This window comes from Streptomyces sp. NPDC005004 (assembly GCF_053600675.1).
This window is the reverse complement of record NZ_JBSGAH010000001.1, coordinates 57,136-114,159: the sequence shown is the minus strand read 5'-3', so window position 1 is coordinate 114,159 and position 57,024 is coordinate 57,136. Positions and strand designations below refer to the sequence as shown.

Genomic DNA, 57,024 nt, shown 5'->3' with positions numbered 1-57,024 from the left:
GGCCGGTGGCTGGCCGAGTGTGGTGGTGCCGGGTGTGGTGGTGCGGTTGGGGTGCATGTGCCTTCGATCGTCGTGCGTGCGGTCGTCGTGCGTGCGGTCGTCGTGCGTGCGGTGGTTTCCGGTGGCTGGTCGGGCCGGGGGTGTCAGTTGCCGCCGGTGGCCGGGTCGACGATGCGGACGCCGAAGTGGGCGCTGAGGGCGGAGCAGGCGCGGCAGGGGTCGGCGAAGCTGCCGTGGAGGGGGTCGCCGTCCTCGCGTATGCGGCGGGCGGTGAGCTTGGCCTGCTTGAGGGCTTTGCGGGCCTCGCCGTTGGTGAGGGGCCGGCGGGCGGCGCGTCTGCTGCGGGTGGCCTCGATGGCGGTGAGGTGCCGGGAGATGAGGATCGTTTCGGCGCAGCGGCCGGTGAAGCGGTCGCGCTGGTTGCTGGTGAGGGTGTCGAGGAAGTCCTGGACGAGGGGGTGCAGCGCGGGCGGCCGGTCGCCTCGGGCGGCGGTTCCGGTGAGGGTCTCGCCGCGTACGGAGAGGGCGGCGGCGATGGTGGGGAGGATGCCGTCGCGCCGGTGGAGGAGGGTGGGGGCGGGGGGTGCGTCGGTGGCGCTCCAGCCGACGCGGGGGTCGCCGGAGGGCGTGTCGGTGCTCTTCGCCGCCATCGTGTTCATGATCGTCTTTCCCTCCCCTGGAGCTCCCCCGAGGGACACAGAGTGCCAAATGCCGTGGCTGCTGCGGAAGCTGGGGCGGCGCGACACGCCAGAGTCGTGACCCTGTGTGACTGTATGTCATGAGGGCGGGGAGGGTCGGCGGGTCCTCGGGGCGGTGGTCCGGCGGGCCGGTGACCGGTGTGCGCGTACCGCATAGGCTGTCGGCACCGCGCCGGTCGCGGTCGAGGCGTCGGTGACGCCTGAGACAGTCGGATGCGGGTCGGGGTGCGCCGGTCGAGGGCGCGGGCGCCGGCTCGTACAGAGTGCCGCAGGGGGCAACCGCCATGACGACAGGTCGGCTCGGGCAGGAGGCCGCGCCGCCGAACGCGGCCTATGCCGGGCAGGTCGTGCACTTCCCGGATCCGGTGCGGGCGGCGCGTCATCCGCGTGGGGTGCGGGTCGACGAGCGGGGCTATCCCGATTTCGCGCCGTACGCGCGCGCGGCCGCGGAGATCGCGGATCCGCCGGAGGGTTTCGGCGTCGACGAGTTGCGGCTGACGGACTACGTGTCGGCGAACGCGGCGCTGGCGGCGTCGGGTCACGAGCTGTGGGACACGGTGCCGGACGTGGCGACGCCGCACAACTGGACGTGGCATCACGTCGCGGGCTCGCGCCGTCTGGAGCTGGTGCCGGTCGAGGTGAAGGCGCTGCTGCGGCATCACGGTGGTCTGGCGACGGCGGTGGTGGACCACGGCAAGCGGGGCACGCGGCCGCTGCCGGAGACGCGTCCGGCGCACTTCGGGCTGCCCAAGTCGGGTGTGGCGGTGACGGAGTCGCAGGTGCAGGGGGTCGAGGAGGACCTCGGGTACCGGCTGCCGGGTGCCTACCGCTCGTTTTTGAAGGCGGCGGGCGGGTGTGCGCCGGTGGGCGCGGCGCTCGACGCTGAGCTGGGGCTGCTGGTGGACCAGCCGTTCTTCACGGTGCGGGACGAGGCGGCGGTCAACGACCTGGTGTACGTCAACAAGTGTCTGCGCGACCACCTGACGAAGGACTACCTGGGCGTCGGGTTCGTGCAGGGCGGTCTGCTCGCGGTGAAGGTCAGGGGCGAGCGGGCGGGTTCGGTGTGGTTCTGCGCGTACGACGACGTACGGGACGTGGATCCGGCGTGGTCTCCGGCGGAGCGTGTGGAGCGGCTGCTGCTGCCGTGCGGCGACGACTTCGACGCGTTCCTGTCGCGGCTCGCGGGCGATCCGCCGGAGCTGGAGACGGTGGCGGGTCTGATGGTGGACGGCGGCTTCGCGCGTGCGGTGCCGGTGTCCTCGGCTGCGGGGGAGTGAGCTTCCGGCGATGGTGACGTTCGCACAGGCGCAGGAGCGCGCCGAGGAGTGGATCAACGGGGACGTCCCGGCCTACCAGCACCGCGAGGTGCGGGTGCGGGAGTTCGAGCTGGGCTTCGTCGTCTGGGGCGAGGACCGTGCGGAGGGTCCGCGGGTGGACGCGGGCGCGCAGCGTCTGGTGATCGCCCGCGACAGTGGCGAGGCGACGCTGTGGCCCGCCCTTCCGGTGGGCGAGGTGATCCGCAGGTACGAGGAGACGTACGGGCGTTCCGACGAGCCGGAGGACGCGGTGCCGGTGCCCGCGGCTGTTCGGGTGGACCTGAACCAGACGTCGTTCCTGCTGAGTCCGCCGGAGTGGCTGCAGGAGGCGGCGGAGAAGAAGCTGGGGGGCGCTTCCGCCCCCACCTCGGCTCCGGGTGCCGGAGCCGGCGCGGGGAGCGTGCCGGGACCGCGTGCGGGCTCGGGTGCGGGCTCCGGCGGCGGGCTCGCCCGGACGCAGCCCGGGGTGCCCGTGGGGGACGGGAGCGGGACGGCGTGGCCCGCTCCCGAGGATGCCTCCGCCAGGACGCCCTGGGCCGGTACGGACACCAATGCCGACGAGGGCGAGGACCGCTCCGTACCGCTGCCCGCCACGGTGTTCTCGCCTCCGGTCGGCGACGGTGCCCCGCGCCCGCCCGCTTCCGAGCCGGACGCCAAGACCGCGCTGATGTCGGGCGGCAGCCAGTTGCCGCCCACGGCGGTCACCCCGGAGGCGACGGCTCCCGCCGGTGCCGGGCAGCCCGGTCACGGCTGTCCGCCGAGCGGCGCCGCCGACGCGCCCCGGTCTCCGGGCCGCGCGTTGCCGCCGGACGCCGGTGACATCGCCGACGCCGTGACGAGCAAGGCCGCGCCGCCGCCGCGCAAGGGCCCCGGCACGCCTCCGCCGCCGGGCGCTCCGGGCGCGCCGGGTGCCCCGGGCGCGCCGGGTGCGCGGCCGGGTGGTGCGGGCGGGGACGAGTACGTGCCGACCCAACTGGTGTCGTCGCTGCGCCCGGAGGGCCCGGAGACGTTCGCTCCGCAGGGTGCGCCTGACACGCCCGCGTCGGGTCCGTCCGGTGCTCCGGGTACGCCGCCGCCCGCACCGGGTGTGCCGCCCGCGCCCAGGCCCTCCGGTGCCCCGGGTGTCGACCACGCGGAGACGGTGCTGGCCGCGCCTCCGGTGGGCGGTCCGGGCGTACCTCCGCCGCCGCGGCCCGCGCCGTCGGTCCCGGGCGCGCCGCCCGCACCGTCGCCCTCGACGCCTCCGCACGGCGCCCCCCTGCCCCCGCCGGGTGCGATGCCGCCTCCCGGTGCCGTACCGCCGGGCGCGATGCCGCCGCCCACCGGTCCGGCACCCGCCGGCCCCGCGCCGTCCGCCGCGATGCCGTATCCGGGTGCGATGCCTCCCCCGGGAGCCATGCCCCCGCCCCCCGGCGCGACGCCCCCGCCCGGCGCCATGCCGCCCCCGCACCTCGGTACGCCCTCGCATCCGGGAGCGATGCCGCCTCCGGCCGGGGTCATGCCGCCGCACGGTGCCCCCGTGCCGGGCCCGCCGCCGGCGTACGGCTATCCGCCTGCGGCGCAGCCCACGGTCGGTCCCGGCTACCAGGCCGTACTGCGCTACCGCGCCCAGGACGGTTCCGAGCAGCAGTTGATCCGGCGGTCCGCGCCGGGTATGCCGCACCCGGAGTGGCAGATCTTCCACGAGCTGCGGGCGATGAACGTGCCGCCGGACCAGGTCCTGGAGCTGCACACGGAGTTGGAGTCGTGCGAGCTGCCGGGCGCGTACTGCGCGCGGATGATCCGGGAGCAGTGGCCGCAGGCGCGGATCGCGAGCATCGCGCCGTACGGCACGGATCACGCGAGCAGGCAGCAGGGGATGCAGGAGCTGCTGGCGCATCAGGGCGAGCTGCACCAGGTGGCGGACGGGCCCGCCCGCCCGGCGCCGGTGCGCACGCCGTTGCCGCCGGTGCAGCCGGTTCCGCCGGTGCCCCCGGAGGGGGTCGCGCACGAGCTGGCGGCGGCGTTCGGGCCGGGGGTGCACCGGTTCGACCAGCAGGCGGTGTCGCGGCAGGGTGTGCCGCCGGTCGTGGCGCACACGCTGGTGGTGGCCGGACTCCCGCTGGACATGGGCCCGTTCTTCTGGGCGCAGGCACAGCCGGGCCGTCCGGTGCCGACGCTGGCGGAGCTGGCGGCCGAGCGCGGGGTGCAGCCCGCCTCGGACGCGAGCTCGTACCTGGTGATGGGCACGGACTTCGGCAAGGCGATCTGTGTGCAGTACGGCACGGCGAACATCGTCGCGGTGCCGGTGGAGGGCGGTCCGGGCGGTGCGCCGGTGCCGCCGCAGTTCGTCAACACCGGGCTGCCGGAGTTCACCCGCTGCCTGGCGCTGCTCGGCCGGATGTGGCGGCTGCGCTACGGCCTGAACCAGGAGCAGGCGGGCCGCTGGACCGTCGACTTCCAGGCCCAGCTCGCCTCGCTGGACCCGGCGGCGCTCGGTTCGCCGGAGACCTGGTGGTCGGTGCTGCTGGAACAGATGTGGGACGGGCTGCTGTAGCCGGAGCCGTTCCACCTCTCCGCCGTTCGCGTCGGGCCCTTCACCCTCGGGAGTGAAGGGCCCGACGGCATGGACGAACCCTGGCGTCTCTTCGGCTCATATCGACATGCATCCCATCATCCTGTCGGGTATGTCGGACTGTCCGGGCGGAGAGGGGTTCCACGGGTGAGCAGCGCATCGGCGACGTCGTACGGCTTCGGGACCGCCCGGGGAAGCGGCTACCACCCCGACCAGGCCGACGCCCGGCTGGCCGCCCTGTCGCGGGAGCGGGACGCGGCATGGGAGCGCGTCGCGCGGCTGACCGTCCTCGTCCGGGACATGGAGGCGGAGTCGGCGCGGTTGCGCGAGCGGGCGGCCGGCCTTGAACCGCAGACGTACGACAGCCTGGGCGAGCCCGCGCGCACCGTCTTCCGACTGGTGCGGTCGGAGGCGGTACGGCTGCGCGAGTGCGCCCGGGACGAGGCGCGCGAGCGGGTCGCGGCCGCCGAGGAACACGCGCGAGGCGTGCGCCGTGCGGCGCGGGAGGCGGCGGAGGCGCTGCGTGCCGAGGCGGTGGAGACCGCTGAGCGGCGGCTGCTCGCGGCCCGCACGGAGGCGGAGGAGCTGCGCGTCGGCACCCGGCACGAGGTGCGCGAGCTGCGCCGGACTGCGCTGGAGGAGCTGCGCGAGACCCGCGACCGCGCCGCCGCCCTGCTCGCGGCGCAGCCCGGGGAGCAGGCGGCGCGCCGCTCGGCGGCCGAGCGTGAACTGACCGAGCGCGCGGCCGCGCTCGAAGTGAGCACCGCCGAACGGCAGGCCCGCGCCGAAGCGGCGCTGGCGGCGGCGAAGCGCGCGCTCGCGGCGGAGAAGAGCCGCGCGCCCCGTATCCGGGAGCTGGCGGACGCGCGCGCCGCCGAGGTCCTCGCCGCGGCGCTGGACCACGAGGAGCGCACCGCCCGCGAGACCGAGCGCGTCCTGCGCGAGCACGGCGAGATCTGGGACGAGGTACGGCAGCAGGTCGAGCACCTCCGCGACCGGCTGACCGCGTCGATGGCGGCCGCGAGGCGCTGAACCCGGGCCGCCCGACGCCGAACCCCGGCTGCGGCGCGGTCGGCGACCCCCGCGCGACGCCGACGCTCCCCCGCGACGCCGACGCTCCCCCCGGCGACGCCGACCCCGCCCGCTCGCAGGGCGCCGACCCTGACTCCCACCGGCGCCGACCCTGATCAGCCGCTCCCCGATGTCCCGTACACGCTTCACGCGCGGCGGGGCCGTCGCAGCGCCGTCCGCGCGGGAGGCGGGTTGACCCTGACGTCGCGTGAGGGTGGAGGCTGGGCGGGCCGCGGGTGGAGACGACCCTGAGAACGTCTCCACCCGATGGTGGAGCACCCCTAGGGGTATCTCCGTACTGCGGGTCGGGGAGCGTTCGTCCCCCCGGAGGACGAGAAGGCGCCCTCGCGCTCCTTAACCTGGCTTTACGCCGCTGGGGGGCGGCGTACCCGATCCGCCGGAGTGGGGTTTGCCCCACCGGGACCGGGGGCTCCGCACCAGCGCGCGGCACCCCCTCGGCCCGCGAGAATCACCGGCAAGAACCCGTACGACCGCACGCGCCGCCGGCGCGCGCTCCGACCTGCCATCCCATAGGAGACATACCGTGACATCGGCTGTGACCGTACCCAGGCACGGGGGCACTGGAGGACCTACGGCCGTTGCCGCGCGGGCGCGGCAGGTCGTGAAGGCGTACGGCGCCGGGGAGACCCGGGTCGTCGCGCTCGACCATGTCGACGTGGACATCGACCGGGGCCAGTTCACCGCGATCATGGGCCCCTCGGGGTCCGGCAAGTCCACCCTGATGCACTGCCTCGCCGGGCTCGACACGGTGACCAGCGGTCGGATCTACCTGGACGAGACCGAGATCACCGGTCTCAAGGACAAGAAGCTGACCCAGTTGCGCCGCGACCGGATCGGCTTCATCTTCCAGGCGTTCAACCTGCTGCCGACGCTGAACGCGCTCGAGAACATCACGCTGCCCATGGACATCGCCGGCCGCAAACCCGACCGGGAGTGGCTGGCGAAGGTCGTGGAGACCGTCGGACTCGCCGAGCGGCTCAAGCACCGGCCGACCCAGCTCTCCGGCGGCCAGCAGCAGCGTGTCGCCGTGGCCCGCGCGCTCGCCGCCCGCCCGGAGATCATCTTCGGCGACGAGCCGACCGGAAACCTCGACTCGCGCGCGGGCGCCGAGATCCTCGGCTTCCTGCGCCGCTCGGTGCACGACCTCGGCCAGACCATCGTCATGGTCACCCACGACCCGGTCGCCGCCTCCTACGCGGACCGCGTGCTCTACCTGGCCGACGGCCGGATCGTGGACGAGATGCGCCGGCCCACCGCCGATCAGGTCCTGGACCGCATGAAGGACTTCGACGCGCGGGGGCGCACGTCATGACCGTGCTGAAGACCTCGATGCGCAACTTCTTCGCGCACAAGGGCCGCATGGCGCTCTCGGCGATCGCGGTCCTGCTGTCGGTCGCCTTCGTCTGCGGCACCCTGGTGTTCACCGACACCATGAACACCACCTTCGACAAGCTCTTCCAGGCGACGTCCTCGGACGTCACGGTGAGCGCCAAGAGCGCCTCCGACACCGGCGAGACCATGTCCGGCACCGGCAGGCCGCCGGTGATGCCCGCCTCCGTGGTCGGCAGGATCCGCGAGGCGAAGGGTGTGCGGGCGGCCGAGGGCACGGTGTTCTCCACCCAGGTCACCGTCGTCGACGCCGACAAGGAGCGGCTGTCGCCCAACAGCGGGGCGCCCACCATCGTCGGAAGCTGGAACGGCAACGACGCGCGCACCATGAAGGTCACCACCGGTGCCGCGCCCCATGGCGCGGGGCAGATCATGGTGGATGCCGACACCGCGAAGAAGCACCATCTGCGTCTCGGTGACGACATCGGCGTGATCACCGCACTCGGCACGCACCACGCGCGCGTGTCCGGCATCGCCACCTTCACCGTCACCAACCCCGGCGCGGCGATCTTCTACCTGGACACCAAGACCGCCCAGCAGACCCTGGTCGGCCGCACCGGCGTCTACACCAACGTCAACGTCACCGCCGCCAAGGGCGTCTCCGACAACCGCCTCAAGAAGGACGTCACGGCCGCGCTCGGCGGCGGCTACAAGGTGCAGACCGCCAAGGAGGTCGCCGACGCCAACCAGAAGGACGTCGAGAGCTTCCTCGACGTCATGAAGTACGCCATGCTCGGCTTCGCCGGGATCGCGTTCCTGGTCGGCATCTTCCTGATCGTCAACACCTTCTCGATGCTGGTCGCCCAGCGCACCCGCGAGATCGGCCTGATGCGCGCCATCGGCTCCTCGCGCGGCCAGGTCAACCGATCGGTCCTCGTCGAGGCCCTGATGCTCGGCGTCCTCGGCTCCGTCCTCGGTGTCGGCGCGGGCATCGGCATCGCCGTCGGCCTGATGAAGGTCATGGGCATGATCGGCATGCACCTGTCCACCGACGACCTGACCGTCGCCTGGACCACCCCGGCCCTCGGTCTGCTGCTCGGCGTGGTCGTCACCGTCCTCGCGGCCTACCTGCCCGCCCGCCGCGCCGGCAAGGTCTCCCCGATGGCCGCCCTGCGCGACGCGGGTGCCCCGGCGGATGCCAGGTCGGGTCTCGTACGGGCCCTGATCGGCGTGGGCCTGACCGGCGCGGGCGCCGCGAGCCTGTCCGCGGCAGCGGCCACCGACCAGGCCACGACCGGCTCGGGCTGGCTGGGCGTCGGCATCGTGCTGACCCTGCTCGGCTTCGTCGTCGTCGGCCCGCTGCTCGCCTCCGGGCTGGTGCGCGTCCTCGGCGCGGTCGTCCTCAGGGTCTTCGGCCCGGTCGGACGCATGGCGGAGCGCAACGCGCTGCGCAACCCGCGCCGCACCGGCGCGACCGGCGCCGCACTGATGATCGGCCTGGCCCTGGTGGCCTGCCTGTCGGTCGTCGGCTCCTCCATGGTGGCCTCCGCCACCGACCAGCTCGACAAGACCGTGGGCACGGACTTCATCGTCCAGAACGACAACGGCGGCCTGATCACCCCCCAGGCGGTGCGGGCCGTCAAGGACACCGCGGGGCTGGAGCGGGTCACCGAGTACAAGGCCGTCCCCGCCGGTCTGACCACCCCCGACGGCAAGATCAGCAAGAAGGAGACGCTCAACGCCGCCGACCCGACCTACGCCCAGGACCTGCGCACCAAGACCGTCTCGGGCACGCTCGCCGACGCCTACCGGGCCGACTCGATGTCCGTCCCCGAGGGCTTCGCCCGCAAGCACGGGATCAAGGTCGGCTCCACGGTCACGGTCGCGTTCACGGACGCCCGCACCGCGAAGCTGACGGTCCGCGCGATCACCAGTGACGACGTGGTGGTCGACAAGGGCGCGATGTACGTCTCCATCGCCACGGTGAAGCGGTACGTCCCCGCCGACCGGATGCCGCTCGACGTCCTGGTCTTCGCCACAGCGAAGGACGGCCACCAGGCCGCCGCCTACAAGGCCCTCAAGTCGGCCCTGCACGACTACCCGCAGTACACCGTGCGCGACCAGACCGACTACAAGAAGGCGCTCAAGGACCAGATCGGCCAGCTCCTCAACCTGATCTACGGCCTCCTGGCCCTCGCGATCATCGTCGCCGTCCTCGGTGTGGTGAACACCCTCGCCCTCTCCGTGGTCGAGCGCACCCGCGAGATCGGCCTCATGCGCGCCATCGGTCTCTCCCGCCGCCAGCTGCGCCGCATGATCCGCCTGGAGTCGGTCGTCATCGCCCTCTTCGGCGCCCTCCTCGGCCTCGGGCTCGGCATGGGCTGGGGCGCCACCGCCCAGAAGCTCCTCGCCCTGGAGGGCCTGAACGTCCTCGAGATCCCCTGGCCGACGATCATCACGGTCTTCGTCGCCTCGGCCTTCGTGGGCCTGTTCGCGGCGCTGATCCCGGCGTTCCGGGCGGGCCGGATGAACGTGCTGAACGCGATCGCGACGGAGTAACGGGTGTTTGTCCGATCCTGTGCCCGGAGGCTCGAAGAGCCTCCGGGCACAGGTGCTTCTCGGAGGGCGACTTCTCGAGTGACCGGGAAAGGCGGGGCCGGGCGGGCGAGACGGGGCCCAGGGGGGGGCAGAGCCCCCTGGGGCGCGAGCGCGGGTTGTCCACAGCCCCGACCAAGCCGAGCGGCAGCGACGTACGCTGGAACGTACCCCCGGCCCGTGCAACGAGTCGGGCCGTTCGCGTTCCCCATCCCTGGACGGAAAGCCCCTCGCATGAGCCTGCACGGTCTGCTGGACGCAGTAGTCAAGGACCCCGCCCTCGCGGAAGCGACCACGGCGGCCGCGGACGGCAACCGCACGCACGTGGACCTCGTCGGTCCCCCCGCCGCCCGCCCCTTCGCCATCGCCGCCCTCGCCCGCGAGGCCGGCCGGCCGGTGCTCGCCGTGACGGCGACCGGCCGGGAGGCGGAGGACCTGACGGCCGCGCTGCGCTCCCTGCTGCCGCCCGAGGGCGTCGTCGAGTACCCCTCCTGGGAGACGCTCCCGCACGAGCGCCTCAGCCCCCGCAGCGACACCGTGGGCCGTCGCCTCGCCGTCCTGCGCCGCCTGGCCCACCCCCGTCCCGACGACCCCGAGACCGGCCCGGTCTCCGTGGTCGTCGCCCCCGTGCGTTCCGTGCTCCAGCCGCAGGTCAAGGGCCTGGGCGACCTGGAACCCGTATCCCTGCGCACCGGCCAGACCGCCGACCTGAACGAGATCGTGGAAGCCCTCGCGGCCGCCGCGTACGCGCGCGTGGAGCTAGTGGAGAAGCGCGGCGAGTTCGCCGTGCGCGGCGGCATCCTGGACGTCTTCCCGCCCACCGAGGAACACCCCCTGCGCGTCGAGTTCTGGGGCGACGACGTCGAGGAGATCCGCTACTTCAAGGTCGCCGACCAGCGCTCCCTGGAGGTCGCCGAGCACGGCCTGTGGGCCCCGCCCTGCCGCGAACTGCTGCTCACCGACGACGTACGGGCCCGCGCGCGTGCGCTCGCCGAGGACCACCCCGAGCTGGGCGAACTCCTCGGCAAGATCGCCGAGGGCATCGCGGTGGAGGGCATGGAGTCCCTCGCGCCGGTGCTCGTCGACGACATGGAACTGCTCATCGACGTGCTGCCCAAGGGCGCCATGACCGTCGTCTGCGACCCGGAGCGGGTCCGTACCCGCGCCGCCGACCTCGTCGCCACCTCCCAGGAGTTCCTCCAGGCGTCCTGGGCGGCCAGCGCGGGCGGCGGCGAGGCGCCCATCGACGTCGGCGCGGCCTCCCTGTGGTCCATCGCGGACGTGCGCGACCGCGCGCGCGAGCTGGACATGATGTGGTGGTCGGTCTCCCCGTTCGCCGCCGACGAGGAGCTGGACGGCGACACGCTCAAGCTCGGGATGCGCGCCCCCGAGGCGTACCGGGGCGACATCGCGCGTGCCCTGGCCGACACCAAGGGCTGGCTGGCCGACGGCTGGCGCACGGTGTTCGTCACCGAGGGCCACGGCCCTGCCTCCCGTACGACCGAGGTGCTCGGCGGCGAGGGCATCCCGGCCCGCCTCGACCAGGACCTCGGCGAACTGAGCCCGTCCCTGGTGCACGTCTCCTGCGGCTCGATCGACAACGGCTTCGTGGACCCGGCCCTCGGGCTCGCCGTCCTCACCGAGACCGACCTGACCGGCCAGAAGGCCGCGGGCCGCGACGGCGCCCGGATGCCCGCGCGCCGCCGCAAGACCATCGACCCGCTCACCCTGGAGACGGGCGACTACATCGTCCACGAACAGCACGGTGTCGGCCGCTACATCGAGATGGTGCAGCGCACCGTCCAGGGCGCCACCCGCGAGTACCTGGTCGTGGAGTACGCCCCCGCCAAGCGCGGCCAGCCCGGCGACCGCCTCTACATCCCGACCGACCAGCTCGAACAGATCACCAAGTACGTCGGCGGCGAGGCCCCCACCCTGCACCGCCTGGGCGGCGCCGACTGGACGAAGACCAAGGCGCGCGCCAAGAAGGCCGTCAAGGAGATCGCGGCCGACCTGATCAAGCTGTACAGCGCGCGCATGGCCGCCCCCGGCCACGCCTTCGGCGGCGACACCCCCTGGCAGCGCGAGCTGGAGGACGCCTTCCCGTACGCGGAGACCCCCGACCAGCTCACCACCATCGCCGAGGTCAAGGAGGACATGGAGAAGACGGTCCCCATGGACCGCCTGATCTGCGGCGACGTGGGCTACGGCAAGACCGAGATCGCGGTCCGCGCCGCCTTCAAGGCCGTCCAGGACGGCAAGCAGGTCGCCGTGCTCGTGCCCACGACCCTGCTGGTGCAGCAGCACTTCGGCACCTTCTCCGAGCGGTACTCGCAGTTCCCGGTCAACGTGCGGGCGCTCTCCCGCTTCCAGACCGACACCGAGGCCAAGGCCGTCCTGGAGGGGCTGAAGGACGGCTCGGTGGACGTGGTGATCGGCACCCACCGGCTGTTCTCCTCCGAGACCAAGTTCAAGGACCTCGGCCTGGTCATCGTCGACGAGGAGCAGCGCTTCGGCGTCGAGCACAAGGAGCAGCTCAAGAAGCTCCGCGCCAACGTGGACGTGCTGACGATGTCCGCGACCCCGATCCCCAGGACGCTGGAGATGGCGGTCACCGGCATCCGCGAGATGTCCACGATCACCACCCCGCCCGAGGAGCGCCACCCGGTCCTGACCTTCGTCGGGCCGTACGAGGAGAAGCAGATCGGCGCCGCCATCCGCCGCGAACTGCTGCGCGAGGGCCAGGTCTTCTACATCCACAACCGGGTCGAGTCCATCGACCGCGCCGCCGCCCGGCTTCGCGAGATCGTCCCCGAGGCGCGCATCGCCACCGCGCACGGCCAGATGTCCGAACAGGCCCTGGAACAGGTCGTGGTGGACTTCTGGGAGAAGAAGTTCGACGTGCTGGTCTCGACCACGATCGTGGAGTCCGGCATCGACATCTCCAACGCGAACACGCTCATCGTGGAGCGCGGCGACAACTTCGGCCTGTCGCAGTTGCACCAGCTCCGGGGCCGTGTCGGCCGTGGCCGTGAGCGTGGGTACGCGTACTTCCTGTACCCGCCGGAGAAGCCGCTCACCGAGACCGCGCACGAACGCCTCGCCACCATCGCCCAGCACACCGAGATGGGCGCGGGCATGTACGTCGCCATGAAGGACCTGGAGATCCGCGGCGCGGGCAACCTGCTCGGCGGCGAGCAGTCCGGGCACATCGCGGGCGTCGGCTTCGACCTGTACGTCCGCATGGTGGGCGAGGCCGTCGCCGACTACCGGCGCCAGCTGGAGACCGGCGAGATCGAGGAGGAGCCGCCGCTCGAGGTCAAGATCGAGCTGCCGGTCGACGCGCACGTCCCGCACGACTACGCGCCCGGCGAGGGGCTGCGCCTCCAGGCGTACCGGGCCATCGCCGCCGCCAACTCCGAGGAGGACGTCAAGGCCGTCCGCGAGGAACTCACCGACCGCTACGGCAAGGTGCCCGAGCCGGTGGAGAACCTGCTGCTGGTCGCCGGGCTGCGGATGCTCGCGCGGGCCTGCGGGGTGGGCGAGATCGTCCTCCAGGGCAACAACATCCGCTTCGCCCCCGTGGAGTTGCGGGAGTCGCAGGAGCTGCGGCTGAAGCGGCTGTACCCCGGCTCGCTCGTCAAGGGCAACGCGCACCAGGTGCTCGTCCCGCGCCCCAAGACCGCGAAGGTCGGCGGCAAGCCGCTGGTCGGGCGGGAACTGCTGGCCTGGGTCGGGGAGTTCCTGGCGTCGATCCTGGGGTCGTGACGATTCCTGGGCCGTGAGGGCTCCGCGGTTGTGGCAGTGGGCGCGTCTCCCTCGGGGACGCGCCCGTTGTCGTAGGGGGTGGCGGGGCGGTCAGCCCTCGTCCGCCGAGTGGAACAGCATCGCCGTGAGGGCGTGGAACACCTCCTCGGGTTCCCGGCCGCCCATCGGTCCGTCGAGGTTGCGGCCGAGGAGCAGGGTGGCGAAGCCGTGCGCCAGGGACCAGGCGGCGATGCCGGCGAGGCGGGCGTCCGGGCCCCGGTCGCCGGGGTCCACGGCGGCGACGACGGCGCCCAGCGCGTCGGCGGCCAGGGTGCGGGCGGTGGTCAGTTCCAGGTCGTCGGCGCGCAGCAGTTCCGGCGAGAACATCACCTGGAAGTGCGCGGGGTGCTCGCGCGCGAAGCGGACGTAGCGCACGCCCGCCTCCCGCAGGTCCGGGGCCTGTCGCAGGGCCTCGGCCAGCAGTCCGAACCCCTCGGCCGCGATGGCGGTGAGCAGCCCGGTGCGGTCCTTGAAGTGGTGCGCGGGCGCGGCGTGCGAGACCCCGGCCCGGCGGGCGAGGTCGCGCAGACTCAGCCCGGCGGGCCCTTCGGCGGCGATGGCGTCGAGCGCGGCGGTGAGGACGGCGCGCCGCAGATCGCCGTGGTGATACGACGAACGGCGCTCGGCGGGGGCCGGCTTCGAGGAACTCATGGGTCCCAGAGTACGCCCGATCTAGTCATTGACAAGTTCCGGCGGTCCCGGCAATCTGGACAGTGTCAAGTTCGGGCGGCCCGGTGCGGGTCGCGTACGGGGGAGGAGCCACGGCATGTCCGAGGAAACGGTGGGGACGGCACGCGTACGCCAGCTCTGGCACCTGCTGGAGCCGTTCCACGCACTGCTCTACTACGCCCCGGAGGTGGAGCGGGAGTCCGCGGCGCTCGGGTACGCCACCGGGGACCGCTGGCCGAGCTACTTCCCGCTCCGCGCGGCCCCCTTGGGCCCGGTCGGCGCCGAGCGGGTGGCCTCGGCGTTCTACAGCTTCAGCCCCCGCATGGCGGCCCGGCACATGGACGGCGCGTGGGAGGTCGCCGCTCCGCACGAGGTACTGACCGCCCGCCTGCGCGGCATCGACGGCGCCTACCGGGCCGTCCTCGGCGACCGGGTCGACGGTCCGGAGCTGGCCGAGGCCGCCGTCCTCGCCCGGCGCGCTGCCGAGGCGGCGGACACCGCGGGCCGCCCCCTCGCCGCCGCCAACGCCGGACTGCCCTGGCCCGAGCCCCCGCACCTCCAGTTGTGGCACGCGGCCACGATCCTGCGCGAACACCGCGGCGACGGCCATCTGGCCGCCCTGCTCGTCGCCGGTCTCGATCCCGTCGAGTCGCTGGTGTCCTTCGCGGCGATAGGCGCCGCGTCCGTGGAACGCTTCGCGAGCCGGGGCTGGAGCCCCGATGAGTGGAAGGCCGCGCGCGAACGCCTCGCCGGGCGCGGTCTGGTGGAGCCGGACGGCATGGCCACGGACGCGGGCCGCGCCCTGCGCCGCCGCGTCGAGGAGCACACCGACCGCCTCGCCGCCGCTCCGTGGCAGGCCCTCGGCGCACCCGCCGCCGACCGCCTGGCCGACCTGCTGGGCGACCACTGGGTCGCGGTGCTCTCCTCCGGGCTGCTCCCCTCGGAATCGACCCTGGGAATAGGCAAGGTGTGAACGAGACGGGCGAACTCGTGGAGGTGAGGCACGCGAACTCGTGGGAGCCGGAAAGAACATGAACCCCCGATGCCCCCGATGCACCTGAAAGACCCTTTGGTTCCTGTTCGTCAGCCGCCGCCCGGCGGCTACCGTGGAGGGCGGATCGAACCGTCCGCACCGGTGGACGGGCAGGCGCGAACGAGGGGGGCGCACCGTGAGGCGCTTGTGGGGCGGGGCGGTCATCGCCGTGGTCATGGCGGCCGCAGTGACCGGATGCCGGACCGAACAGACCGAGGGCTCCTCCGGTCCCCAGGAGACCGGCGCCTCCGGCGCGGCCCTGAGCGCCGCCGAGGCGCTGCCCGTCAAGGGCCGTGCACCGAAGACCGGTTACTCCCGCGAGCGCTTCGGCAGCGCCTGGGCGGACACCGACTCCAACTCCTGCGACACCCGTGACGACATCCTCAAGCGTGACCTGGAGGAGGTGAAGTTCAGCGGAGGCCGGTGCAAGGTCACCTACGGCGTGCTGGAACACGACCCCTACTCGGGCAAGACCATCACCTACCGGCGGGGCCGCAGCCAGGTCGACATCGACCACCTCGTCGCCCTCTCCGACGCCTGGCAGAAGGGCGCCAAGTACTGGGAGCCCAGCAAGCGCATAGCCCTCGCCAACGACCCCCTCAACCTCCTGGCGGTCGACGCGAGCACCAACCGCGGCAAGGGCGACGGCGACACCGCCACCTGGGTGCCCCCGTCCAAGTCCTACCGCTGCACCTACGTGGCCGCCCAGGTCGCCGTGAAGAAGAAGTACGGCCTCTGGGTCACCTCCGCCGAGAAGGCCGCCATGAAGAAGGTCCTGACCACCTGCCCCGGCCAGAAACTTCCCACGGGCGGCAACCCGACGAACGCACCCTCGCGGTTCAGGGCACGCTGAGCCGGGTCGCTGCACGACATCGCCGCGCGGGTCAGCCGCCCAGGGCGTCCAGGTCGATGATCTTGCCCGCGGGCTTCTTGGCCTCGACCGGCTTCTCGTAGTCGAGGAAGGAGAGGTGGACCGGCTCCTTGGCGCCCGCGGAGCTGTCGACGCGCAGCAGGTAGGGCTTGCCCTTGGTCGCCACGTACAGGGTGTAGCGGTCCTTGCCGTCCTTCTCGTGGAGGGTGAGGGCCGGGGTGCCGTCGATGGTGGTGGTCTTGCCGCGGGTGGCGTCCGAGTTGACGTCGACCGCCCCGGCCAGAACCGAGTCCAGGTCGCAGAAGCCCGCGATGTCCTTGGCGTCCTTGCCGGTCGCCGACATCTTGGTCCACTTGTCGGCCATCATGTTCACGACCGCGTCCGTGTCGGCCTTCGACTCGCCCTTGCCCTGGTCCCGCAGGAACGCCTCGTTGTACTTCATGTAGATGGTGTCGCCGCTCTTGATCAGGTCGGCGCTGCCCTTGCCGCCCATGCCCATCGTGCCGGCGCACTCGCCCTTCTTGCTCAGGGCCATGTCGATCTTGATGTCGTCGCTGCCGTCGGTGACGGTGCCCCGCATCCGCAGGGTCGACGCCTTGGTGGTCGTCTTCATCGCACGGTCGGCTATCTGACCGCCGCTCAGCCCGGCGAACGGTCCCTTCGGCGCCGTGTCCGCGCCCGACAGACAGCCGGTGAGCCCGGCGGCGGCAGCGGTGGCGAGGCAGACGGCGGCAAGTGCGGTACGGCGCATGTCGGTTCCTTGATGAGGTGAGGTGTGACGAGATGAAGTGAGGTGGGAGGGAGCGGTGGCGAGCGGGGAGCGGCCGGGCGTGACGCCGGGTCAGTCCGTCTTCTTCCAGTCGCCGCAGCCGGTCGTCGTGAAGTAGGCGTCCGTGGCGCGGACCGTGACGACGGCCGTGCCGGTCACGTCGTCCTCGGCGAGAACCGAACCGGGCTCGTGCGTGGCGTCCTCGGTGCGCTCCCAGGAGCAGGAGCCGGGCGTGTTGCCCGTCGAGCGGTAGGTGCCCGGCGCGACATCGGTGCCGACCCGGAACATGCCCCCGTCGCCGTCCATCGACGTGACGAGGTGGCCCTGTGCGGCGCCCGGCACCGCCCGCCACCGCGCGCAGCCGCTGGACGTGAACACCTTGTCCGTGGCCTCGACGGTGACGTACCCGGTGCCGCCCACGCTTCCGCCGGCCAGCGCCGACTCCAGGGAGCCCGAGGCGTCCTCGGCGCGCTCCCAGTGGCAGCGGCGGCCGGGGTTGCCGGTCGTGCGATAGGTGCCGGGCCGGATGTCGGTGCCGACCCGGAACGCGCCGTCACCGCCGAAGGTGACCGTGTCCGCGCTCCGTCCGGCGTTCCCCGTGGGTCTGCCGTCCTGGGCGCTGTCCTCCGAGGAGGCCGAGGGGCCGTTGCGCGGGCCGCTGGGGCCGCCGTCCATTCCCTGGTCGGCGTTCGCGGACACGACACCGATGACGACAACCCCCAGGGCGGCGCTCAACGCGATCCTGCCCTTCATGCCCATGACGGTCCCCTCCCCGATGCGTGCGACCGCCCCCTCCGGTCGGTCGCTCGTTCGCTGGGTCAATAAGAGCAGAGCCTGTGAACCGAGTCAACACGGTTCACGGAACACGAGCAGTGCACAGGTGTGAATCGTTAAGTCTTGCGTGCGTCGGTATGCTCGGTGCACACATGCGACGAGGGGAGTGGAGCCGGTGCAGGACAACGCGACAGAGGTGACCGCGGCGGGGATCGCCCGGCTCGCCGGTGTGGGCCGTGCCGCCGTCAGCAACTGGCGGCGCCGGCACGGTGATTTCCCCAAGCCGGTCGGCGGCACCGAGACCAGCCCCTCCTTCGCCCTCGCGGAGGTCGAGTCCTGGCTGCGCAAGCAGGGGAAACTCGCCGAAGTACCGCTGCGGGAGCGGGTCTGGCAGCAGCTCGCGGGTCACCCCGAGGGCCCCGTCACCGCCCTGGTGCACGTGGGCTGCGTCATGCTGCTCATCCAGGAACGGCCCACCGTCTGGCTCGACATCAGCGCCGGCTCCGACGAGCGCCTGGCCGCGATGCTGCCGGGTGCGCTGAACGACGTGATCGGCCCGCGCTTCGGCGTCGAGTCGACGCGCGGTGTTCACACGCGCCGCCCGGATGGAGGCGCCGCCGCTGTGAACATGCCGGAGGCTGTGAACACCGAGAACCCGCAGAACAGTGCCCCGCCTGTGAACACCCACGCGCCCGTGAAACCGGCGACCGCCGTTCACACCCCTGCCTTTCACGCCGCCGTTCACACCCCCACCGGCCCCCAGCTCCTCCCCTCCGTCCCCCTCGTGCGCGGCGCCGCCGAACTCGCCGGGGAATTCGGGGCGCGGCAGACCTTCGAGTTCCTGCTGGGCCGGCACCTGGACGCCAACCCGCGCCAGTACACGCTCACCCCCGCCGAACTCGCCGGGCTGATGGCGGACCTCGCCGACCTCACCGGTCCCGCCCGTACCGTCCTCGACCCCGCCTGCGGCACCGGCGCCCTGCTGCGCGCCGTCGACTCCCGCCCCGACCAGGCCCTGTACGCCCAGGACAGCGCCCCCGACCTCGCCGCGCTCACCGCCCTGCGGCTCGCCCTGCACAGCCGCGCCACCGTCCGCGGCGCCGCCGGCGACACCCTGCGCGCCGACGCGTTCCCGGAGCTGCGCGCGGACGCCGTCCTGTGCCACCCGCCGTTCAACGAGCGCAACTGGGGGCACGACGAGCTGGCGTACGACCCCCGGTGGGAGTACGGCTTCCCGGCGCGCACCGAGTCCGAGCTGGCCTGGGTGCAGCACGCGCTGGCCAGGCTGGCCGACGGCGGCACCGCCGTGCTGCTGATGCCGCCGGCCACGGCCTCGCGGCGTTCCGGGCGCCGTATCCGCGCCGACCTGCTGCGGCGGGGCGCGTTGCGGGCCGTGATCGCGCTGCCGGTCGGCGCGGCTCCGCCGTACAACATCCCGCTGCACGTGTGGGTGCTGAGCAGGCCGGGGCGTACGCCCGTGACGCCGGAGGTGCTGCTCGTGGACACCGGCCGGTTCGCCGGTGAGGCGCGCGGCGGTCCGGACTTGCAGGCGGTGCGGGACGCCGCGCTCGACGCCTGGCGTGACTTCGCACGTGAGGGTCGGCTCGCGGAGCGCCCGGGCCTCGCGCGTTCCGTGCCGGTCATCGAACTCCTCGACGACGACGTGGACCTGGCCCCCGCCCGCCATCTGCCGCCCCCGGCCGCCGCCGACGGCGCCGAGCAGCTCGCGGAGGTCCGCCAACGCCTCGGCGAGACCCTCCGCCTGACCGCCGAGCTGACCCCGCCCACCGCGACCACCGCGCCCGCCACCCGCTGGCCGCTCACCACCGTCGGCGAACTCGCCCGCGGCGGCGCCCTCGTCCTGCGCACCGGCGGAACCGCGCACACCCCCGGCACCGGCACCGCAGCCGCCCCCGCCCGCGTCCCCGTCCTCACCGACCACGACGTCCTCGCCGGATCGCGCCCCTCGGGCACCCTGACGGACGGCGACGACGAGACGCTGCTGACCGAGCCGGGCGACGTGGTCGTCCCCGTGCTCGGCGGCGGCTCGGTCGCGCGCGTGGTGGACGAGGCGACGGCGGGCGCCGCCCTCGGCCGCAGCCTCGTGCTGCTGCGCCCGGACCCGAGCGCCCTGGACCCGTGGTTCCTCGCCGGTTTCCTGCGCGGCACCGCCAACAACCGCCAGGCCAGCAGCTACGCCTCCACCGCCACCCGCCTCGACGTGCGCCGCCTGCAACTGCCCCGGCTGCCGCTGGCCGAACAGCTCCGCTACGGCGCCCGGTTCCGCGCCATGGACGAGTTCGAGCGGGCGCTGCGCCACGCCGGACAGCTCGGGGAGCAGTTGCTGCGCGGGATGTACGACGGGCTCACGGACGGAACCGTCGCGCCGGAGTGACCGGTCGTCAGGCGGGCGCGCGGAACATACCGGAGAGCCGGACAACGGTTCGGTACAACTCATAACGCCTTGTCGGCCTCGGCCTATACGCTCGGAGTCCGACAACGAACCGGTCCAGGAGCAGTCATGTACGGCCATGGCGAGCCGCCGCCCGCCCGCAACACGGCGACCGTCATCATCCTTCGACTGATGATGACGGCCTGTGCCCTGCTCTCGTGCGGTTTCTTCGCGTGCGTGCCCCTGTTCCGGGCCGCGTTCCTGCGTGGGCGCTGGTACGACTGGCTGGCCGCCTGGATGAGCCTGGTGGTGTCAGTCGGGTGCCTCGCGGTGTTCGGCGAGGTGTCGGAGACGGACCCGAGGGGAGACGTGGCGGCGGTCACGATCTTGTCCCTCGCCGTGGTGTCGGCCGTGTACTTCCTGGTGATGGACATCCGGGTCCACCGGCAGGCGCGGCGCGCGAGCCATGCGCCACCGCATCCCCAGAGCCTGCCCATGGCTTACGGCTACCCGCCCGTGTCGCCTTACGCGAGTACGCCCGCGCCCGTGCCGCCCTCGCTCCCCGCCGGCCCCCTGACGCAGACGTACGTACCTGCCCCGCCGCCCCAAGGCGTTCCGCCGCAGAACATCCCGCCCCAGGCGCCCACCCGTCCCGCCCCTGCGCGCATCGACCAGGTCCGCGCCGAACTCGACGAGTTGAGCGACTACCTGCGCAAGCACGACCGGCACGAGGGCGAACAGTGACGATGGGACAGGGGCGGGTCGTCGCGGCCCGGTACGAGCTGGCCACGCTGATAGGCCAGGGCGGCATGGGCCAGGTCTGGACGGCGTACGACCGGCGCCTTGACCGGCGTGTGGCGGTGAAGCTGCTGCGCCCGGACAAGGTGGCCGGGCAGGAGGCGGACGAGCTGCGCCGCCGGTTCCTGCGCGAGTGCCGGGTGACCGCGCAGGTCGACCACCCCGGGCTGGTCACGGTGCACGACGCGGGCAGCGAGGGCGACGAGCTGTTCCTCGTCATGCAGTACGTGGACGGCGCGGACCTCTCCGACCATCTCGCGGAGCACGACCCGTACCCGTGGCAGTGGGCGGTGACGGTCGCCGCGCAGTTGTGCGCCGTGCTGAGCGCGGTCCACGCCGTGCCGATCGTGCACCGCGACCTCAAGCCGCGCAACGTGATGGTGAAGCAGGACGGCACGGTCACCGTCCTCGACCTGGGCGTGGCCTCGGTGATGGACACCGACACCACCCGCCTCACGCACACCGGCTCCCCGATCGGCTCGCCCGCCTACATGGCGCCGGAGCAGGCGATGGGCGGAGCGGTCGGGCCGTACACCGATCTGTACGCGCTCGGGGTGCTGCTGCACGAACTGCTCAGCGGAGAAGTGCCGTTCGCCGGGTCCACCGCGCTCGGGGTGCTGCACCGGCATCTGTACGAGCCGCCGCTGCCGGTGCGCAGGCTGCGCCCGGAGGTTCCCGAGCCGCTGGAGCGGCTGGTGCTGCGGCTGCTGGCGAAGGACCCGCAGGACCGCCCGGCCTCCGCGCAGGACGTGTACGAGCACCTGGTGCCGCTGCTGCCCGCGCCCGGCACTCCCACCGGTGCGCCCCTCGACCCCACGCGCCCCTTCCTGCGCCCGCACGCCCCCTGGCCGGACCGCGCCCGCATCCCGGCGCCGCAGCCCGCGCAGGTCACCCCGGCCCCGCCGGTGGACGACAAGCCGGACGTCGCGGCGGCCGTGGACGAGGTGAAGCGGCTGCTGGGGGAGGGGCGCATCACCCAGGCCGTCGACATCCTCGGCGCCATCCTGCCCACCGCCGCCGAACAGCACGGTGAGCACTCCCCGGTCGTCCGCACCCTGCGCAAGCAGTACGCGGCCACGCTCCTGGACGACGGCCAGTACCGGCGCGCGCTGCCCGAGCTGCGCCGCCTCGCCGACGAACGCGCCGCCGAGGCGGGCCAGGCCGATCCGCAGTCACTGCGCCACCGCTACGAGGCCGCGCAGTGCCTGGAACAGCTCGGCGAACCGGCGGCCGCGCTCGCGGAGTACCGCGCGCTGCTGCCCTACTACGAGAACCGCTACGTCTCCGGCGACCCCCAGCTCGCCCACGACGTCCGCCGCCGCATCGGCCATCTGCTGCTGGCCCTGGGCGACCGCCCCGCCGCCCACGACATGCTGGCCCGGCTGCTGATGGACGTGGAGCGGGTGCACGGCATGGGCCATCCGCTGGCCGCCGACATCCGGCGCACCCTGCAATGGCTGGGCCAGGTGCGGGGCTGAGCGCGCGGCCGCCGCGCGCTCGGGGGGCTCGCTGAGGTGCGTCGGCGTCAGTGCGTCATCGGAAGCGCGGCGACGAACTTCGGGCCGTCCTTGCGGTGCTGGACGGGGAAGAGCACCTTCAGGTTCTGCTCCTGCCCCGCCAGGGTGAGGTGGGTGATGTAGGTCAGGCCGAGGAAGCCCTTCTTGGTCCTGCCCGCGGAGACGTACCGCCGGGGGAAGTTGACGAGCAGCTTGCCCGGCCTGCCGCCGTTGGGGCCGTCGAAGAAGAGGACCCGCTGGTCGGTCAGGACGATGTACATGGGGCGCGGCTTGACCGTGGCCATCACCGTGCCCGCGCTGAGGATGCCGACCACGGCCGCGGTGAGCACCTGCTTGCGCACCGAGACGGTGCCGACGGCCGCCAGGCTGGTCATCTCCACCCGCTCGTCCGGAAGAAGGAGGGGAGTAGCTGCTTCGAGCAACTGTCGTTCACGGCGGGCGCTGATGGCCATCGAGGACTCCGGGGGAGGTGCTGACAAGGGAAAACGGCGACGGAGAGACCTCCCGGGGGCAGCGCGGGTTGTACGGCGGCGCCCCGGAGGCCGTACATTTTCCCGGTCCATGGCATGTCCTTGTAAAAATCATGGGTAATCGCGGGTTTCCGTGTCCTCGCGCGCGCGTGCCGTCGACTATGTTGCGGCGACGGACGCCGACACGTCCTTTTCGTTCGTACGTACACAGGGGTGGGGATGGCCGGACACCGGCAGTCGAAGAAGGTCAGGTACATCGCGTGGTCGGCGGCCGGCGCGGCCGTCGTGGCGGGAGCCGGAGCGGCGGCCACGGCGTCCATGGCGGCGACGACCTGGCCCGCGCAGAAGACGTTCACCGGGCGGGCCTTCGACACCTGCACCGCGCCCTCGCTGTCCACCATGAAGGCGTGGCACACCGGTTTCTACGGCGCCGCCGCCGTCTACGTGGGCGGCAAGAACCGCGGCTGCGCCCAGCCCAACCTGACCGCCTCCTGGGTGAAGTCGGTCAGCACGCTCGGCTGGAAGCTCGTACCGATCTACGTGGGCGCCCAGCCGTCCTGCCAGACCGGCTCCAACCCGGAGAAGATGACGGCCTCCAACGCCGCCTCCCTCGGCGCGTCCGACGCCGCCGACGCGGTGGCCAAGGCATCCGGGCTCGGCATGAAGGCGGGCAGCGCGATCTACCTGGACATGGAGCCGTACGACACGACGGACAAGGCGTGCAACGACACCGTGCTCACCTATGTGCGCGCGTTCGACAAGGCCCTGCACGCCAAGACCTACCGCGCGGGCTACTACGGCTTCACCAGTTCCAGCGCCAAGGCGATCGCCACCGCCTCCGACAGGACGGACCTGCCGGGCAACCTCTGGTACGCGCTGTGGGACAAGACGAACACCACCACCTCCGACTGGCCGTGGGGTGCCACGCAGTTCACCGGCCACAGCCGGGCGCACCAGTACATGGTGAACAGCAAGGAGTCGCACGGCGGCGTCACGCTCACCGTGGACCGCGACGCCTGGGACGCGCCGGTGGCCATCACCGGCTGACACGCCCTCCGGAGTGACGCGGCGGTGCCCGAACTCGTGGTGAATCGTTGGTCCTATGGGTTGGCCGGAGCAGCTCGGCTGCCTACCATCGATCACCGCAAGACCTTGTGCACCGCCGCACAAACTCCTCAGGAGGTCCCCTTGCACCGCCGCCGTCGCTCCGCGCTCGTCCTCTCCGCCGCGATCGTCGCCGCGGGCCCCCTCCTCACCGCCTGCGGGAGCGACGCCCACCCGGGCGCGGCGGCGGTGGTCGGCGGGCAGCGCATCACCGTCGCCCAGCTGGAGAGCCGGGTGAACGAGGTACGCGCGGCGCAGCGGGCCGCGTCGCCCGACGAGACGCAGTACCAGCAGGTCCTCGCCTCCACCGGCAGCCTCACCCGCGACACCCTGCACACCATGGTCCTCGACCAGGTGCTGGCCCGGGCCGCGCGGGACGCGGGCGTCGGCGTCTCCCGCAGGGAGGTACAGAAGCTGCGCTCCGACCTCCAGAAGCAGGCGGGCGGCGCCAAGAGCCTGGAGGCGGCGTGGCTCCAGAAGTACGGCATCGCCCCCGAGCGCCTCGACGACAACCTCCGCCTCCAGATCGAGGCCCAGAAGCTCGCGGCGAAGCTCGGCACCGACACCACCCAGCCCGCCTTCTGGAAGGCCCTGTCGCAGGCGTCGAAGAAGCTGCACATCGACCTCAACCCCCGCTACGGCACCTGGGACGCGACCAAGAGCAGCCGGGTGGACGCCCGGACGCCGTGGGTACGGGACGCGTCGGCGGCACAGCCGGCCTAGTGGCTCAGCCGGCTCAGGCGGAGCGGGTGGTCCCGGCGGCGGCTGCGGCGAGGCCCACGAGGCCGGCCGCAGTCCTACGATCACAGGACTCCCCGCCCCCTGTGGACAACTCGCGACGCCCCCGCGCACCGTGGGTTACGTTCGGATCGTGAACGCAACCAGCACCGAAGCCGCCCCCGGCCGCATCGTCCTGCTCACCACCAGCCACCGTGTCGCGCCCGGCCTGCTGTCCTGGCCCGCCTGGCAGGCCCTGCACGCCGCCGACGCCGTGCTGTGCGCCGACGGCGCGCATCCGCAGGTGCCCTATCTGCGCGAGGCCGGTATAGCGGTGTCCGAGGCGGCCCCGACCGCCGAGGAGCTGGTCGACGCCTGCGCGGGCGGGCGCACGGTGGTGGTCGTGGCCACGGGTGAGGGCGAGCCCGCCCTCACCGACGGACTGGCGCGGCTGGCCGGGTCGGGCCGGGTGCGGATGCCCGACCTGGAGCTGCTGCCCGCCTCCTACGACCTGCCCGGCGCCCGCCTCCTCGACCTCGTGCAGGTCATGGACCGCATCCGCGCCGAGTGCCCCTGGTCCTCCCGGCAGACCCACGAGGGCCTGGCCAAGTACGGCATCGAGGAGGCGTACGAGATGGTCGAGGCGATCGAGGCCGGCGACCGCGAGGAGCTGCGGGAGGAACTGGGCGACGTGCTGCTCCAGGTCGTCTTCCACGCCCGCATAGCCGCCGAGGACCCCGACGCCCCCTTCGACATCGACGACGTGGCCGGAGGCATCGTCGCCAAGCTCGTCCACCGCCACCCGCACGTCTTCGGCGACGAGACGGCCGAGACGCCGGAGGACGTCAAGCGGCACTGGCTGCGCACCAAGGCAGAGGAGAAGCAGCGCACCTCGGTGACCGAGGGCGTGCCGCTCGGGCAGCCCGGTCTCGCGCTCGCCGCCAAGCTCGCCTCCCGCACCCGCACCGCCCACCTGGACGTCCCCCTCCCCGAGGGCGACGGCATCGGCTACGAACTCCTGGCCCTGGCCGCCCGCGCCGAGTCCGAGGGGGTCGACCCGGAGGCGGCGCTGCGCGCGGCCGCACGGGTCTACCGGGATGCGATACGTACGGCGGAGGGAAACGGTTCAGACGCCCCCTAGCCAAAGAGCCTGGCCGGGTGCCCCGCACCGCCCCCGGGATACCGTCGACCCGTGACCGATCAGCCCTCCTGCGACCGTCCCGGCGAGCCCGCCCCCGACCTCTTCACCTGGGAGTTCGCCACCGACCCCTACCCCGCCTACGCCTGGCTGCGGGAGCACGCGCCCGTGCACCGGACCAGGCTGCCCAGCGGGGTGGAGGCCTGGCTGGTCACGCGGTACGCCGACGCCCGCCAGGCGCTCGCCGACCCCCGGCTCAGCAAGAACCCGGCGCATCACGACGAGCCCGCGCATGCCAAGGGCAAGACCGGTATCCCCGGCGAGCGCAAGGCGGACCTGATGACGCACCTGCTGAACATCGACCCGCCGGACCACACCCGGCTGCGCCGGCTGGTCAGCAAGGCGTTCACCCCGCGCCGGGTGGCCGAGTTCGCGCCCCGGGTGCAGCGGCTGACCGACGACCTCATCGGGGCCTTCGCCGCCAAGGGCTCCGCCGACCTCATCCACGACTTCGCCTTCCCGCTCCCGATCTACGCCATCTGCGACCTGCTCGGCGTCCCCCGCGAGGACCAGGACGACTTCCGGGACTGGGCGGGCATGATGATCCGTCACGGCGGCGGCCCCCGGGGCGGAGTGGCGCGGTCGGTCAAGAAGATGCGCGGCTATCTGGCCGAGCTGATCCACCGCAAGCGGGCCGCGCTGCCCGCCGAACCCGCCCCCGGTGAGGACCTGATCTCGGGCCTCATCCGCGCCTCGGACCACGGTGAGCACCTCACCGAGAACGAGGCCGCGGCCATGGCGTTCATCCTGCTGTTCGCCGGGTTCGAGACCACCGTCAACCTCATCGGCAACGGCACCTACGCCCTGCTCACCCACCCGGAGGAGCGCGCCCGGCTCCAGCGCTCGCTGGCCGCGGGGGAGACCGGCCTGCTCCAGACCGGCGTGGAGGAACTCCTGCGCTACGACGGCCCGGTGGAGCTGGCCACCTGGCGGTTCGCCACCGAGCCGTTCACCCTCGGCGGGCAGGAGATCGCGGCCGGGGACCCGGTGCTGGTGGTGCTGGCGGCGGCCGACCGCGACCCCGCCCGGTTCGCCGAACCCGATGTGCTGGACCTCGGCCGCGCCGACAACCAGCACCTCGGGTACGGGCACGGCATCCACTACTGCCTGGGCGCCCCGCTCGCCCGTCTGGAGGGGCAGACCGCGCTGGCCACGCTCTTCACCCGGCTGCCCGATCTGCGCCTTGCCGTCGAACCGGCCGAACTGCGCTGGCGGGGCGGGCTCATCATGCGCGGCCTGCGCACGCTCCCGGTGGAGTTCACCCCGGCGAGCACGGCGCACGAGTGAGCGGACCCGCGGCGCGGACCACCAGCCTTACCCACCGAACACGCACCGCCAAACAGGAACATGACGGACACTCAACGATGTGATCTTCACGTGATCTGTGCGGCATGAACTTGTGACAAGCGATCGTCTGCCTATACGTTCACCCATCAGTGTGGCGCCGAGCACCACTCGCCACGCCGTACTGCTGTCGTACGAAAGGCCCCCGTATGCTCTCCGGGAACGGTCGTCACCGTCGCCCCCGCCAGGCTCCGGCGCTCCTCGTCGCGGCCGGTGTGACCACCTCCGCCATCGCGATCCCGCTCCTCGGCGCCGCCAGCGCCCACGCGGCCGACGGCACCACCTGGGACAAGGTGGCCGAGTGCGAAAGCGGCGGCTCATGGAGCGCCAACACGGGCAACGGCTACTACGGCGGTCTCCAGATCTCGCAGGACGACTGGGACAAGTACGGCGGCGACCAGTACGCGGCCACCGCCGACCAGGCCAGCCGCTCCCAGCAGATCTCCGTCGCCGAGAAGATCCTCGCCGAGCAGGGCACCACCCACTGGGCGACCTGCGCCCTGACGGCCGGTCTCACCTCCGACTCCGCCTCGGTGGACGTCGACACGGGCGTCGCGGACACCGCCTCCCCGAGCACCGGTTCCTCCGACGGCAAGGACGGCGCCTCGCCGTCCGCGTCGGATTCCGCCGGTAAGTCCGGCTCGTCCGAGTCGGGCAAGCCGTCCGACTCGTCCTCCGCGTCGGCCTCGTCCGACTCCTCCGCCGACGCCTTGGCCAAGCCGTCGCACGGCAAGGACAAGGACGCCGACGCCAAGGACTCCGGCAAGGGCAAGGACGCCAAGTCCGGCGCCGCCGCCTCGAAGGGCGACGCGGGCACCTCCGGCGACTACTCCACCCCGGCCTCCGAGGAGTCGGACGACGCCTGGCAGGACGGCGGCTCCTGGAGCCTGGTCGACACCGGCGCGCTCTCCGGTGGCGGCCGCCACCGCGGCGGCAGCGCGGACGAAAGCGTGACAAGCGGTCAGGAGACGGACAACACCGGGCGTCACGCACTGCCCTCCCCGAGCACATACACCATCCACGAGGGCGACACGCTGGAGTCCATCGCCGACTCCCTTGACGTCGACGGCGGCTGGCAGGCGCTCTACTCCGCGAACAAGAAGGCCATCGGTGGCGACCCGGACGCGCTTGTCCTTGGTCGGACGCTCGAGGTGCCCGGCGGGACGGACGGCAAGTAGCCCGAATCGGCACGGGATTGACGTCCCTCTTCTAGGTGTATGTCCTATTTGGCGAAAGTGTGGGATGAGTCTCAAGGGCCCTGATCGTCTTTGAAATTCCCCTGTGTCCGTGTCTACGGTCGGTCCGCTCGTCACCACGAGCCCCGATGACCGGTACGCCGAATCCTGCCAGCGGTCATCCGGGAACAGTCGACGCGTCAAGCGCCGCCGGCAGGAGCGGGGGAACCAAGGTAAGTGCCCCGACCGGTGATTGACGCCGGGACGGGCTTGGGGTGAAGCCACCCCCTCCACGACGGGGAGGGTGGCCGGGCAACTCAACCGGCCCGAACCCGACAGCTCACCTCGCAGGCGTCGGTGAGGGGATCGATCCATGCTGTTTTCCAGCAAGGGCACGCACCGTCGCCCGGCCAAGGCCGTCCGCACCCTCGCGCTCGCCGGTGTCACCGGCGCCGCGATCGCCGGTCCGCTGATGGCGGCCGGCAACGCCTCCGCCGCCACCGCCTCCGAGTGGGACACCGTCGCCCAGTGCGAGTCCGGCGGCAACTGGTCCATCAACACCGGCAACGGCTACTACGGCGGCCTGCAGTTCTCCGCCTCCACGTGGGCCGCGTACGGCGGCACGCAGTACGCCGCCACCGCCGACAAGGCCACCAAGGACCAGCAGATCACCATCGCCGAGAAGGTGCTCGCCGCCCAGGGCAAGGGCGCCTGGCCGGTCTGCGGCACGGGGCTGTCCAGCACGCCGTACAGCTCCGCCGCCGCGAGCACCCCGTCCACCGCGGCGAAGACCACCACGGACACCGCCAAGGCCACGACGGACGCCGCCGCGCGCACCACCGCCCCTCAGGCCGCCTCGCGCTCCGCGAAGCGTCCCGCCGCGACCGTCACCACCCCGACCGGCCAGAAGGTCAAGAAGGGCGACGGCGAGTACAAGGTCGTCAAGGGCGACACGCTCAGCACCATCGCCACCGAGCACCACGTCAAGGGCGGCTGGAAGAAGCTGTTCGACCTCAACAAGGACATCGTCCGGAAGGCCGACCTCATCTACCCCGGCCAGATGCTGCACCTGAAGTAGCGGTCCCGCGCCGCCCGCGAGCGGCGCCCCTTCGCACCCGCTCACCGCACCGCCGCCCCACGCACGGCGGCGGTGAGCCCTCCCCCCACCAGGCCCCGCACCGGCGCGTGTTCCCCCGTACGCGCCGGAGCGGGGCTTCGCGCCCCCTGGGCCGTCCCGAGGGGCCCCTGCCCTGGCGCCGCGGCCCGGCCCCGCGGCACCCCGCTGGCCAGACCCCCCGACACCCCTTTGTTCCGGGCGTGAACAATGAGTACGGTCTCCCTGTCCACGGGACGGTCGGTCGACGGCCGACACCCCGGGGACGGTTAGGCTCTAGTCGCAAGGCCGTGCCGTACGGCACACCGCCCCGCACATCTCAGCGTCACATCCAAGAAGGAGATGCTCGTGCCGTCCATCGACGTCGTCGTAGCCCGGGAAATCCTGGACTCCCGAGGCAACCCCACGGTCGAGGTCGAGGTCGGCCTCGACGACGGCAGCACGGGTCGTGCCGCCGTTCCGTCCGGTGCCTCCACCGGTGCCTTCGAGGCCATCGAGCTCCGTGACGGCGACCCCAACCGCTACCAGGGCAAGGGCGTCGAGAAGGCCGTCCTCGCCGTCATCGAGCAGATCGGCCCGGAGCTGGTCGGCTACGACGCCACCGAGCAGCGCCTGATCGACCAGGCCATGTTCGACCTGGACGCCACCGACAACAAGGGCTCGCTCGGCGCCAACGCCATCCTCGGCGTCTCCCTCGCCGTCGCGCACGCCGCCGCCGAGGCCAGCGACCTGCCGCTCTTCCGCTACCTGGGCGGCCCCAACGCGCACCTGCTGCCGGTGCCGATGATGAACATCCTGAACGGCGGCTCGCACGCCGACTCCAACGTGGACATCCAGGAGTTCATGATCGCGCCGATCGGTGCGGAGTCCTTCTCCGAGGCCGTCCGCTGGGGCGCCGAGGTCTACCACACCCTCAAGAAGGTTCTGAAGCGCAAGGGCCTGTCCACCGGCCTCGGCGACGAGGGCGGCTTCGCCCCCAACCTCGGCTCCAACCGTGAGGCCCTCGACCTCATCATCGAGGCCATCAAGGAAGCCGGTTACGCCCCGGGCGAGCAGGTCGCCCTGGCGCTCGACGTCGCCGCGTCCGAGTTCTACAAGGACGGCAAGTACCTCTTCGAGGGCAAGGACCGCTCCGCCGCCGAGATGACGGAGTACTACGAGGAGCTGGTGGCGGCCTACCCGCTGGTCTCCATCGAGGACCCGCTGTTCGAGGACGACTGGGCCGGCTGGAAGGTCCTCACCGACCGCCTCGGCGACAAGGTGCAGATCGTCGGTGACGACCTGTTCGTCACCAACCCCGAGCGCCTGGCCCGCGGCATCGACGAGGGCGTCGCCAACGCCCTGTTGGTCAAGGTCAACCAGATCGGCTCGCTGACCGAGACCCTGGACGCCGTCGAGCTGGCCCAGCGCAACGGCTACAAGTGCATGATGTCCCACCGCTCCGGCGAGACCGAGGACGTCACGATCGCCGACCTCGCCGTCGCCACCAACTGCGGCCAGATCAAGACCGGCGCCCCGGCCCGCTCCGAGCGCGTCGCCAAGTACAACCAGCTCCTGCGCATCGAGGAGATCCTCGACGACGCCGCGGTCTACGCCGGGCGCAGCGCCTTCCCGCGGTTTCGCTCCGCGAACCAGTAAGCACGGCAAGGGCTGATCATCGCCCTGAAGGCTCGGCCCTCCGACGAGGGCCGGGCCCGCGCGGGAGCCGGCTCCCGCCAGTCGTCCTACGTCCCCGGACCCGGTCCCGTACCGTGTCCGGGGACGTACGCGTGAACGGGAGGCGGGGAAGATGGCCACGAGGGACCGGGACCGTTTCTCCACCACGACCAGGCTGCGGCTGCTCGGCGAGCAGACCGCGGCCCGCGTCTACCGCTCCCAGACCAAGCGCCAGGCCCGCCGCTCCCGGCTCACCGGCCGCGCCGCCCTGCTCGCCATGGTGCTGTGCTCGCTGATCGTCGCGCTCGCCTATCCGATGCGCCAGTACGTCTCCCAGCGTGCCGAGATCGCCGACCTCCAGCGCCGTCAGCAGCAGGCCCGCGCCCGCGTCGAGGAGCTGCGCGACACCAAGGCGCGCTGGCAGGACGACGCCTACGCCGAACAGCAGATCCGGCGCAGGCTGCACTACGTGCTGCCCGGCGAGACCGGGTACGTGGTCGTCGACCCCGGCGCGGCGAAGCAGTCCCGCGCGGACAGGGGGGCCGCCCACCGGCCCTGGTACGCGAACGTCTGGGACGGCGTCGACAAGGCCGACGCCTCCGACCAGTGACCGGCATCCGCCGGTGACCCACAGAAAGCCACTCTGGAAGCAGTCATGGAAACGCCCCCGCCGCCCACTCCGCGCACCGAGCCCACCGCAGCCGACGTGGAGGCATTCAAGCAGCAGCTCGGCCGTCCGCCGCGCGGTCTGCGGGCCATCGCCCACCGGTGCCCCTGCGGACAGCCGGACGTCGTGGAGACGGCCCCCCGGCTGCCCGACGGCACGCCCTTCCCGACGACGTACTACCTGACGTGCCCGCGCGCCGCCTCGGCGATCGGCACGCTGGAGGCGAACGGCGTCATGAAGGAGATGACCGAGCGGCTGAAGACGGACCCGGAGCTGGCCGCCGCCTACCGCGCCGCGCACGAGGACTACATCCGGCGCCGCGACGAGATCGAGGTCCTCGCGGGCTTCCCCAGCGCGGGCGGTATGCCCGACCGGGTCAAGTGCCTGCACGTCCTCGTCGCCCACTCGCTGGCCGCGGGCCCGGGCGTGAACCCGCTCGGCGACGAGGCCCTCGCGATGCTGCCCGAGTGGTGGGCCAAGGGCGCGTGCGTGACGCCGGAGGGCGGGGCGTGCGGTGCGGCCGAGGAGACGGCGGAGTCCGCCGGGGCCGCTTCGCGGTCCGCCGACGGTTTCACCCGCGTCGCCGCCGTCGACTGCGGCACCAACTCCATCCGGCTGCTCGTCGCCGACGTGAACCCGGCCACGGGCGAGCTGCGCGAGCTGGACCGCCGTATGACCATCGTGCGGCTCGGCCAGGGCGTCGACCGCACCGGCCGCCTCGCCCCCGAGGCGCTGGAGCGGACCTTCGCCGCGTGCCGCGAGTACGCCGGGGTCATCCGTGAACTGGGCGCCGAGAAGGTGCGGTTCGTGGCCACTTCCGCCTCCCGCGACGCGGAGAACCGCGACGAGTTCACGCGCGGTGTCGTGGACATCCTCGGCGTCGAGCCCGAGGTCATCTCCGGCGACCAGGAGGCCGAGTTCTCCTTCATCGGTGCCACCAAGGAGCTGACCGGCGCCGAGGGCTTCGCCCGGCCCTATCTCGTGGTGGACATCGGCGGCGGCTCCACCGAGTTCGTCGTCGGCGAGGACGGCGTGCGCGCCGCGCGCTCGGTGGACGTGGGCTGTGTGCGCATGACCGAGCGTCACCTGGTCCAGGACGGCAAGGTCACCGACCCGCCCACGGCCGAGCAGGTCGCCGCCATGCGGGCCGACATCGAAGCCGCGCTGGACCTCGCCGAGCAGACCGTCCCGCTGCGCGAGGCGCGCACCCTGGTCGGCCTCGCCGGTTCGGTCACCACCGTCTCCGCGATCGACCAGGAGCTGCCGGAGTACGACTCCGCGCGCATCCACCACTCCCGCATGACGCGCGGCCGCGTCCGCCAGATCACCGAGTGGCTGCTCTCCTCCACGCACGCCGAGCGCGCCGCGGTCCCCTCGATGCACCCCGGCCGGGTCGACGTGATCGGCGCGGGCGCGCTGGTCCTGCTCGCCGTCATGGAGCGCATCGGCGCCGAGGAGGTCGTCGTGAGCGAGCACGACATCCTCGACGGCATCGCCTGGTCCCTGGTGTAGCGCTCGGGGCGGACAAGGCCGTACGGGGCGCCCGTACGGCCTTGTGGAGACGTCTCGTTACCACCCGGTAGTGAGCGGCTGAGCAGGCCGTACGACGGATGAGCAGGGTCGCGGAGTGGCCGACACGCCGCTTCGCGACCCTTCTCCGGAAACCTTCGTGAAGTTCTTCACAAGGAATTCGGCCCCCGGGGGCAACGCAAGGGGTCCCATTGACCCATTCGGGGGCTCAACGGCCCTTGAAGGGTGCTCACGAGAGCGTTGCGCGGGTGTTTCGTGGAGGTGTCCGAGGGGCCTTCGGGAGGCGATCCATGAGGGTGCCGAGAACCCGGAGGGCCAGCTCACGCGGCCTTGACAACGGGTCAGAACGACCTTGAGTTCCCCGCATGGAACATGATCTGTGTCACGTGAGCGGCGGAGGATAACACAGGCCCTCTCCAACCTTGTGAAGGGGCGCACGAGCTACCCCTCCGGGGCAGGTGGATACTCGATGCCATGAGCACCACGGAGCGTCCCAGGATCCTCGTAGTAGGCGGTGGGTACGTAGGCCTGTACGCAGCTCGGCGCATCCTCAAGAAGATGCGCTACAGCGAGGCGACCGTCACGGTCGTCGACCCCCGGTCGTACATGACCTACCAGCCCTTCCTGCCCGAAGCCGCCGCCGGCAACATCTCGCCCCGGCACGTCGTCGTCCCGCTGCGACGCGTGCTGCCGAAGGCCGAGGTCCTCACCGGCCGGGTCACCACCATCGACCAGGACCGCAAGGTCGCGACCATCGCCCCGCTCGTGGGCGAGGCGTACGAACTCCCCTTCGACTACCTGGTCGTCGCGCTCGGCGCGGTCTCCCGCACCTTCCCGATCCCCGGCCTCGCCGAGCAGGGCATCGGCATGAAGGGCATCGAGGAGTCCATCGGCCTGCGCAACCACGTGCTGGAGCAGCTCGACAAGGCCGACTCCACGACCGACGAGGAGATCCGCCGCAAGGCGCTCACCTTCGTCTTCATCGGCGGCGGCTTCGCGGGCGCGGAGACCATCGGCGAGGTCGAGGACATGGTCCGCGACGCCGCGAAGTACTACAAGAACGTGTCCCGCGAGGACATGCGGTTCATCCTGGTCGACGCCGCCGACAAGATCCTTCCCGAGGTCGGCCCGAAGCTCGGCCAGTACGGCAAGGAGCACCTGGAGAGCCGTGGCGTGGAGATCTACCTCTCCACCTCCATGGACTCCTGCGTCGACGGCCACGTCGTGCTGAAGAACGGCCTCGAGGTCGACTCCGACACCATCGTGTGGACCGCGGGCGTCAAGCCCAACCCGGCGCTGGCCCGCTACGGCCTGCCGCTCGGCCCGCGCGGTCACGTCGACTGCGAGCCGACCCTCCAGGTCAAGGGCACGGACTACATCTGGGCCGCCGGCGACAACGCCCAGGTCCCGGACCTCGTCGGCCGCAAGGCGGGCAACGAGAACGCCTGGTGCCCGCCGAACGCCCAGCACGCGCTGCGCCAGGCCAAGGTCCTCGGCGACAACGTGGTCTCCGGTATGCGGGGCTTCCCGCAGAAGGAGTACGAGCACGCCAACAAGGGCGCCGTCGCGGGTCTCGGCCTGCACAAGGGCGTGGCGATGATCGTCCTCGGCAAGACGAAGATCAAGCTCAAGGGCCGTCTCGCCTGGTACATGCACCGCGGCTACCACGGCCTCGCGATGCCGACCTGGAACCGCAAGATCCGTATCTTCGCGGACTGGACGCTCGCGATGTTCCTCAAGCGCGAGGTCGTCTCGCTGGGCGCCATGGAGCACCCGCGCGAGGAGTTCTACGAGGCCGCCAAGCCGGCCCCGGCTCCCGCCGCCGCCAAGACCGAGGAGAAGGCCAAGGCCTCCTGACCTCCGGTCACCTGTTCTCTCCGAAGGGCCTCCCCGCTGTCCGTGGTGCGGGGGGCCCTTCGGCGTTTCACACCGCCGGGCGGCCTACGCTCTTTTGCCCTGTTGTAACTCCATTGCGGGACTGTGCCGGGTAGCCATGTCGTTTACGTGGTAACGGACATCCGGGATTGCCGTCTTGGAGGTGTGCGCCATGGCCGACGCCGCGTCGCGACTGGTGAGTGTTGCCGAGCAATTGCTGGGAGCCCCGCTCCCGGTGCGGATCCGTGCCTGGGACGGTTCCCAGGCGGGACCGCCGAACGTACCCGTACTCGTCGTGCGCAACCGCCGGGCGCTGCGCCGGATCCTCTTCAAGCCCGGAGAGCTGGGTCTCGCCCGCGCCTGGGTCTCCGGCGACCTCGACATCGAGGGAGACCTCTACAGCGCCCTGGGCGTGATGGCCGGCCTCATCTGGGAGCGCGATGAGGATTCCCGCACCCTCGCCCAGGCCCTGCGCGACCCCGCGGTGCGGGCGGGCGTACGCGATCTGCTGCGGCTCGCCGGACCCCCGCTGCCGCCCACGCCGCCGCGCGAGGAGGTCCGCCCCCGCCGCCATCTGCACACCCGGCGCACCGACAAGCGGGCCATCAGCCACCACTACGACGTGGGCAACGACTTCTACGAGATCGTCCTCGGACCGTCCATGGTCTACTCGTGCGCCTACTGGGAGGCCCCCGGAACGGGCGGCACGCTGGAGTCCGCCCAGCGCGACAAGCTCGAACTGGTCTGCCGCAAGCTCGGTCTGAAGCCCGGCCAGCGACTCCTCGACGTCGGCTGCGGCTGGGGCTCCATGGCCATCCACGCCGCCCGCGAGCACGGCGCGAGCGTCGTCGGCGTCACCCTCTCCCAGGAGCAGGCCGCCTACGCCCGCAAGCGCGTCGCCGACGAGGGTCTGACCGACCGGGTCGAGATCCGGGTCCAGGACTACCGCGACGTGCGCGACGGCCCCTACGACGCGATCTCCTCCATCGGCATGGCCGAACACGTCGGCGCCGAACGCTATCTGGACTACGCCCGCGACCTGTACGGCCTGCTGAAGCCCGGCGGACGGCTGCTCAACCACCAGATCGCCCGCCGCCCGCAGGGCGACGAGTCGGCGTACGAGGTCGACCGGTTCATCGACGCCTACGTCTTCCCCGACGGCGAACTCGCCCCTCTCGGCACCACCGTCACCCAGCTGGAGCGTGCCGGGTTCGAGGTCCGGGACGTGGAGGTGCTGCGCGAGCACTACGCGCTGACCCTGCGCGCCTGGGTCACCCGCCTCGAGGAGGACTGGGAGCGGGCGGTACGGCTCGCCGGGGACGGCCGTGCCCGGGTCTGGCGGCTGTACATGGCCGCCTCCGCGCTCGCCTTCGAGCGCAACCGGATCGGCGTCAACCAGGTCCTCGCCGTCCGCACCCCGGAGCCGGGCACCTCGGGCCTCCCGCTCCGCCCCCGCACCTGGCACGGCTGACCGCATACGCAGGGGCCCCGTTCCGGTCCGGAACGGGGCCCCTGCGTATGCGCGTGCCGTGCTACTCGGCCTTGATCGCCGTCAGCATGTCGAGACGGGCCGCCCGGCGGGCCGGCCACAGCGCCGCGAGGACGCCGACCGCCGCCGCCAGGAACAGGAAGAGCGCCATCCGGTCCCAGGGCAGCACCAGCTGGTACGTCGGCATCTTCGTGCCGATCAGCGCGCCGACCGCCCAGCCGAAGAACACGCCCAGACCGATGCCGAGCACGCCGCCGAACAGGGAGATCACCAGGGACTCCAGGCGCACCATCCGCTTGACGCCCCGGCGCTCCAGGCCGATCGCGCGCAGCATCCCGATCTCCTGCGAGCGCTCGAAGACCGACATGGCCAGGGTGTTGACGACACCGAGAACCGCGATGACCACCGCCATGCCGAGCAGGCCGTAGACCAGGTTCAGCATGAACGTGAAGATCTTCGCGACGCCGTCGGAGATGTCCTTCTTGTCCTGGACCGCGATCGCCGGGTTGGAGCCGAGGGCCTTCTCCAGCCGGTCCTTGGCGCCCGCCGAGGCGCCGTCCTTCATCTTGACCATGACCTGCATGTCGGACGGGGTGGTCAGATGCGGGGTGAGGGTGCTGTTGTCGATCATGATGCCGCGGATCATGGCGTTGCCCTCGTAGACCCCGGCGACGGTCAGGCGCTCGGCCTTGCCGTCGGCGTAGTGCACGGTGAAGCGGGACCCCGCCGTCCAGCCGTACTGCTTCGCCCGGTCCTTGTCGACGACGACGCGGGTGCCGGTCACCGCGAAGGTGCCCTGGTCGGTCTTCAGGTCGGTCAGCTCGCCGATCGTGCGGCCGTCGACACCGGTCAGGAACTCCGTCCTGCCGTCGATGCGGGAGGGAGCGTTGCGCAGCGGGCTGCTCGCGGCGACCCCGTCGACGCCGGCGACCTTGTCGGCCACCTTCGGGGAGAGCGGGCCGTGGGTGGACATCGAGACGACGTAGTCGGCGCTGATCGAGTCGCTCGCCATCTTGTCGATCGACTTCTGGAGGCTGCCCGCCATCACCGTCATGCCGGTGATCAGGGTCAGGCCGATCATCAGCGCGGACGCCGTGGCCGCCGTGCGGCGCGGGTTGCGCACCGAGTTCTGGCGGGCCAGCCTGCCGGAGACGCCGAACATCCGCAGCGCGGGCGCGGCGGCCGCGATCAGCGGACGCGACAGCAGCGGCGTCAGCACGAACACGCCGATGATCAGCAGGACGGCGCCCAGACCCATCGCGACCTGACCGCGGTCGGTGCTCATCGTCCGGCCCGCGAGGACCACCGCGACACCGGCCCCGGCGAACAGCGCGCCCAGGGTGTTGCGCACCACCAGGGACTTGGTGGTGGCCTTGGCGTGGATGCTGTTCATCGCCGCCATCGGCGGGATCTTCGCGGCGCGGCGGCTCGGCAGCCAGGCGGCCAGAGCGGTGACGACGACGCCGACGACGAGGGCGGCCACCACCGTGCCCGGAGTGATCACCAGAGGTCCGTCGGGCAGTTCGGCGCCGAAGGAGCCGAGCAGGGAGCGCAGCCCCGCGCCGATGCCCACACCGGCCGCGAGTCCGGCGACCGCGGCGACCGCGCCGACCACGACCGCCTCGGCCAGCACCGAGCGGGTGACCTGGCCCCGGGAGGCGCCGACCGCGCGCAGCAGGGCCAGCTCCTTGGTGCGCTGGGCGACCAGCATGGTGAAGGTGTTGGCGATGATGAACAGGCCGACGAACAGGGAGATCCCGGCGAAGACCAGCAGCCCCTTGGTGAGGCCGCTCATGCTGTCGGCGATCTGCCGGGCCTGGTCGTCCGCGAGCTTCTTGCCGGTCGTGGTCTCCACCAGCTTGGTCGGCAGCGTCTTGTCGAGGGCGGACTTGAGCGCGTCCTGACTGGTGCCGGGCGCGGCCTTCACGTCGATCTCGTCGTACGTGCCCTTCTTGCCGAACAGGGTCTGCGCGGTCGGCGTGTCGAACAGGGTGAGGCTGCCGCCCGCCGAGACGTTGCCGTCGTCGGTGGTGAAGATGCCGCTGACGCGCGGCGTGAGGACCGGGCCGTCGACCGAGAGACGGGCCTTGTCGCCGACCTCGTACCCGGCGCGCCGCGCGGTCTTGGAGTCGAGCGCGATCTCGTCGGCGCCGTGCGGGGCGTTGCCGGAGACGAGCTGGTAGCGGGGGTCCTTGTCGCCCCAGTAGTTGCCGCCGGAGGACTGCCAGCCGTCGCCGACCAGCTTGCCGTCCTTGCCCGCGAGGGCGGTGAAGCCGCCGACGACACCGGTGACGGACCGCGCCCCCGGGGTCTTCGCGGCCTTCTGGAGCAGGGCGTCGGTCAGCTCGGGGTTGTGGCCGACATGGTCGCCCTCGGACGCCTGACGGCGGGGGGTGACGGCGACGTCGACCCCGTCGAAGCCCTTGGCCGAGCTGTTCTGGAAGGCCTGGGAGACGGTGTTGGTGAAGACCAGCGTCCCGGACACGAACGCCACGCCGAGCATGACGGCGAGCACGGTCATCAGGAGCCGGGCCTTGTGCGCGAGGACGTTGCGCAGAGCGGTGCGGAGCATCAGCTTGTACGGCCCTTCGCGTCGAACTCGCGGGTCTGGGGGTTTCCCCCGGGGAGGCTGCGCATGAGGTCGAGGACGCTGTCGGCCGTGGGGTCCTGGATCTCGTCCACGATCCGGCCGTCGGCGAGGAAGACCACGCGGTCCGCGTAGGCCGCCGCGACCGGGTCGTGGGTCACCATGACGACGGTCTGGCCCAGCTCGCGCACGGAGTTGCGCAGGAAGCCGAGGACCTCGGCGCCGGAGCGGGAGTCGAGGTTTCCGGTCGGCTCGTCACCGAAGACGATCTCGGGGCGGGAGGCCAGCGCGCGGGCCACGGCGACGCGCTGCTGCTGGCCGCCGGAGAGCTGCGCGGGGCGGTGGGTGAGGCGCCCGGACAGTCCGACCATGCCGATGACCTCGTCGAGCCACGCCTTGTCGGGCTTGCGGCCCGCGATGTCCATCGGCAGCGTGATGTTCTCCAGCGCGGTGAGCGTGGGGAGCAGGTTGAACGCCTGGAAGATGAAGCCGATCTTGTCCCGGCGCAGCCGGGTGAGCTGCTTGTCCTTCAGCGAGCCCAGCTCGGTGTCGCCGATGCGCACGGAACCCGAGGAGAAGCTGTCGAGCCCGGCCACGCAGTGCATCAGCGTGGACTTGCCGGAGCCGGAGGGCCCCATGATCGCGGTGAACTCGCCCTGGCGGAAGTCGACGGAGACCTGGTCCAGGGCGACCACCCGGGTCTCACCCTGCCCGTAGATCTTGGACAGCTCCGTGGCGCGCGCTGCCACGGCGGTGCTCCGGCCGGCGGTGGGTGTGGTGGTCACGGAAGGGCGCTCCTGTCGGTACGGCTGCGGGGACGGACATCCATCGTCCCCTCCCCTTTCCCCGCGCCGGTCAGCCGCTGCTCCGGTTCCCGGAACCGCCTCCGGTCGGACGGGGCGCCCCGGTGTCATACCTGGGGAGGACCCCCGACCCTGAGGCCACCCGGGTGGCGCGGCGGCCGGAGCCCGGTGGGACCGCTCCCGCCGGGAACAGGTGGGCCGCCCTCGTTCGGTAGGTGAAATTCCGTCATTCCCCGTGCGCGGCGGGCGCGGCCCCGTCACGCTGTTGGCAAGTGCGGATGGCGTGCACCGTGGTCTGATGCACCCTCAGACATCAATAAAATAAGACAACATCGGTCCGTACTCTCCGCTGTCCTCGGGGAGCCTCCCGATAGGCTCGGGAGCTCGAAGCGGAGCCCATGGCCTGCCCGGATGGTGGAATGCAGACACGGCGAGCTTAAACCTCGCTGCCCCTTCGCGGGCGTGCCGGTTCAAGTCCGGCTCCGGGCACATGCTCACCACCGCTGACCAGCGAAAGCACTGGTACGGCGGTCCCTTCCCGGCCTAGCCGGCTCTCGGGCTCAGCCCTCGTACACCGTCAGGACCACCCCGTCCGCCTCGATGCGCCGGCCCGCGCGCATCCCGTTGGCGCGGAGGGTGAGGAGGCAGGTGTGGAAGAGGGCCAGTTCTTCCGTGTTCAGGATCGCGGCGGCCAGGTCGAGGAGTTCGCCGACCGACGCGTCGGTGAGGATCTCGGGCAGTTCGCCGGAGAACAGGACGACGGACTCGCCGTCGGGGCCGCGGACCACCGCGGTGGCCGGCCCGCCATGCACGAACAACACGTTCCCCCCAAGGGCCCGGGGTCGTGCGGCTCTCGCTCCTCGGGCAGTCGTGAGACTAGCGGGGTATCTCGGCATATTCGGGCCCAGTTGCATTCTTTTTCCGACTTGGGCTCCGAGTGGGCCGAAGAGCGGGCAACCGCGGCCAGAGGCGGTCAGTTCTCCGGCGGGCGCTTGGCGGAGCGGCCCAGCAGGGACTCCACCAGGGCGGCGACATGGCGCCGGTCGTCGGAGGAGAGCCGCTGGACGCTGGCGATGAGGAGGTCGACCTCGGGGTCGCCCGTCGCGCCGGCGTCGGCCGCACCGTTCTCGGCCGTGCCGTACACGTGGATGCCGCACGCCTCCGCCGCCGCTCGCCGCACGGTGTCCAACGGGAGTCCGAGTCCCTTGGACAGTCCCTCCAGGGTCGTGGCCTGGGGCATCCGCACCACGCGCTCGGCGGTGGCCAGGTGGTGGACGGTGGAGCGGGGGACGCCGCCGCGTCTCGCCACGTCGCCGTAGGACCAGCCCTCACGGTCCAGGCGCTCGCGAATCAGCTCCTGCAGTGCGTTGGTCACCTGGTCACTTCCCGCTCGTCCTGCTCGCCGGTCGCCGAACCTCGCTGTCGGGGGGATTCTACGGGCGAGTAGGGGCACGGCCGAAAGGGTGATTCCCCGAACGGGTTGCGGAGAGTGCCCGCGAGGCCCTAGTGTCCAATCTCGTTGGACAGCTCGTCCGACCAAGTCGGACAGAGTCCGGGGGGAACCTGACTCCGTTCGACCGGAAATGCCTATTCCCAAGGGGGAATTCATCATGATGGACGCTCACGAGCTCGAGGCCGAGTCCGCGGAGCTGCTGCCGGGTCGCGAGGCCCTGGGCAAGCTGAAGTTCAGCTTCAACAAGACGACGAACGTCACCAAGCACGTCGCCAACATCGCGGCCTCGAACCAGTCCGCCGCGCTGAACGACCACTCGGCGTTCTCCGTCGCCAGCTCCGGCGCCGCCCAGACCATCAGCGTCTCCCAGTAACACCCGCGCACCACCACCCTCCGAGATCTTTCCGAAAGGACCACCATCATGAGCATGGACATGCGTGACCTGGACGCCGAGTCCGCGGAGCTGCTGCCGGGCCGCGAGGCCCTCGGCAAGCTGAAGTTCAGCTTCAACAAGACGACCAACGTCACCAAGCACATCGCGAACATCCAGGCCTCGAACCAGTCGGCCGCGCTCAACGACCACTCCGTGTGGTCGGACGCCCAGTCGCAGGCCGGCCAGGCGATCTCCGTCAAGCAGTAACGGCACCGCCGCACAGGCGGCCACGGGGGCGGACCGTGCCCGAGTCCGGGGCGGTCCGCCCCCGCGGCCATGCCGGGGGGAAGCGGCGGCCATGACGTGGGGGGAGACCACACATGACGGTGTCGGGAAACGGCACGACCACGCTCTACGACACCGGCCCGCTGCCCGGGCCCGGTGGCTGGCCGGTGACGTACGAGCAGGTGGCGGCCGGCAGTCTGCCGGACGCGGAGGTGCCGTCCCGGCCCGTTCCGCGCATCAGCGCGGGGCTGAAGCTGCACGGCGAGTACCAGGGTTCGGGCTTCACCGAGCCCAAGTACATCGCCCGTCGGGGGGACGGGCAGGTCGTGCAGCTCTCGCGGCTGCTGTATCTCGTGGCGTCGTCCGTCGACGGCGTCCGCGACGTCGACACCATCGCCCACCGGGTGAGCGCGCGCTTCGGCCGTGAGGTCAGCGGGGAGAACATCCGCTACCTGGTGGAGAACAAGCTCGAACCGCTCGGCGTGACCGTCCCCGAGGGCCAGGAGAGCGACGAGGTCGACGCCCCGCGCTCCGACCTGCTGCTGGCCCTCAAGGGTCACCGGGTCATCTTCAACGAGCGCCGCACGGCCAAGATCGCCCGCTCGCTCCAGTGGCTGCACAAGCCGGTGGTCGTCGCCGCCGTGCTGCTCTCGGCCGTCGCCATGGACGTGTGGCTCTTCGGCTTCTTCGGGGCGATAGAACCGGTCCTGGAGGTCCTCGACCAGCCGGTCCTGATCCTGATCGTCTTCCTCCTCACCGTGGCCTCCCTCGTCTTCCACGAGTTCGGCCACGCCTCCGCGTGCAGATACGGCGGGGCCCGGCCGGGCTGCATCGGCTGCGGCCTCTTCCTCATCTGGCCGTCCATGTACACCGACGTCACCGACGTCTACCGGATCAACCGCGGCGGGCGCATCCGCACCGACCTCGGCGGCGTCTACTTCAACGTCGTCTTCATGCTGGCCATGGCCGGCGCCTACTTCGCCACCGGGGAACAGTTCTTCCTGGCCGCGGTCTATCTCGGCCACTTCGAGATCCTCGAACAGCTCATGCCGGCCGTCCGTCTCGACGGCTACTACATCCTGGGCGACCTCGCCGGAGTCCCGGACCTCTACGGCAAGATCAGGCCGATCCTCCTGTCCCTGCTGCCCACCGCCAAGGGGCGGGCGGCCCGCGAGGAGGTCGCCGGGCTGAAGAAGTCGGCCCGCGTCATCGTGGCCACCTGGGTGCTCACGATGGTCCCGCTGATCATCGCCGAGCTGGGCTACGGCCTGTGGAACCTGCCGCGCATCCTCACCACCATGGTCCGCTCGCTGACCGAGCAACTGGTCGGCACGTGGTCCGCGATCGCCGACGGCAAGATCGTCGAGGGCCTGGTCGGGGTGCTCGGCACCTTCATGCTGCTGTGCCCGATGGCGGGTGTCATCTACCTCACCATCAAGATCGGCGGCCGGCTCTTCCGGGCCGCCAAGCGCGCCACCTCGGGACGGCCCGCGCTGCGCGTCACGCTGTGCGCGGCCCTGCTGGTCGGTCTCGGCGGGCTCAGCTACGCCTGGATGTCCGGCGTGACCCCGAAGCCGCTGCCCAAGAAGCCGCCGATCGCGCCGATCCTTCAGCCCGGGGTGCCCACGACCGCGCCGCCGCCCATGGACGCGTCCACGCCGGAGAACGGCGTGGGCGGCCCGTCCGCGAGCCCCGGCACCGCGTCCGCGTCGCCCTCGGCCGTGCCCGGCGCGGCGCCCTCCGGTGCCTCCGGCAGCCCGAGCGCCACGGCCTCCGGCAGCGCGTCCGCCTCCGCACCGGAGCCGTCCTCCTCGCCCTCGGCGAAGCCCGGCAAAAAGCCGACCAAGGGGACGACCCAGCCCGGCGACTCGGGGAGCAACGGCGGTACGGGCGGCAACCCGTCGCAGGAGCCGACGGGCTCCGCCACCGACAGCCCCACCCCGACCCCCACGGAGAGCCTCCCCACGAGCGAGCCGCCCGGGAGCACGCCTCCGTCCACCGACCCCCCGGCCCAGGCGGCGTCGTCCTGACCCCCTACGGCCCTGTGTGACCACGCGGGTCGCACCCCCCTGAACCACATCGCATCCACTTCTTCCGGGAGACTCCATGGGAAGTCATCGAAAGCCACGCGCGAGCAGCGGTCCGTTCAACGGACGCGCGGTCCGCACCGTCCTCCTCGCCGCCGGCGCCGCCGGAGTGGCGACCGCCGTCCCGGCCCACGCCGCGACCGGGCCCGCCCGTGCCGCGATCGTGTCGGACAACGTGTTCACCAACGCCAACCGGCTGCACCACACCCAGGCGAAGGACTCCTTCACCGTCCGCGAGTTCGGCAACACCCGGTCCGCCTCCGTGCGCAACCAGGCCAACGCCGTCTCCATGGGCTGCTCGGTCGACGACAAGTGCCGCTCGGTCGCGCTGTCCTTCCAGATCGTCACGATCGCCGGGGACGTGCACCGGCTGAAGGCGGTCAACGTCAGCGACGCGGCCAACAAGTACTGCGACGGCTGCCAGACCCTCGCGGGCGCCTACCAGTTCGTCGTCTCCACGCCCAACCCGCTCAAGCTGGACGCGGGCGCCCGCCGTCAGCTCGACGACATCCAGCACCGACTGGACGCGCTGACCCGCTCCGGCCTGCCCGCGACCGAGCTGCAGACCAAGGTGGACGCGCTGGCCGGCGAGGTCAACGGCATCCTCAAGAACGCCGTGGCCAAGGCGCCCAAGGGTCACGAGCGGCCCGACGTCACCCTGCACCGCCGACTGGACGGCTGGCCGCGCCACTGACCGCGTCCTGACCGTCCCGCCCCGGCCGGCCGCCGGTTCCGCGAGCGCCTCCCGCGGACCGGTGGCCGGCCTCTTCGCCTCCGGGGGGCGGACGCCCTCTTTCTTACGGAGCCCATAGGTCCCCCGGGCATCGCTGCTCCATGGCCGGGAACACCGGTTCGGCATAACGTGTTCGGCAGCATGACGAGGGAAAGATCCTCCTCAAGGATTACGGTCCTTCCTTTGCCAATCCATTACTCTTGAGGCCGAGGCCGCACACCGCGGCCGTGGAGGAGTGAAATGAGGAGCAGCAACCCGGTCTTCTCGCGACGGGGGTTCAGCCGCGACAACGGCTACGCCGGTTTCAACACCGCACCGCAGGCCGGGTACGCACAGGGCAGCCCCTACGCGCAGAATCCGTACGCCCAGAACCCGTACGCACAGCCCGACCTCGCGCACGGCGCCCCGCCGCAGGCCCCGCCCGCCGCCGGCCGGATGACGATGGACGACGTCGTCACCCGCTCGGCCTTCACGCTCGGCACGGTCGTCGTCGGCGCCGTCCTCGCCTGGACGCTGCTGCCGGTCTCCACGACCAGCTACGGCCTGGCGGTCGGTTCCGCGATCATCGCCTTCGTCCTGGCGATGGTGCAGAGCTTCAAGCGCACCCCGTCCCCCGCGCTGATCCTGGGATACGCGGCCTTCGAGGGTGTCTTCCTCGGCGTGATCAGCGAGATGTTCAACAGCCGCTGGAGCGGCGCGCCCTTCCAGGCGGTGCTGGGCACCATGGCGGTCACCGGCGCCACCCTGCTGGTCTACAAGGCCGGCTGGATCCGCGTCACCGCGCGGTACGCCCGGATCGGCATGGCCATCGCGATCGCCTTCGTGGTCGTCATGGCGGTGAACCTGCTGCTGGTCGCGTTCGGCGTCGCCGAGAACGGCGGACTGCGCAGCATGGGCCCGCTCGGCGCGATCGTCGGCATCATCGCGATCCTGCTCGGCGCGTTCTTCCTGACCCTCGACTTCAAGCAGATCGAGGACGGCGTCGCCTACGGCGCCCCGCGTGAGGAGTCCTGGCTCGCCGCGTTCGGTCTCACCATGACCCTGGTGTGGATCTACATCGAGATGCTCCGCCTGGTCGCGATCTTCAGCAACAACGACTAGCGGACGACACCGCAGCGCACGCGAAGGGCCCCCGGTTCGACACCGGGGGCCCTTCGCGTGGCGCGAGAGGCGCGGCTGCTAGCGCAGCTTGCGCGCGGCCCGCCTCAAGTCGTACTCGTGGATGATCGCCTTGGCGTGGCCGTAGGCCAGGTTGTGCTCGTGCCGCAGCCAGCTCACCTTCTCCTCGAAGCGGACGAGGGCGGGTCCCTCCTCCACCGCGCGCAGCCAGTCGGAGACGGCGCGGCCGGTGCAATGAGGAATGCGGGCGAGCATGTTGCGATGGGTCTCTTCGGAGAAGACTTGGGACATCGGCGCCTCCGGACGCAAAGGGGATACAGGCCGGTCCTCACCGTCACCGTGCCCGAGCGCGCGCCGCTTGGCAACAGTGCCCGCGTTACGCTCGGGCGGTGCTCGATACGACGCCCCTGACCAAAGCAGTGGAACACTTCGCCGACCGGCTCCGCGCCGCCCCGCAGAGCCGGCTGCAACGCAGCGCCGCCGCCGAGGCCCTGGCCCTGGCGCGGGAGATGGCCCGGCGTACCCAGGCGGTGGAGGAGCCCGGGACCGAGCCCCGCGAGATGCCGGACGCCGGGATGTTCGCGGCGGCCGACCAGATCACCGTCGCCGGGCACGACCTGGCGCTGGTGCTGAGCACCGAGGAGCAGGTTGCCGAGGCGGTCGAGCTGGTGGAGGAGGCCCGTAAGCGGGCCGGGGTGTGAAGAGCCTCCGTGGGGTTCCCTGGGCTCAGAGGGACGCGATGACGCGGTCCGCGAGGACGTACACGGTCTCGTCGCCGCAGGCGAACGTCAGCGTGTAGGCGCCGGAGATGCCCGAACCGCCCAGCAGATACGGCGACTCGCCCGAGCGCAGCGCGGCCGCTAGCCGTTCCGCCGTCTCGCGGTGGCCCGGGGTCATGCACAGGGTGGTGCCGTCGGCGAAGACGTAGACGTCGAGGGTGCCGAGCGGGCCGGGGCGTACGTCGCTCAGCGCGACCTGCTGGGTGGCGAGCTGCTCCAGGGTGGTGGCGGCGCGCTCGTCCTCGTGTCCCGCGGTCGCCTGTACGGGGACGAAGTCCGGGTGCGAGGGGTGGCGGCGGCGGGCCGCGGCCAGCTCCGGGGACTCCCCGGCCTGCTCCTCGGACTCGGCGGCGGGCTCGGCCACGGGCTCCAGGCCCGCGAAGTCCGCCTGGCGGGGCAGGAAGGGCTCGACGTCGGCCAGGCCGTGCAGCGAGGGGGCGTCGGAGGAGTCGCGCGCCTCCTGGGCGGCCCAGAACGCGCGGGCCTCGGCCAGTTCGCGCTCCCGCTCCTCGGCGAGCGCCTCGGCCACGGCCGCGCGTATCTCCTCGGCGTCGGCGGTGGTGCGGGCGGCGGGCAGCAGGGCGCGCAGGGCGGCCGCCTGGTCGTCCGCGAGCTGGGCCTGCAGCTCGGCGAGCTGACGGCGCAGCCGCAGCACGGTGCACAGGACGGCGACGCCCACGGCGCCCGTGGCGACCGTGGTGAGCAGCAGGGCGATGGGCATGGCGCTCACTGACGTACTCCCAGGTTCAAAGTCGACCCCCGACTTCCTACAACAGCTTGAAGGGCGGACTGACCGGCTGTCAGTGCGTAACGTCACGAAACGGACGGGACTTCTGCCTCGGCGGCGCGTGGCGCCTCCCCGCCCACGGCACTGACCTGCGTCGATCCCCCATCGAGCGAGATAGGTCACACCCTGAGGGAGATTGGATCACAAAAAGGCCCGGCGCCCAGGGGATTTCCCGGGTTCCGGGCCTTTTCGGACCCTCGGTGCCCGAGCGGTCACCGAGGGTCGATCAGCTCGTCGGTTCGAAGCGTCAGCTCAGGCGCTCGATGACCATGGCCATGCCCTGGCCGCCGCCGACGCACATGGTCTCCAGACCGAACTGCTTGTCGTGGAACTGCAGGGAGTTGATCAGCGTGCCGGTGATGCGGGCGCCGGTCATGCCGAAGGGGTGGCCGACCGCGATGGCACCGCCGTTGACGTTGAGCTTGTCCAGGTCGATGCCCAGCTCCTGGTAGGAGGGGATCACCTGGGCGGCGAACGCCTCGTTGATCTCGACCAGGTCGATGTCGCCGACACCGAGACCGGCGCGGCGCAGCGCCTGCTTGCTCGCCTCGACCGGGCCGAGACCCATGATCTCGGGGGAGAGGCCGGAGACGCCGGTCGAGACGATCCGGGCGAGCGGGGTCAGACCCAGCTCGCGCGCCTTGGTGTCGCTCATGATGACCAGCGCCGCGGCGCCGTCGTTGAGCGGGCAGCAGTTGCCCGCCGTGACCAGGCCGTCGGGGCGGAACACCGGCTTGAGGCCCTCGACGCCCTCCAGCGTGACGCCCGCGCGCGGGCCGTCGTCCTTGGCGACCACGGTGCCGTCGGGCAGCGTGACCGGGGTGATCTCGCGCTCCCAGAAGCCGTTCTTGAGGGCTTCCTCGGCGAGGTTCTGCGAGCGGACGCCGAACTCGTCCATCTCGCGGCGGGTGACGCCCTTGAGCCGGGCCAGGTTCTCGGCGGTCTGGCCCATCGCGATGTACGCGTCGGGGACCAGTCCGTCCTCGCGCGGGTCGTGCCAGGTGGTGCCCTCCTGCTGGGCGACCTCGGCGGTACGGGCCTCGGCTTCGGCGAAGAACGGGTTGCGGGTGTCCGGCAGGCTGTCGGAGTTGCCCTTCGCGAACCGGGAGACCATCTCGACACCGGCCGAGATGAAGACGTCGCCCTCGCCGGCCTTGATGGCGTGCAGCGCCATGCGGGAGGTCTGGAGCGAGGAGGAACAGTAACGGGTGATCGTGCAGCCCGGCAGGTGGTCCATGCCCATCTGCACCGCGACGATCCGGCCGAGGTTGTTGCCCTGCTCGCCGCCGGGCAGGCCGCAGCCGAGCATCAGGTCGTCGATGTCCTTCGGGTCCAGCTCGGGAACCTTGGCGAGCGCCGCCTGGATGATCGTGGCGGTCAGGTCGTCCGGGCGCAGGTCCTTCAGGGAGCCCTTGAAGGCGCGGCCGATGGGGGAGCGGGCGGTCGACACGATGACGGCTTCGGGCATCACGGCTCCAGTGGCGTAGAGAGGAAAGGGCAGGACCCACTCGGAAGTTACCCGTACGTATGGCCCGGGTCACCCGGGTGCGGGTGTGACGCTGGCCGCAATTGTCTAAGCGCTTGCTTGGCCGGCTGGGATCCGCCCGCGGGCTACGAGGACGGCGCCGCCGGTTCCGTCTCCGGCACCCCGCGCCTGCGCCGCCGCTTCAGCAGTGCCCAGGGACCGCGCGGCCCCGAGGGCATCGCGGCCGTGACCTCGGTGCCCGCCTCCGCCGCCGCCTCGGCCGCCGCCCGGGCCACCGGCAGGAAGCCCTCACGACGCGCCACGTCCGGCCCCTCCTCCTCGGCCGGCCACAGGCTCAGCGCCGCGCACACCGTGGGCAGCACCGCCATGGCCGCCGTGGCGTACCCCTCCGCCGAGGGGTGGTAGCTGTCCGGGCCGAACAGCTCCCGGGGGTTCGCCGCGAACTCCGGGCCCAGCAGGTCGCCGAGCGAGACCGTGCGTCCGCCCTGTTCCACGACCCCGATGGTCTGCGCCGCCGCGAGCTGCCGGGAGGCGCGCCGGGCCAGCCAGCGCAGCGGCTGCTGCACCGGCTCGATGGTGCCGAGGTCGGGACAGGTGCCGACGACCACCTCGGCGCCGGCCGTGCGCAGCCGTCGTACCGCCGCCGACAGATACCGCACCGAGCGGGTCGGGGGCATCCGGTGGGTCACGTCGTTCGCGCCGATCATGATCACGCAGACGTCGGGGACCGGCAGCGGGGACGCGAGGACCAGGGCCACCTGGCGCTCCAGGTCGTCGGACTGCGCGCCGGGCAGCGCCACGTTCCTCAGCACCACCGGCCGCTCCGCCACCGCCGCGAGTCCCGAGGCCAGCAGCGCGCCCGGGGTCTGGCCCGCCCGGTGAACGCCCTGTCCCGCCGCCGTGGAGTCGCCGAGCAGGGTCAGCCGGAGCGGCGGCTCGGCGGGTTCCTCGAACCCGGTGCCGTACACCCCGTCGGCCTGCGGCACCCGGCCGCCGGTCGCCCCGTTGTTCACCTGGCGCTGCGCCAGCCGCATCTCCGCCAGCACCAGACCGACCGCGGCCACCCCGATCAGCCCGGCTCCGCCGCCGCCGTACGCCGCCCCGGCCGCGATGCGCCGGGCCACTCTCGCCCTCGACAGGTTCGCCATGCGACGCCGCCACCTCCTCCTAGCCGTACACCCACTCCTTGCCCCGTACGGCACGTGTGCCAATCTCCACAGGGAGTGAAGGTCCGTCCGGCGTCACCCGGGGGCCGTAGGCTGGCGGAAACAACTACGACCACTGTTTTTGCAAGCAACCGGAGACAACGGTGCAATTCCACGACTCGATGATCAGCCTCGTCGGCAACACCCCGCTGGTGAAGCTCAACAACGTGACCGAGGGCATCCAGGCCACCGTCCTGGCCAAGGTGGAGTACTTCAACCCCGGCGGTTCCGTGAAGGACCGCATCGCCCTGCGCATGATCGAGGCGGCGGAAGCGAGCGGCGAACTCGAGCCGGGCGGCACGATCGTCGAGCCGACCAGCGGCAACACGGGTGTCGGCCTCGCCATCGTGGCCCAGCAGAAGGGGTACAAGTGCATCTTCGTGTGCCCCGACAAGGTCAGCCTAGACAAGATCAACGTGCTGCGCGCGTACGGCGCCGAGGTCGTGGTCTGCCCGACCGCCGTGGACCCCGAGCACCCGGACTCCTACTACAACGTCTCCGACCGGCTGGTGCGTGAGACGCCGGGCGCCTGGAAGCCGGACCAGTACTCCAACCCCAACAACCCGCTCTCCCACTATCACTCGACCGGCCCCGAGCTGTGGGAGCAGACCGAGGGGAAGATCACGCACTTCGTGGCGGGCGTGGGCACCGGTGGCACCATCTCGGGCACCGGCCGTTATCTGAAGGACGTCAGTGACGGCAAGGTCGCGGTCATCGGCGCCGACCCGGAGGGCTCGGTCTACTCCGGCGGCTCCGGCCGTCCGTACCTGATCGAGGGCGTCGGCGAGGACTTCTGGCCCACCGCCTACGACCGCACGCTGGCCGACGAGATCGTGCCGGTGTCCGACAAGGACGCCTTCCAGATGACCCGGCGCCTGGCCAAGGAGGAGGGCCTGCTCGTCGGCGGTTCCTGCGGCATGGCGGTCGTCGCCGCGCTGCGCGTGGCCGAGCGGCTCGGCCCGGACGACGTGCTCGTCGTGCTGCTCCCGGACAGCGGCCGCGGCTACCTCTCGAAGATCTTCAACGACGAGTGGATGGCCGACTACGGCTTCCTGGAGGACGAGGGCCCCAGCGCCCGCGTCGCCGACGTGCTCAACGACAAGGAGCACGGCTCCATCCCCTCCCTGGTGCACATGCACCCCGAGGAGACCGTCGGCCAGGCCATCGAGGTGCTGCGCGAGTACGGCGTCTCGCAGATGCCGGTCGTCAAGCCGGGCGCCGGCCACCCCGACGTGATGGCCGCCGAGGTCGTCGGCTCGGTCGTCGAGCGCGAGCTGCTGGACGCGCTGTTCTCGCAGCGCGCCTCGCTGGGCGACCCGCTGGAGAAGCACATGTCGGCCCCGCTGCCCCAGGTCGGCTCCGGCGAGCCGGTCGCGGACCTGATGCAGGTGCTCGGCTCGGCGGACGCCGCGATCGTGCTGGTCGAGGGCAAGCCGACCGGTGTCATCAGCCGCCAGGACCTGCTGTCCTTCCTGGCCAAGGGCGGCAAGAGCTGAGGCGTTGGCACCCCTCTCGCCGACCCGTGGCGCACACGGCATCTGAGTGTCACGTGCGCGCAGCACGTGCTTAACACGGGTCCCGCACAGTGGTGGGTACCGGCAGGGCGGGAGCGGCTCCCCGCCCGGGCCGGTGCCGTACGGCGTCCCAGGAACCTCCGGAGCGGCTCCCGGACCTCCATGGACGCCAAGGACGCGCTCGCCTGGCCTGACCGGGCGCGCGTCCCTCGCGGGGACCGCCGTCGTCCCGCCCCCCGGTGACGGGGGTGCGGCGGTCCCCGCGCAAACCGCTTCCCGCGCCCTCGCGCCTTCCCTTTCTCCGCCCGCCTCCGCCATACCCCGGGCATCGCGCACCCCGCCCCTGTATAACGGTATGCAGGGAGCCTTCGGAGTGAATAGCGGGTGGGGCCGGTGAGAGGGATGAGTGTGGGCGACAGTCCTGCGAAACGGTTGCAGGCGCTCTTCGAGGGGCACCGGCTCACACCGACCCAGCGGCGCATCGCGCACAGCATGGTGCGCCGGGCCGCCGACGTGCCGTTCCTGTCCAGCGTGGAGCTGGCGGACCTCGCCGGGGTCAGCCAGCCCTCGGTCACCCGCTTCGCCGTCGCCCTCGGCTTCGACGGCTATCCGGCGCTGCGCCGCCATCTGCGCGAGGTGGTCCCGGTCGAACCCGCCGCCGAGCAGGGCTCGTTCAACGAGTACCAGCAGGCCGTCGAGGCCGAGATCGAGAACCTGCGCCATCTGGCCGACCTGCTCGCGGACCCGGCCCCGGTCCAGCAGGCGGGTCTGCTGCTCGCCGCCTCCCGGCCGCTGCCGGTGCTCGGTCTGCGCGCCGCCGCCCCGCAGGCGTTCGGCTTCGCCTACTTCGCCGCCAAGGTCCACCCCGACGTACGGCTGCTGGACGAGGGCGGCTCCATGGTGCAGGACCGCATCGAGGCCGCCGTACGCGCCGGTGCCTCCGCGCTGCTCTGCTTCGCGCTGCCCCGGCATCCGCGCGAGGTGCTCGACGCCCTCGCCTACGCCAAGGAGGCGGGGCTCACCGTCGTGACCGTGGCGGACTCCGTGTTCGCGCCGGTCGCCAAGCACTCCGACCTGCTGCTGCCCGCCGCCGTCGGCACCGGGCTCGCCTTCGACACCCCGTGCGCGCCGATGATGCTCGGCCGGGTGCTCCTGGAGGCGCTGTGCGACGGACTGCCGGACGCCCAGGCCCGGTTGGAGGAGTTCGACGCGCGGGCCGCGGCCCGGGGACTTTTCGTGGAGTGAACCGGCGCGCTCTTAAGACTCGTCTCAGGTTCCGGCGCTAGCGTGCCGCGCTGACACAGGTGATCCCCGGCGCGGACCGGGTGATCGACGAGACCGTGACACGGGAGGGTGACGTGGCGCGTGGAGGACGCGAGGGACGCGGCGGGCACGGGCTGGCCCGGGTGGCCGTCGTCGTACGGGCCGGAGCCGCTCCGCTCGGCTGGCTCGGCGTGTTCGCGGCGGGGATCGGCGCGGTGCCGTCGGGACTGACGGGCCGAACGCCCGGCGCCCTGGCCGGGGTTGTGCTGTTCGTCGCAGCGGCCGCCGTGGTGGCGCTGACGCGCCGGAAGCGCTACGTGGCGCTCGCGCGCGGTGCGGCCCGGGCGGGACGGCACGACGTGCTCCAGGACCGCCGGGTGTCCGTGCGCGCCTGGCGCCGGGGACACCGCTGGTGGCTGCTCCTGGCCTTCGTCGCCGCGCTCGGCAGCGCCTTCGCGGTGCCCGTGGCCGGGGGAACGCTGCTCGCCGGGGCCGGTCTCGGACTGCGGCTGAAGGCGGCCTGGATCGGGCGGCGCGAACGCGCGCTGGACGCTCTGCTGTGGGTGCGGGTCGACTGGCTCGACGGGCGGGGCGGCGCGCCCGTCGGCAAGGCGGTCAGGGCGCTGCGCGCCACGGGCGTCGCGGCCGGCGACGCGGCCCCGGGCGGGGCCCGCCGCCGTACCCCGGCCGCCGTGTGATCAGACCTCCAGCTCCGCCTCGATCCGCTTGAGCTGGTGCCGGGCCATCGCCAGGTTGGCCCGGCCCGACTCCAGGACCAGGTAGAGGAAGAGACCGTTGCCGCCGCGCCCGGTGAGCAGGCGGATCAGGTGGTACTGGTCGGACAGCGTGATCAGGATGTCCTCGATCTCGGCGTTCAGACCCAGGTGCTCCATGGTGCGCATCTTGGCGCGGATCACGTCGGTGTTGCCCGCGGCGGCGACGTTCAGGTCGAAGGTCTTGCTGCCGCCCATCGTGCCCAGCGCCATGCCGCTGGTGTAGTCGACGAGCGCGACGCCCGTGGCGCCCTCGATGGTCGTGAGCGCTTCTTTCAGGGCCGTCTCGGTGTTCGCCATGGTGGGGTCCTTTCGGAGGTTCAACTGTCGGTTGCGGTAGGTGTCTCGGTGGTCGGGGTGCGCAGGACGCGCGGGGTGCGGGTGCGCGGCGGCACCGGCCGGGCGGGCCGCTCGACGGGACGCGTGCGGGCCTCCGCCTCGGCGGCGTCGAGCAGTTCGCCGACCCGGGCGCCGGAGCGGCGGCCCTCCAGGTGCAGCCGGCCGACGTTGACCCGGTCCTGCGCGAGCAGCGTCAGTACGGCGGTGCGCCCGGCCGCGTAGGTCGCGACGTAGCCGCGCTCGCCGCGCACCAGCAGCTCGCGGAAACCGCCGTTGCCGGTGGCCTCGGCGACCCGGACGGAGACACCGAGCGCGGCAGCGGTCAGCGCCGCGAGCCCGTCGGGGTCGACGCCGGGGGTGTCGTGGGCGACGACCAGGCCGTCCACACCGGCCGCGAGGGCGCCGGTGAGCTGGGGGACCCGGGTGCGCAGCCGCCGCAGCTCGTCCAGGACGGCTTCCAGGTCCTGTTCACGCAGCATCAGCTCTGTCCTTTCGGCGGGGCGGTGCCGTTCAAAGGGCCTCCAGCGCATCCCTGAGCCTCTTCAGCAGCGCGATGTCGGGATCGGTGACCGTCAGCAGGGGGGAAGCCGGCGGGAGCGGCGGCGGGGCTGGCGCGGGGTGCGCCGGGTCGGGCGCGCCGCGCACCGGGGCGAGGAGCCCGGCCGCCGTGAGACGGCGGACGTCCACCAGCGTGTGGAACGCCTGCCGCCCCAGTTCCCGGGCGATCAGGGTGGCCGTCAGGACGCCGTCGGCCCGCTCCAGGACCGCCCTGCGGCGGGCGGTGACCGGCGCCGCCGCCACCGGCGCGGCCCGGGCCAGCGGCGCGCTGTCGGTCGCCGGGTCGGGCCACAGCCGGTGCAGCAGCAGCCGGCGGCGCAGCGTCTCGCGCTCCAGCGCGACCACCGGGACCGAGGGCAGCGGACCCGCGCCGGGCGAGCCGTCGTAGCGGAAGCGGCCCGGGGTGCTGCTCGGGGAGAGCGCGAAGTACCCGGCGTCGTACAGCGCGTCCAGGTGGCACAGTTCCAGCGCGCCCTCGGGCAGCAGCCCGGAGTCGAGCAGCAGCCGGGCGGCCTCCGGGACGGTCGCCGTCCGCTCCGCCGCCCGCTGCCAGGCGGTGGCGGCGAGGGTGCCGTGGGCGGTCAGCAGTACGTCCAGGCCGGGCGCGAAAGGGCTCTCGGCGTGCACCACCCGCCCCCGCACCAGATACAGCGTGCCGTGCTCGCGGACCAGGACGCCGGTGGCCTCCTCCTCGGCCAGGCGCCGCAGCATCGGGGACACAGCGCCCGCGGCTCTCTCGTGCGGTCCCGTTCTGTCCCGCACCGGCAGCGGCGGAGGTATCTCGACCACGGTCATCCCAGCACCAGCCGGGAGGCCATCTCGCCCAGCCGGATGCGGGCGAGGGCGAGGTTGCCCTCCTCGCGCCCCAGCCACAGGTGCAGGAAGACGCTGCTGTCGAAGGACGTGTCCACGAATCTCAGCAGGTGGTAGCTGTCGTGGTTGCTGACGATCACGTCCTCGACCGGTGGCCGCCCCTCGTCGGGTCCGGCGGCGGCGAACGCGCCGTGCTCGGCGGTCATCCGGGCCAGTTCGGCGGCCTCGGCGGCCGTGGTCTCGTGGTCGCCGCCGGGCGCCTCCCCGACGGTGCCGAGGGCCAGTCCGCTCGTCCAGTCCACCAGCGCCGCCCCCCGGGCGCCGGGCAGCCGCATGGCTTCCAGTAAGCACTCGTCGATTCCGGGCACCGTGGCTCCCCTCCCGCCTGTGACTCCGGTTGAGTGACAACGACACTACGCATCGTGTGCGTGACGGGTGAGGGCTTTGGCATTTTCCGTTGGAACGTGCGCCCGGCGCGCTAATGTGGCTCGATTGGCCCGCGTTTCATGGAGGTTGGTCCCTTTGTCCATGGGCCGCCCGGCCCGCGTCAACGGCTCCCGAACGCACCCAGGGTGGTGAGCGCGGCCGCGTGCGCCCCTCCGGATTCGGCCACGATCTCCGCCACCGTCTGCGGCGCCCGTACGGTCGCGAACGCCACGCCTCCCGAGCCGTCCGGCACGAAGCCGTAAATCCCGGGCCGAGCAAGGGAGTTGTAGGGGTAGTGGTGGGCGAAGGCGTACGCGCCCGTGTCCAGGACCGCCGCGAGGTCACCCTGCTCCAGCGCGGGCAGCGAGCGTCCCTCGGCCAGCAGGTCGCCCGTGAAACAGGCCGGACCGGCGACGTCCTGCACCACCTCGGGCCCGGACTTGGGCCGCCCCTCGGCGTCGTACGCCGCGATCCTGAGCGGCCACAGCGCCGGCGCGTACACGGTCCGGGTCGCCACCTGGACCCCCGCGTGCGTGACCGCGATCCGCCGCCCGCCCGCGCTCTTGGCGTACTCCACCCGGGCCACCACCGTGCCGTGCTTGGCCAGCAGCGACCGGCCGAATTCGGTCACCAGGCCGTACCGCCCGTCGAACAGCCCCGGCACCTCCTCGGCCAGCAGTCGTGCGTAGCGCGCATGCCCCGGGCCCGCCGCCTCCGAGCCGAAGTCCACCGAGAGGCCGCCGCCGATGTCGACGGTGTCGATCTGCTGCCGCCCGGCCCGCGCGTTGACCTCCTCCGCGAGCGCGTACGCCTCCGCCACGCCCCGCGCCAGCAGCGGCAGCGGGATGCCCTGCGAGCCGGTGTGGGTGTGCAGCCGGGTCAGCCACGGCCGGTCCAGGAACGCCCGCACGACCCACTCCCTGGCCCCGTCGTCGCGCAGCCCCACCCCGAACTTGGAGGTCGCCGTCGCCGTCGACGTCGCCCCGATGGAGCCCGCGCCGAGCTGCGGATTGACGCGGATGCCGAGCGGGGAACGGGTCGGCGCGGCGCGCACCAGCGCGTCCATGCGGTCCAGTTCCTGCGGGCTG

50 protein-coding genes, 1 tRNA gene, 1 pseudogene and 1 riboswitch (2 of these 53 cut by a window edge) are annotated in these 57,024 nt (G+C 72.2%); of the genes and pseudogenes, 33 read left to right on the top strand and 19 right to left on the bottom strand.

Features of this window, described 5'->3' with window-relative positions; genetic code table 11:
• Positions 1-57, bottom strand: the 5' portion of a protein-coding gene (locus ACWEEU_RS00500) for an SUKH-3 domain-containing protein (RefSeq protein WP_451726947.1). 474 nt of this gene lie to the left of the window's left edge; 57 of the gene's 531 nt are visible here — the first part of the coding sequence; its start codon is at positions 55-57; its stop codon lies off the left edge, out of view.
• An 86-nt stretch (positions 58-143) separates the two neighbouring features.
• Positions 144-659 (bottom strand): YwqJ-related putative deaminase, encoded by a 516-nt coding sequence (locus ACWEEU_RS00495; protein WP_385748604.1) that lies wholly within the window; start codon positions 657-659, stop codon positions 144-146.
• Positions 660-982: 323 nt separating this feature from the next.
• On the opposite strand from ACWEEU_RS00495, the gene ACWEEU_RS00490 reads away from it, so the two are divergent.
• The 6 genes from ACWEEU_RS00490 (at position 983) to mfd (ending at position 13,352) form a co-directional block, all read left to right on the top strand.
• On the top strand, positions 983-1,975 hold the full coding sequence (locus ACWEEU_RS00490) for an SMI1/KNR4 family protein (protein ID WP_385748608.1): 993 nt from the start codon (positions 983-985) through the stop codon (positions 1,973-1,975).
• Between the two features lie 10 nt (positions 1,976-1,985).
• On the top strand, positions 1,986-4,550 hold the full coding sequence (locus tag ACWEEU_RS00485) for an SUKH-4 family immunity protein (RefSeq protein WP_451726942.1): 2,565 nt from the start codon (positions 1,986-1,988) through the stop codon (positions 4,548-4,550).
• Between the two features lie 165 nt (positions 4,551-4,715).
• Positions 4,716-5,600, top strand: coding sequence for a cellulose-binding protein (locus tag ACWEEU_RS00480; protein WP_451726939.1), 885 nt, complete (start codon positions 4,716-4,718; stop codon positions 5,598-5,600).
• Between the two features lie 583 nt (positions 5,601-6,183).
• Entirely contained in the window at positions 6,184-6,972 is a 789-nt protein-coding gene (locus ACWEEU_RS00475; RefSeq protein WP_385748617.1) for an ABC transporter ATP-binding protein, read from the top strand.
• Positions 6,969-9,548 (top strand): ABC transporter permease, encoded by a 2,580-nt coding sequence (locus ACWEEU_RS00470; RefSeq protein ID WP_451726935.1) that lies wholly within the window; start codon positions 6,969-6,971, stop codon positions 9,546-9,548. Before ACWEEU_RS00475 ends, ACWEEU_RS00470 begins: the two co-directional genes overlap by 4 nt.
• Before the next feature lie 270 nt (positions 9,549-9,818).
• The gene (gene mfd, locus ACWEEU_RS00465; RefSeq protein WP_451726932.1) at positions 9,819-13,352 is read left to right on the top strand and encodes a transcription-repair coupling factor; all 3,534 of its coding nucleotides are present in this window, start codon (positions 9,819-9,821) and stop codon (positions 13,350-13,352) included.
• Positions 13,353-13,442: 90 nt separating this feature from the next.
• Here mfd and ACWEEU_RS00460 read toward each other — a convergent pair whose 3' ends face one another.
• A complete protein-coding gene (locus tag ACWEEU_RS00460; RefSeq protein ID WP_451726929.1) occupies positions 13,443-14,042 on the bottom strand; it encodes a TetR/AcrR family transcriptional regulator in 600 nt (199 codons plus the stop codon).
• A gap of 115 nt (positions 14,043-14,157) precedes the next feature.
• Here ACWEEU_RS00460 and ACWEEU_RS00455 point away from each other — a divergent pair, with 115 nt between their 5' ends.
• Positions 14,158-15,033: an SCO6745 family protein gene (locus ACWEEU_RS00455; protein ID WP_451726926.1), complete on the top strand. Its 876-nt coding sequence runs from the start codon at positions 14,158-14,160 to the stop codon at positions 15,031-15,033.
• A 196-nt stretch (positions 15,034-15,229) separates the two neighbouring features.
• The gene (locus ACWEEU_RS00450; protein ID WP_451726923.1) at positions 15,230-15,946 is read left to right on the top strand and encodes an HNH endonuclease family protein; all 717 of its coding nucleotides are present in this window, start codon (positions 15,230-15,232) and stop codon (positions 15,944-15,946) included.
• Positions 15,947-15,977: 31 nt separating this feature from the next.
• Here the strand turns inward: ACWEEU_RS00450 and ACWEEU_RS00445 are convergent, their stop codons facing one another.
• Together ACWEEU_RS00445 and ACWEEU_RS00440 are read right to left on the bottom strand one after the other, a co-directional pair.
• A complete protein-coding gene (locus ACWEEU_RS00445; RefSeq protein WP_385748247.1) occupies positions 15,978-16,715 on the bottom strand; it encodes a hypothetical protein in 738 nt (245 codons plus the stop codon).
• 90 nt (positions 16,716-16,805) lie between these two features.
• Entirely contained in the window at positions 16,806-17,486 is a 681-nt protein-coding gene (locus tag ACWEEU_RS00440) for a hypothetical protein (RefSeq protein ID WP_451726919.1), read from the bottom strand.
• 196 nt (positions 17,487-17,682) lie between these two features.
• Between ACWEEU_RS00440 and ACWEEU_RS00435 the strand changes: the two genes are divergently transcribed.
• The 3 genes from ACWEEU_RS00435 (at position 17,683) to ACWEEU_RS00425 (ending at position 22,175) form a co-directional block, all read left to right on the top strand.
• Complete coding sequence (locus ACWEEU_RS00435; RefSeq protein WP_451726916.1) at positions 17,683-19,902, top strand: N-6 DNA methylase; 2,220 nt, start codon at positions 17,683-17,685, stop codon at positions 19,900-19,902.
• A gap of 126 nt (positions 19,903-20,028) precedes the next feature.
• Entirely contained in the window at positions 20,029-20,643 is a 615-nt protein-coding gene (locus ACWEEU_RS00430; RefSeq protein WP_451726913.1) for a hypothetical protein, read from the top strand.
• On the top strand, positions 20,640-22,175 hold the full coding sequence (locus ACWEEU_RS00425; RefSeq protein ID WP_385748239.1) for a serine/threonine-protein kinase: 1,536 nt from the start codon (positions 20,640-20,642) through the stop codon (positions 22,173-22,175). The genes ACWEEU_RS00430 and ACWEEU_RS00425 overlap by 4 nt, the downstream gene beginning before the upstream one ends.
• A gap of 47 nt (positions 22,176-22,222) precedes the next feature.
• On the opposite strand, the gene ACWEEU_RS00420 is transcribed toward ACWEEU_RS00425, so the two are convergent.
• A complete protein-coding gene (locus tag ACWEEU_RS00420; protein WP_451726909.1) occupies positions 22,223-22,666 on the bottom strand; it encodes a hypothetical protein in 444 nt (147 codons plus the stop codon).
• A 237-nt stretch (positions 22,667-22,903) separates the two neighbouring features.
• On the opposite strand from ACWEEU_RS00420, the gene ACWEEU_RS00415 reads away from it, so the two are divergent.
• From ACWEEU_RS00415 to ACWEEU_RS00360, 12 genes and pseudogenes are all read left to right on the top strand, one after another.
• Positions 22,904-23,731: a glycoside hydrolase domain-containing protein gene (locus ACWEEU_RS00415; RefSeq protein WP_385748235.1), complete on the top strand. Its 828-nt coding sequence runs from the start codon at positions 22,904-22,906 to the stop codon at positions 23,729-23,731.
• Between the two features lie 141 nt (positions 23,732-23,872).
• Positions 23,873-24,511: a SurA N-terminal domain-containing protein gene (locus tag ACWEEU_RS00410; RefSeq protein WP_451726905.1), complete on the top strand. Its 639-nt coding sequence runs from the start codon at positions 23,873-23,875 to the stop codon at positions 24,509-24,511.
• 148 nt (positions 24,512-24,659) lie between these two features.
• Positions 24,660-25,646, top strand: a complete 987-nt coding sequence (locus tag ACWEEU_RS00405) for a nucleoside triphosphate pyrophosphohydrolase (protein WP_385748231.1) — start codon at positions 24,660-24,662, stop codon at positions 25,644-25,646.
• A gap of 51 nt (positions 25,647-25,697) precedes the next feature.
• Positions 25,698-26,990 (top strand): cytochrome P450 family protein, encoded by a 1,293-nt coding sequence (locus tag ACWEEU_RS00400; RefSeq protein WP_451726901.1) that lies wholly within the window; start codon positions 25,698-25,700, stop codon positions 26,988-26,990.
• A gap of 206 nt (positions 26,991-27,196) precedes the next feature.
• Complete coding sequence (locus ACWEEU_RS00395) at positions 27,197-28,225, top strand: transglycosylase family protein (protein WP_451726898.1); 1,029 nt, start codon at positions 27,197-27,199, stop codon at positions 28,223-28,225.
• Positions 28,226-28,417: 192 nt separating this feature from the next.
• Positions 28,418-28,591: riboswitch (cyclic di-AMP (ydaO/yuaA leader) on the top strand.
• Positions 28,592-28,595: 4 nt separating this feature from the next.
• Positions 28,596-29,300 (top strand): transglycosylase family protein, encoded by a 705-nt coding sequence (locus ACWEEU_RS00390; RefSeq protein ID WP_385748226.1) that lies wholly within the window; start codon positions 28,596-28,598, stop codon positions 29,298-29,300.
• Positions 29,301-29,684: 384 nt separating this feature from the next.
• On the top strand, positions 29,685-30,974 hold the full coding sequence (gene eno / locus ACWEEU_RS00385; RefSeq protein ID WP_385748224.1) for a phosphopyruvate hydratase: 1,290 nt from the start codon (positions 29,685-29,687) through the stop codon (positions 30,972-30,974).
• 151 nt (positions 30,975-31,125) lie between these two features.
• The gene (locus ACWEEU_RS00380) at positions 31,126-31,602 is read left to right on the top strand and encodes an FtsB family cell division protein (protein ID WP_385748222.1); all 477 of its coding nucleotides are present in this window, start codon (positions 31,126-31,128) and stop codon (positions 31,600-31,602) included.
• Positions 31,603-31,647: 45 nt separating this feature from the next.
• Positions 31,648-32,100: pseudogene (locus ACWEEU_RS00375) on the top strand (DUF501 domain-containing protein); the annotation flags it as partial.
• 168 nt (positions 32,101-32,268) lie between these two features.
• Positions 32,269-33,171: a Ppx/GppA phosphatase family protein gene (locus tag ACWEEU_RS00370; RefSeq protein WP_451727566.1), complete on the top strand. Its 903-nt coding sequence runs from the start codon at positions 32,269-32,271 to the stop codon at positions 33,169-33,171.
• 492 nt (positions 33,172-33,663) lie between these two features.
• Complete coding sequence (locus ACWEEU_RS00365; RefSeq protein ID WP_451726892.1) at positions 33,664-35,046, top strand: NAD(P)/FAD-dependent oxidoreductase; 1,383 nt, start codon at positions 33,664-33,666, stop codon at positions 35,044-35,046.
• 190 nt (positions 35,047-35,236) lie between these two features.
• On the top strand, positions 35,237-36,535 hold the full coding sequence (locus ACWEEU_RS00360) for a class I SAM-dependent methyltransferase (RefSeq protein WP_385748218.1): 1,299 nt from the start codon (positions 35,237-35,239) through the stop codon (positions 36,533-36,535).
• Between the two features lie 61 nt (positions 36,536-36,596).
• Here the strand turns inward: ACWEEU_RS00360 and ACWEEU_RS00355 are convergent, their stop codons facing one another.
• Both ACWEEU_RS00355 and ACWEEU_RS00350 read right to left on the bottom strand, forming a co-directional pair.
• On the bottom strand, positions 36,597-39,125 hold the full coding sequence (locus ACWEEU_RS00355) for an ABC transporter permease (RefSeq protein ID WP_451726889.1): 2,529 nt from the start codon (positions 39,123-39,125) through the stop codon (positions 36,597-36,599).
• A complete protein-coding gene (locus tag ACWEEU_RS00350) occupies positions 39,125-39,925 on the bottom strand; it encodes an ABC transporter ATP-binding protein (RefSeq protein ID WP_385749943.1) in 801 nt (266 codons plus the stop codon). Before ACWEEU_RS00350 ends, ACWEEU_RS00355 begins: the two co-directional genes overlap by 1 nt.
• A 423-nt stretch (positions 39,926-40,348) precedes the next feature.
• Here ACWEEU_RS00350 and ACWEEU_RS00345 point away from each other — a divergent pair.
• Positions 40,349-40,432 (top strand) — tRNA-Leu (locus ACWEEU_RS00345).
• Between the two features lie 71 nt (positions 40,433-40,503).
• Here ACWEEU_RS00345 and ACWEEU_RS00340 read toward each other — a convergent pair.
• Positions 40,504-40,755, bottom strand: coding sequence for a hypothetical protein (locus ACWEEU_RS00340; protein WP_385749941.1), 252 nt, complete (start codon positions 40,753-40,755; stop codon positions 40,504-40,506).
• Between the two features lie 161 nt (positions 40,756-40,916).
• Positions 40,917-41,318 (bottom strand): helix-turn-helix domain-containing protein, encoded by a 402-nt coding sequence (locus ACWEEU_RS00335; RefSeq protein WP_385749939.1) that lies wholly within the window; start codon positions 41,316-41,318, stop codon positions 40,917-40,919.
• A 235-nt stretch (positions 41,319-41,553) separates the two neighbouring features.
• On the opposite strand from ACWEEU_RS00335, the gene ACWEEU_RS00330 reads away from it, so the two are divergent.
• The 5 genes from ACWEEU_RS00330 to ACWEEU_RS00310 all read left to right on the top strand — a co-directional run bounded on the left by ACWEEU_RS00330 (position 41,554) and on the right by ACWEEU_RS00310 (position 45,975).
• Complete coding sequence (locus ACWEEU_RS00330; protein WP_385749937.1) at positions 41,554-41,769, top strand: hypothetical protein; 216 nt, start codon at positions 41,554-41,556, stop codon at positions 41,767-41,769.
• A gap of 48 nt (positions 41,770-41,817) precedes the next feature.
• Positions 41,818-42,036: a hypothetical protein gene (locus ACWEEU_RS00325; protein WP_385749934.1), complete on the top strand. Its 219-nt coding sequence runs from the start codon at positions 41,818-41,820 to the stop codon at positions 42,034-42,036.
• 113 nt (positions 42,037-42,149) lie between these two features.
• Entirely contained in the window at positions 42,150-44,084 is a 1,935-nt protein-coding gene (locus tag ACWEEU_RS00320; RefSeq protein WP_385749932.1) for a zinc metalloprotease, read from the top strand.
• A 76-nt stretch (positions 44,085-44,160) separates the two neighbouring features.
• Positions 44,161-44,835 carry a hypothetical protein gene (locus ACWEEU_RS00315; protein WP_385749929.1) on the top strand — a complete coding sequence of 225 codons (675 nt, stop codon included), beginning with the start codon at positions 44,161-44,163 and terminating at the stop codon, positions 44,833-44,835.
• Between the two features lie 279 nt (positions 44,836-45,114).
• Positions 45,115-45,975 carry a Bax inhibitor-1/YccA family protein gene (locus tag ACWEEU_RS00310; RefSeq protein WP_451726883.1) on the top strand — a complete coding sequence of 287 codons (861 nt, stop codon included), beginning with the start codon at positions 45,115-45,117 and terminating at the stop codon, positions 45,973-45,975.
• A gap of 78 nt (positions 45,976-46,053) precedes the next feature.
• Here the strand turns inward: ACWEEU_RS00310 and ACWEEU_RS00305 are convergent, their stop codons facing one another.
• Positions 46,054-46,284: a DUF4287 domain-containing protein gene (locus tag ACWEEU_RS00305; protein ID WP_199585621.1), complete on the bottom strand. Its 231-nt coding sequence runs from the start codon at positions 46,282-46,284 to the stop codon at positions 46,054-46,056.
• A gap of 98 nt (positions 46,285-46,382) precedes the next feature.
• On the opposite strand from ACWEEU_RS00305, the gene ACWEEU_RS00300 reads away from it, so the two are divergent.
• Entirely contained in the window at positions 46,383-46,694 is a 312-nt protein-coding gene (locus ACWEEU_RS00300; protein WP_385749923.1) for a hypothetical protein, read from the top strand.
• 25 nt (positions 46,695-46,719) lie between these two features.
• Here ACWEEU_RS00300 and ACWEEU_RS00295 read toward each other — a convergent pair whose 3' ends face one another.
• The 3 genes from ACWEEU_RS00295 to ACWEEU_RS00285 all read right to left on the bottom strand — a co-directional run bounded on the left by ACWEEU_RS00295 (position 46,720) and on the right by ACWEEU_RS00285 (position 50,193).
• Entirely contained in the window at positions 46,720-47,502 is a 783-nt protein-coding gene (locus tag ACWEEU_RS00295) for a hypothetical protein (RefSeq protein ID WP_385749922.1), read from the bottom strand.
• Between the two features lie 304 nt (positions 47,503-47,806).
• Positions 47,807-49,027 (bottom strand): acetyl-CoA C-acetyltransferase, encoded by a 1,221-nt coding sequence (locus ACWEEU_RS00290; RefSeq protein ID WP_385749919.1) that lies wholly within the window; start codon positions 49,025-49,027, stop codon positions 47,807-47,809.
• Positions 49,028-49,170: 143 nt separating this feature from the next.
• The gene (locus ACWEEU_RS00285; RefSeq protein WP_385749916.1) at positions 49,171-50,193 is read right to left on the bottom strand and encodes an SGNH/GDSL hydrolase family protein; all 1,023 of its coding nucleotides are present in this window, start codon (positions 50,191-50,193) and stop codon (positions 49,171-49,173) included.
• Positions 50,194-50,354: 161 nt separating this feature from the next.
• Between ACWEEU_RS00285 and ACWEEU_RS00280 the strand changes: the two genes are divergently transcribed.
• The 3 genes from ACWEEU_RS00280 to ACWEEU_RS00270 all read left to right on the top strand — a co-directional run bounded on the left by ACWEEU_RS00280 (position 50,355) and on the right by ACWEEU_RS00270 (position 53,725).
• Complete coding sequence (locus ACWEEU_RS00280; protein ID WP_385749913.1) at positions 50,355-51,746, top strand: cystathionine beta-synthase; 1,392 nt, start codon at positions 50,355-50,357, stop codon at positions 51,744-51,746.
• A 420-nt stretch (positions 51,747-52,166) separates the two neighbouring features.
• Positions 52,167-53,009, top strand: a complete 843-nt coding sequence (locus tag ACWEEU_RS00275) for a MurR/RpiR family transcriptional regulator (RefSeq protein WP_385749911.1) — start codon at positions 52,167-52,169, stop codon at positions 53,007-53,009.
• Between the two features lie 113 nt (positions 53,010-53,122).
• On the top strand, positions 53,123-53,725 hold the full coding sequence (locus tag ACWEEU_RS00270) for a hypothetical protein (protein WP_451726875.1): 603 nt from the start codon (positions 53,123-53,125) through the stop codon (positions 53,723-53,725).
• On the opposite strand, the gene ACWEEU_RS00265 is transcribed toward ACWEEU_RS00270, so the two are convergent.
• The 5 genes from ACWEEU_RS00265 to ACWEEU_RS00245 form a co-directional block, all read right to left on the bottom strand.
• The gene (locus ACWEEU_RS00265; RefSeq protein ID WP_161181059.1) at positions 53,726-54,100 is read right to left on the bottom strand and encodes a hypothetical protein; all 375 of its coding nucleotides are present in this window, start codon (positions 54,098-54,100) and stop codon (positions 53,726-53,728) included.
• A gap of 20 nt (positions 54,101-54,120) precedes the next feature.
• Positions 54,121-54,618 (bottom strand): roadblock/LC7 domain-containing protein, encoded by a 498-nt coding sequence (locus ACWEEU_RS00260; protein WP_385750764.1) that lies wholly within the window; start codon positions 54,616-54,618, stop codon positions 54,121-54,123.
• Positions 54,619-54,649: 31 nt separating this feature from the next.
• A complete protein-coding gene (locus tag ACWEEU_RS00255; protein ID WP_385750762.1) occupies positions 54,650-55,492 on the bottom strand; it encodes a transcriptional regulator in 843 nt (280 codons plus the stop codon).
• Positions 55,489-55,878 carry a hypothetical protein gene (locus ACWEEU_RS00250; RefSeq protein WP_161181056.1) on the bottom strand — a complete coding sequence of 130 codons (390 nt, stop codon included), beginning with the start codon at positions 55,876-55,878 and terminating at the stop codon, positions 55,489-55,491. The genes ACWEEU_RS00255 and ACWEEU_RS00250 overlap by 4 nt, the downstream gene beginning before the upstream one ends.
• 179 nt (positions 55,879-56,057) lie before the next feature.
• A protein-coding gene (locus tag ACWEEU_RS00245; protein ID WP_451726869.1) for a diaminopimelate decarboxylase crosses the window boundary here: on the bottom strand, positions 56,058-57,024 show its 3' portion. It continues 455 nt past the right edge of the window; only the last 967 of its 1,422 coding nucleotides appear in the window; its start codon lies off the right edge, out of view; it ends in the stop codon at positions 56,058-56,060.

Coding starts and splice junctions, on each gene's coding strand:
- ACWEEU_RS00310 (WP_451726883.1), top strand. CDS start 45,115: ATGAGGAGCAGCAACCCGGTCTTCTCGCGACGGGGGTTCAGCCGCGAC.
- ACWEEU_RS00360 (WP_385748218.1), top strand. CDS start 35,237: ATGGCCGACGCCGCGTCGCGACTGGTGAGTGTTGCCGAGCAATTGCTG.
- ACWEEU_RS00485 (WP_451726942.1), top strand. CDS start 1,986: ATGGTGACGTTCGCACAGGCGCAGGAGCGCGCCGAGGAGTGGATCAAC.
- ACWEEU_RS00440 (WP_451726919.1), bottom strand. CDS start 17,486: ATGAAGGGCAGGATCGCGTTGAGCGCCGCCCTGGGGGTTGTCGTCATC.
- ACWEEU_RS00495 (WP_385748604.1), bottom strand. CDS start 659: ATGAACACGATGGCGGCGAAGAGCACCGACACGCCCTCCGGCGACCCC.
- ACWEEU_RS00265 (WP_161181059.1), bottom strand. CDS start 54,100: ATGGCGAACACCGAGACGGCCCTGAAAGAAGCGCTCACGACCATCGAG.
- ACWEEU_RS00380 (WP_385748222.1), top strand. CDS start 31,126: ATGGCCACGAGGGACCGGGACCGTTTCTCCACCACGACCAGGCTGCGG.
- ACWEEU_RS00260 (WP_385750764.1), bottom strand. CDS start 54,618: ATGCTGCGTGAACAGGACCTGGAAGCCGTCCTGGACGAGCTGCGGCGG.
- ACWEEU_RS00415 (WP_385748235.1), top strand. CDS start 22,904: ATGGCCGGACACCGGCAGTCGAAGAAGGTCAGGTACATCGCGTGGTCG.
- ACWEEU_RS00305 (WP_199585621.1), bottom strand. CDS start 46,284: ATGTCCCAAGTCTTCTCCGAAGAGACCCATCGCAACATGCTCGCCCGC.
- ACWEEU_RS00490 (WP_385748608.1), top strand. CDS start 983: ATGACGACAGGTCGGCTCGGGCAGGAGGCCGCGCCGCCGAACGCGGCC.
- ACWEEU_RS00390 (WP_385748226.1), top strand. CDS start 28,596: ATGCTGTTTTCCAGCAAGGGCACGCACCGTCGCCCGGCCAAGGCCGTC.
- ACWEEU_RS00470 (WP_451726935.1), top strand. CDS start 6,969: ATGACCGTGCTGAAGACCTCGATGCGCAACTTCTTCGCGCACAAGGGC.
- ACWEEU_RS00420 (WP_451726909.1), bottom strand. CDS start 22,666: ATGGCCATCAGCGCCCGCCGTGAACGACAGTTGCTCGAAGCAGCTACT.
- ACWEEU_RS00320 (WP_385749932.1), top strand. CDS start 42,150: ATGACGGTGTCGGGAAACGGCACGACCACGCTCTACGACACCGGCCCG.
- mfd (WP_451726932.1), top strand. CDS start 9,819: ATGAGCCTGCACGGTCTGCTGGACGCAGTAGTCAAGGACCCCGCCCTC.
- ACWEEU_RS00330 (WP_385749937.1), top strand. CDS start 41,554: ATGATGGACGCTCACGAGCTCGAGGCCGAGTCCGCGGAGCTGCTGCCG.
- ACWEEU_RS00325 (WP_385749934.1), top strand. CDS start 41,818: ATGAGCATGGACATGCGTGACCTGGACGCCGAGTCCGCGGAGCTGCTG.
- ACWEEU_RS00275 (WP_385749911.1), top strand. CDS start 52,167: ATGAGTGTGGGCGACAGTCCTGCGAAACGGTTGCAGGCGCTCTTCGAG.
- ACWEEU_RS00290 (WP_385749919.1), bottom strand. CDS start 49,027: ATGCCCGAAGCCGTCATCGTGTCGACCGCCCGCTCCCCCATCGGCCGC.
- ACWEEU_RS00460 (WP_451726929.1), bottom strand. CDS start 14,042: ATGAGTTCCTCGAAGCCGGCCCCCGCCGAGCGCCGTTCGTCGTATCAC.
- ACWEEU_RS00430 (WP_451726913.1), top strand. CDS start 20,029: ATGTACGGCCATGGCGAGCCGCCGCCCGCCCGCAACACGGCGACCGTC.
- ACWEEU_RS00255 (WP_385750762.1), bottom strand. CDS start 55,492: ATGACCGTGGTCGAGATACCTCCGCCGCTGCCGGTGCGGGACAGAACG.
- ACWEEU_RS00395 (WP_451726898.1), top strand. CDS start 27,197: ATGCTCTCCGGGAACGGTCGTCACCGTCGCCCCCGCCAGGCTCCGGCG.
- ACWEEU_RS00445 (WP_385748247.1), bottom strand. CDS start 16,715: ATGCGCCGTACCGCACTTGCCGCCGTCTGCCTCGCCACCGCTGCCGCC.
- ACWEEU_RS00455 (WP_451726926.1), top strand. CDS start 14,158: ATGTCCGAGGAAACGGTGGGGACGGCACGCGTACGCCAGCTCTGGCAC.
- ACWEEU_RS00355 (WP_451726889.1), bottom strand. CDS start 39,125: ATGCTCCGCACCGCTCTGCGCAACGTCCTCGCGCACAAGGCCCGGCTC.
- ACWEEU_RS00315 (WP_385749929.1), top strand. CDS start 44,161: ATGGGAAGTCATCGAAAGCCACGCGCGAGCAGCGGTCCGTTCAACGGA.
- ACWEEU_RS00285 (WP_385749916.1), bottom strand. CDS start 50,193: ATGGCGAACCTGTCGAGGGCGAGAGTGGCCCGGCGCATCGCGGCCGGG.
- ACWEEU_RS00365 (WP_451726892.1), top strand. CDS start 33,664: ATGAGCACCACGGAGCGTCCCAGGATCCTCGTAGTAGGCGGTGGGTAC.